Origin of the sequence: Methylobacterium guangdongense (assembly GCF_038442355.1) — a bacterium.
GTDB lineage: Bacteria > Pseudomonadota > Alphaproteobacteria > Rhizobiales > Beijerinckiaceae > Methylobacterium > Methylobacterium guangdongense.
The window spans coordinates 499,872-555,651 of sequence record NZ_JBBXMX010000001.1 but is presented as its reverse complement, the minus strand read 5'-3'; the positions used below and the strand labels follow the sequence as shown (position 1 = coordinate 555,651).

The following is a 55,780-nucleotide window of genomic DNA, read 5'->3' as shown; positions in this document are numbered from 1 at the left end:
GATGGCGGTGGCGACGCCGCCCGGGTGGACCACCGTCACGCCGAGCCCGGTGCCGGCATATTCGTGCCGCAGGGCCTCCGAGAAGCCGCGGACCGCGAACTTGCTGGTGCAGTAGGCGACCTGCCCCGGGGGCGCGATCAGCCCGAACAGGCTCGACAGGTTGACGATCTGCGCCGCCGGCCGGGCGCGCAGCATCGGCAGGAAGGCGTGGCACATCCGCACGACCGCACGCAGGTTGATGTCCATCAGCCACTCGAAGTCTTCGAGATGCGTCTCGTCGAATCGGCCGCCCAGCGCCACGCCGGCATTGTTGATCAGGATATCGACATGGCCGAAGCGCTGCGCGGCCCAGTCCGGCAGCGCGCGGATCGCCTCCGCGTCCCCGAGGTCGACGACCCGGGTCTCCACCGCTGAGCCGTGCTCGCGGATGCGCCCGGCGATCGTCGCGAGCCCTTCGGCATCGCGATCGACCAGCAGCAGGCTGCATCCCTTCGCGGCGAGCCCGGTGGCCAGCGCGGCCCCGATGCCGCTCGCGGCCCCGGTGACGAGCGCGACTTTTCCCGCGAGCTGAAACCTCTGCGCCAAGCTTCGCCTCCCGCCTCGCCGGTTGGTCCGGATCTTGGTCGAGGGATAGCCCCGGCGGGTGGAATTGTCTAGGGTGAACACCCTAGACGAGGTGGGAGACGATGGCGCGAAGCCGCCGATCACCGGACGCGGAATCTTTTGCCGCCATCGAGGCGCCGAGCACGCGCGAGCGCATCCTCGCGGTCAGCTTGACGCTGTTCAACACCCGCGGCCTGGGGCGGGTCACCACGGCGGAGATCGCCGCGGCGACGGGAATCCGCGAAGGGAACCTTCAGTACCACTTCCCGCGCAAGAGCGGCTTGGTGGAGGCGATGTTCAGCGGATTCGAGGCAGAGGCCGTGGCGGTCGCCGGCCGGATGCCGGCGGATCCGGGCGCGCCGGAAGCGCTGCTGGCCTATCAGCGGGCGTGGTTCGACCTGATCTGGCGTTACCGCTGCGTCTACCGCGACGGCATCGCCATGGTGGAGATCGCCCCGGCGTTGCGCCCCCGCGTCCACACCCTGCGGGCGCGGACGCAGGACCTGGCGCGGGGCGTGTTCGAGGCGGCGATGACGGCAGGGCGACTGCGGATCGAGCCGGAGGCCCTCGGGCGGCTGATCGACAACGCCTGGATCGTCTCCAGCCACTGGATGAGCCATCGCCTCCAGGGCGGCACCGAGCTGACCGAAACCGACCTCGACTGGGGCTTCGCGCAGGTGCGCGATTTATTCGTTCCGTATCTCGTGGCACTTCAGCCGGATTGATACCGTCTGGCCCGAACCTTCCATGGGCGGCGATCGCTCATGATTGAAGGATGCGATGCTCGATCGCCTGTTCCATGCCGGCCTCAGCCTCCTGCTGCTGCTGGCCGTCGCGGTGCTGCTCTCCACGGACCGGAGGGCGATCCGCCCGCGGGTCGTGCTCGCCGGATTGGCGCTGCAGCTAGGCCTCGGCGCGCTGATCCTGTTCCTGCCCGCCGGGCAGGCGGCCTTGAACGCGGCTGCCGGTGTCGTGGTGCGGGTTCTCTCCTACGGCGACCGCGGCACCGCCTTCCTGTTCGGGGGGCTCGTCGAGCCGAGGATGTTCGAGCTGTTCGGCGGGTCCGGCTTCATCCTGGCGCTGCGGGTGCTGCCGCAGATCCTCTACGTCTCCGCGCTGATCGGCGTGCTCTACCACCTCGGCGTGATGCAGGCCCTGGCGAGGGGCCTCGGCGCCGTGCTCCGGCGGATCCTCGGCACCTCGCCGATCGAGTCCTTCGCGGCGGTGATCACCATCGCGATCGGCCAGAGCGAGATCGCGGTGGCGCTGCGCCCGTTCCTCGCGATGCTGACCGGGGCCGAGCTGTTCGCCGTGATGTCGAGCGGCGCGGCCTCCACCGCCGGGTCGATCCTCGCCGGCTACGCGGCGCTCGGCGTCCCGATGATCTACCTGCTCGCGGCCTCGGTGATGGCGATCCCCGGGGGGCTGCTCTACGCCAAGATGCTGGTGCCCTCCACGGAGCCGACCCGGATCACCACCACCCGGGTGGAGTTCGGCGACACCCGGGCGGCCAACATCATCGAGGCGGCGGCCGACGGCACGCAGAAGGGACTCATGGTCGCCGTCTCGGTCGGCGCCATGCTGATCGCCTTCGTGGGGCTGATCGCGCTGGCCGACGGCCTGTTCGGCACCCTCGGCGGATGGGTGGGCTATCCCGGCGCCTCGTTCGAGGGCGTGCTCGGCTGGGCGCTGAGCCCGCTGGCGTGGCTGCTCGGGGTGCCGTGGGATCATGCGACGCTGGTCGGCGGTGCGATCGGCCAGAAGCTCGCCTTCAACGAGTTCCTGGCCTACGCCAACCTGTCGCCGACGCTCAAGGCCGGGACGCTCGATCCCCGCTCGCAGGCGATCGTGTGCTTCGCCCTGTGCGGCTTCGCGAATTTCGCCTCGATCGCGATCCAGCTCGCGAGCTTCGCCAGCCTCGTGCCGGAACGGCGGTCGGAGGTCGCGCGCTACGGGCTGCGGGCGATCCTGGCGGGGACGCTATCGAACCTCACGAGCGCGGCAATCGCGGGATTGTTCGTGGGATGAGCCGGCGCCGTCCCGGAGCACGATCGACGATCGCGCGGGACGTTTCAGCAATGGGTGCGCCGTGCGTGAGCATCAGGGCTTCGCGCAAAAGAAAAGCGCCGCTTCTCGCGAAGCGGCGCCCAAACCGTCAGATCGACGTCTCAGTTGAAGGTGTCGATCTCAGCCGACTCGTAGCTGGTGACTTCCATGCCGACGCAGATCTCGGAAACGATCGGAGCAGTCCAGGCCATGTGTTCCTCCTAAAGAACTTCGGGTGGGTGATCGAGGAATCCAGTGTGACCGGAGCGGCGAGCGCTCCGGTACGGGATCGTCTCAGTTGAAGGTGTCGATCTCAGCCGACTCGTAGCTGGTGACTTCCATGCCGACGCAGATCTCGGAGACGATCGGAGCAGTCCAGGCCATGTGTTCCTCCTCGGTGTTGGTGAGACGCATATAGGCAATATCTTGGACGCAATACAAGTGAGCACAACACTTATATTTCTCATAGGGACCCCTGGTGCAGGGACGCGACACCGGGGGCGTTGTGCGCCCCCGCCGGCGGAAAGCCCCTCAATCTGGAACTGTTGTGACTTGACGGACCACCCGCGCGGGCGCACGACGCAGCCGCGCGACATCGTTCCGGCGGCGCCGCGCTCCCCTTCAGAGCGACCCGCGAAGCGACGTGCCCGACCGATCGTGCCTGCCGTGCCCGGCCCCGTGCCGTCGTCCCGCCTGAGCCGCTGAGAGGCCTGGCCGCGGGGCGGCCGGCGCACTGCCCGGTCACGGCCCTGACCCAGGATGACCGGCGCCGCGTCGCCTCGTAACGACGAGGCGAGGCCATGAACGAGATCGCCCCCTTCGACACGACCGTCGATCCGTCCGTGCTGGCCGCCCGGCTCTCGGACGAACGTGCCCCCGACATCGTCGAGAAGCTCAACGACGAGGCCCCCGAGGTCGCCGCCGCGATCCTGCTCGGCCTGCCGATGGAGCGGGCCGTCGAGGTGCTGGATCAGCCGGAACTCGACTGCGCCGCCGACATCATCGAGATGCTGCCGCGTGACCGGGTGGCGAGCTATCTCTCCGGCATGTCGGCCGACCGGGTCACCGACGTCTTCCGCGAGATCGAGGAGCCCGGCCGCTCGGATCTGCGCGCCCGCCTCGACGCCGAGACCCGCGGCGCCGTCGACCGCCTCTCGGCCTACGGCGAGGAGACGGTGGGCTCGCTGATGACCACCGAGTTCGTCACCGTGCCGGGCACCTGGACGGTGGGCCAGACGCTGGAGCACATCCGCCACGTCGAGAAGACCCGCGAGACGATCTACGCGATCTTCGTGCTCGATCCGCGCACCCGCGCGCTGACCAAGGCGGTGCCGCTGCGCCGGCTGATTTCGGGCAATCCCAACGACAACGTGCTGAGCGTGGCGCCCGGGCGGCGGCCGCTCGCCGTCTCGCCGACCGCGAGCCGCGAGGAGGCCGCCCGGCTGATCTCCAAATACGACCTGCTGGCCCTGCCGGTGGTCGACGCGGTCGGCCACGTGATCGGCATCGTCACCGTCGACGACATGATCGACGCGATGATCGAGAAGCAGACGCAGGACGTGCAGCGCTTCGGCGGCATGGAGGCGCTGCCCGAGCCCTACATGGATATCGGCTTCTTCACGATGATCCGGAAGCGGGCCGGCTGGCTCTGCGCCCTGTTCCTCTCGGAGATGCTGACCGCCTCGGCCATGCAGGGCTTCGAGGGCGAGCTGGAGAAGGCGATCGTCCTCACGCTGTTCATCCCGCTGATCATGAGCTCGGGCGGCAATTCCGGCAGCCAAGCGACCTCGCTGCTGATCCGGGCCCTCGCCCTGCACCAGATCCGCCTGCGCGACTGGTGGCGGGTGGCGCTGCGGGAACTGCCGACCGGCATCGTGCTCGGCGCGATCCTCGGGGTGATCGCGGTGATCCGGATCGTCGTGTGGCAGAAGCTCGGCTTCTACGATTACGGCGAGCATTGGCCGCTGGTCGCCGCCACCGTGGGCGCGGCGCTCGTCGGGATCGTCACGTTCGGCTCGCTGTCGGGCTCCATGCTGCCGTTCCTGCTCCAGCGGATCGGCTTCGACCCGGCCACCGCCTCGGCGCCGTTCGTGGCGACGCTGGTCGATGTGACGGGGCTCGTCATCTACTTCTCGGTGGCGCTGCTGATCCTGCGCGGGACGCTGCTCTGACGAAGCGACCCTTTACTGAACGGCCGCGGCCAGCCGCTTGCGCTGCACCTTGCCGTTGGCCGTGCGCGGCAGGGCGTCGAGGAAGCGGATCTCCCGCGGGCGCTTGTAGGCGGCGAGCCGCTCGGCGCACCATGCGAGCAGCGCCTCCGCGTCGGGCTCGGCCTCCGGCTGAAGCACCACGAAACCGCAGATGACCGACACGTCGGCGCGGACGGGCAACTCCGCGACGCCGACCTCGGCGACCGACGGGTGGGCGGCCAGAACCACCTCGACCTCGTTGGGCGAGACCCGGTAGCCCATCGCCTTCATCAGATCGTTGTTGCGGCCCTCGAACCAGAGGTAGCCGTCCGCATCGAGCCGGGCGAGGTCGCCGCCGACGAACCAGTCGCCGCGCATCACCTCGGCCTCCTCCTCGGGCCGGTTCCAGTAGCCGAGCATCAGGGCCGGCTCGGAGCGGTGGACGGCGAGCAGCCCCGTCTCGCCCGCCGGGAGCGGAACCGGCTCGCCCTCGACCGGCAGGATCGCCACGCGCCGCCCGGGCTGCGGCTTGCCGGGCGAGCCCGGCCGCACCGGGATGGTCGGGCCGCTGGAGATGTAGGTCGAGATCTCGCTCATCCCGAGCGCCTCGTAGAGCGGCTTGCCGGTGGCCTCGGTCCAGGCCGCGAGGAGCTCCACCGGGAGCGGTTCGCCCGCCGTGCAGCCATGGCGCAGGCGCGACAGGTCGTGGGCCTCCGGGGCGCCGTATTTGAGGATCTGGCGGTACAGCGTCGGCACGGCGGCGAAGATCGTGGCGCCGTATTCCGCGATCAGCCGCGGCCAGACCGCGGGATCGCGCGGGCCGTTGTAGAGCACCGCCGTGGCCCCCACCGACCACGGGTCGCTGAGGCCCACACCCAGCGTGTAGGTCCAGTTCATCGTGCCGGCGTGCAGCATCACGTCGGCCTCGCTCAAGCCCAGCCAGTGGGCGAGCATCGGCCGCCGGCCGTAGGCGGCGCGGTGGGCGTGCAGCACGCCCTTCGGCTGGCTGGTGGTGCCGGAGGTGTAGATCAGCATGGCCGGATCGTCGGCGGCGGTGTCGGCGTAATCGGGGATCGGCGGCCCGGCCTTCAGGGCGGCGATCGCCGCCGAGTCGAGCAGCAGCCGGTCGCCGAGCGCTTCGGGCGCGACGGTGCAGCCGCTGCCGACCACCACCGCGGCGGCACCCGAATTCTCCATCAGGAACGCCGCCTCGCCCTCCGTGAGCTGCGGCGAGGAGGGCAGCGACACGAGCCCGGCCGCGAGGGCGCCGAAATGCACGAGGACGTAATCGGCCTCGTTGCCCATCCGGATCATCACCCGGTCGCCGGGCTTGAGGCCGAGCCCGAGCAGACCCGCCGCGATGCCGCGCACCGCGCGCTCGACCGCGCCGAACGAGAGCCGTTCGACCGCGCAGTCGCCGACCATCACCAGGGCGGTCTTGTCCGGGCGCAGGCGCGCATTCTCGGCGAGGCCGTACCGGGCCGCGTTGAACCGCGCGGGCGGATGATGATCGTCAGGCAGGGTGTCGGACACCGGGCGCTTCCCCCAGAAGTAGGCTTTTGACCGGTGTCCTGCCTGGGCGTGCCGTCGTCAACAGAAGGGGGACGGCGGCGCTGTGCGGCGCCGGACCGTCCCCCCTGACGATGCGCGATCCGGGCGGGCCCGGATCGAAAAAGCCGTGCGAACAATCAGCCGCGGTCGTCGGCACCCTCGCCGGCATCGGCCAGCGCCTGGCCGACTTCCAGGCCGAGATCGTCGAGGTTGAACGCCTCGCGCTCGGTGACCGACTCGCCGCGGGCCTGACGCTCGGCCTCCTCGGGGCTGCGGGCGACGTTGACGGTGATCTCGACCTCGACCTCGGGGTGCAGCACCACCGGGACCGTGTGCAGGCCGAGCGTCTTGATCGGCTGGTTCAGGGTGAACTGGCCGCGATCGACCGTGAAGCCCTCCTTCGCGACGACCTCGGCGAGGTCGCGGGTCGAGACGGAGCCGTACAGCACGCCGGTCTCGCCCGACTGGCGGATCAGGACGAAGCTCTGGCCGTTCAGCTTCTCGGCGACGGCCTCGGCGTCCTTCTTGCGGTCGAGGTTGCGGGCCTCGAGCTGGGCGCGCTGGGCCTCGAAGTGCTTCTTGTTGGCTTCCGTCGCGCGCAGGGCCTTGCCGCGGGCGAGCAGGAAGTTGCGGGCGAAGCCCGGGCGGACATTCACGGTCTCGCCCATCTGGCCCAGCTTGGCCACGCGCTCGAGCAGGATCACTTCCATGGTGTTTCTCCTTCAAAGTTTCGGCCACGCGGGCCGGGGTCTCACGGCGCCGGGCTGTTCTTCGGGCGATCCTGGGAACGCCGGCGGTCGAGGGCGGTGTCGGCGAGGCCGAACAGGGTGAGGGCGACCAGGGCGATGCCCTGGGTCACGAACACGATCAGGTACAGGCCGAACAGCATCAGGGTGCGTCCGGGCCGGCCGCGGGAGCGGTCGTGGAAGGCGGCGAGGCCCTGGAGCGCGAAGGCCGCGCTGAATCCCCCCACCAGGGCGATGCCGAGCACGCCGACATAGCCGGGCCCGAAGCACATCAGCAGCGCGGCCCCGAGGGCGGCGAGCGTGATCCGCGGCATGGCGGTCGACGGCAGGTCGGGCCAGGGCCGGGGCAGGCGGCCTGAGATCTTCACGATCCGGGCCGAGGCCCAGAGATAGAAGGCCAGCAGCAGCGCCAGCCCGTTGGCCGCGAACGCCGGCACCACGCGCGCGAGGGCGTCGGCCATCTCGGTCCGGGTGCCGTCGGCCTGGTCGGCATCGGCCTGCGCCTGCGGATTGGCGTCCGCCCCCGGATCCTGATCGGCGCCGTCCGCCTCCGCCGACGGCGTGCCGGCGCGGCCAGCGTCGCCGGTTGCGCGGGGAGGGGCGGGCATGCGGGCCTGCACCAGCGTCTGGGCGAGGCCGCGCAGCTGCCGATCGAAGGCGGCGTGGTTCGGGGAGGACAGAACCGCGATGGCGATGAAGGCGAGTGCGGCCGTGGCGGCGATCCAGCCGAGCAGCCGGCCGGTCGGATACCATTCGAGGCCGCGCGGGGACTCGCGCCCGAGGAGCGTCAGATAGGCGAGCCACCATGCGGGCAGCGCGATGTAGGCGCCGAAGGCGAGACCCATGAAGGGGGCGATCACGAGGCCCAGCACGAGGCTGCCGGCCGCGGCCGCCCATAAAGCGGCCTTGTGGCTCCAGCCGAGGCCGACGATCAGGATCGGCAGCGGCGCCACGAGGTAGAGCAGGATCGCGAGCGGCGTCGCCTTCAGCAGCACCCCGAACAGGAGTGCCGAGACGAGGCCCGCGCCGATACCGATGCCGATATGCTGTGCCATGACATCCGCTGTCCCGCTGCCGCTCCGGCAGGGTTAGAGGCACCGAGGCGCCCCAACGATCGGGCGACCTCGGGCCGCCCTCTGCGAGGACCGGCCCGGGCTGATGCCGGGCCGGCGGGTTCTTTGAGTCTTACTTGATCACGTAGGGCAGCAGGCCGAGGAAGCGGGCGCGCTTGATCGCCTGGGCGAGCTCGCGCTGCTTCTTGGCCGAGACCGCGGTGATCCGCGACGGCACGATCTTGCCGCGCTCGGACACGTAGCGGGACAGGAGCTTGACGTCCTTGTAGTCGATCTTCGGCGCGTTCGCGCCGGAGAACGGGCAGGTCTTGCGACGACGGAAGAAGGGGCGGCGTCCGCCACCCGCACCAGCACCGAATGCCATGGGTTAGCCCTCCCCGCCGAAGCTGCGCTCGCCGCGATCACCCCGATCGCCGCGGTCACCCCGGTCGCCGCCGAAGCCGCCGCCACCGAAGCCCTCGTCGTCGCGACGACGGCCGCGCTCGCGATCCTTGCGGTCGTCGCGGTCGCGCTTCTGCATCATGGCGGACGGCTCTTGGTCGAGTTCCTCGACCCGGACGGTCATGAAGCGGAGCACGTCCTCGGAGATCTGCATCTGGCGCTCCATCTCAGCGATGGCGGCCGGCGGGGCGTCGATGTTGAGGAGCGCGAAATGCGCCTTGCGGTTCTTCTTGATCCGGTAGGCGAGGGACTTCACGCCCCACATCTCGATCTTCTCGAGACGGCCACCGTTCTGCTCGATCACACCCTTGTAGGTGTCGATCATCGTCTCGACCTGCTGGGACGTCACGTCCTGGCGGGCCAAGAGCACATGCTCGTAGAGAGGCATTGTCGGGCCTTTCATCGTCAAAAGGAGCCCGGCCGCGCGAGGCGGTTGGTTCGGGCCGGTTCATCTCGCGCATCGCTCGGCGCCAAGCCCTTCGAGCCGATTTTCAGGCCCGAGCGGTTGATCGAAGGCGGAGACACCGGACGACGGGATCTTGACGAGCCCTATGCCGCAAGCGGCACCGTCCGTTCAGCCCCCGGCCGGAGCGAACGCGAGGGGCGGCGCATAGTCGGTTTTTTGGGGGATGGCAAGCTGGTGGGCTTTGGCGTGGGACTGCTTTCGCGGCGTTCCCTGCGCCGGATCCGGATCAGGTTCCGCTGGCGCTCCGCCTGTCCGAGAAAGGGATGGTGCAGACGAAGCGGCTCGCCTTTCCCGGGCGCATGGAGCGCCAGCGGAATGCGACCCGGACCCAGCACAGCACGCGTCGCGAAGCGGCGCCATGCTTCAACCCGCCTTGCCGGAACGCCAGCACGCCAGCATATCGCGGCGAGCACCCGGCGCCTGACGCCGATCTTGGGACGAACGAACGGATGACCTCCGAGAAGCAGCGCCTCGGCGTCAACATCGACCACGTCGCCACCGTCCGCAACGCCCGCGGCGGCGACTATCCGGACCCGCTGCGGGCCGCGTTGCTCGCGGTGGAGGCGGGGGCGGACGGCATCACGGCGCATCTGCGCGAGGACCGGCGCCACATCCGCGACGCCGACATCGCGGCGCTCAGGCGCAGACTCTCCGTGCCGCTCAACTTCGAGATGGCCGCCACCGACGAGATGGTGGGAATCGCTCTGGACACGCGGCCCCACGCCGCCTGCCTCGTCCCGGAGAAGCGCGAGGAGCGCACCACCGAGGGTGGGCTCGACATCATCGGAGGGCGCGATCACCTCACGCCGCGCATCCGGGCGCTCTCGGAGGCCGGCATCCGGGTGTCGCTGTTCGTCGAGCCGGAACCGGCGGTGATGGAGGCCGCCCGCGCCCTCGGGGCGCCGGTGGTCGAGCTGCATACCGGCAGCTATTGCGAGGCGGCGCTGGAGGATGATGCAGCGCGCACCGCGCAGGAACTCGCCCGCATCCGGCGCGCCGCCGAGCACGGCGCCGTCCTCGGCCTGGAGATCCATGCCGGCCACGGCCTCACCGTCGGCAGCGTCGGTCCGGTGGCGGCGCTGCCGCAGATCCGGGAATTGAACATCGGCCATGCGCTGATCGCCGACGCGATCTTCAAAGGGCTCGCCCTGGCCGTGCGGGACATGCGGGCGGCCATGGACCGCGCCCGGTCCGCATGATCATCGGCATCGGCTCGGACCTCTGCGACATCCGCCGGATCGCCCGGACGCTGGAGCGCCACGGCGCGCGGTTCACCCACCGGGTCTTCACCGATGGGGAGCGGGCGCGGTGCGATGCGCGTGCGGCGCGCGCGGAGGGCTATGCGCGGCGCTTCGCTGCCAAGGAGGCCTGCGCCAAGGCGCTCGGCACCGGCCTCAGCGTGGGCGTCTTCTGGCGCGACATGGAGGTAGTGAACCTGCCCTCCGGCCAGCCGACCCTGCGGCTCACCGGCGGTGCCGCCGCGCGGCTCGCCACCCTGCTGCCCCCCGGGCACGCCGCGCACCTGCATGTGAGCCTCACGGACGACCCGCCCCTGGCACAAGCGTTCGTGATCATCGAGGCGCTGCCCCTGCCGGTCGATAGCTGAGGACGGGCCGGATTAGCCGGCCCCCTTCGCGCGTTGCGGGGGGATCGCGCTTGGTCTAGACCCGCCGCTCACAGCGGACACGATTGCGGCGTATTCTCGGGACAACCGCTTTCCGCGCCGCCCGCTTGGCGGCAGACGACGCAATCTCAACCGAAGACGGAACGTGCGCGTGGATTACGACGGCAAGCCGCTCAGGAAGCCCGCCGAGACCGGCACCTGGGCCAGCATCCGCGAGACCCTGAAGGTCGGCATCCAGGCGCTGCTCATCGCCCTCGTGGTGCGCACGCTCTTGTTCCAGCCGTTCAACATCCCCTCCGGCTCGCTGGTTCCGACCCTGCTGATCGGCGACTACCTGTTCGTCTCGAAGTACTCCTACGGCTACTCGAAGTATTCGCTACCGCTCTCGGAATACATCCCGATCCAGGCCGACGGCCGGATCTGGGCCGCCGAGCCCAAGCGCGGCGACATCGCGGTGTTCAAGCTGCCGAAGGACAATTCGACCGACTACATCAAGCGCGTGATCGGCCTGCCGGGTGACAAGATCCAGATGATCGACGGCGTGCTCAACATCAACGGCAAGGCGGTCAAGCGCGAGCGGATCGCCGACTACGAGACGACCGACCCCTACGGGCAGGCCACCAAGGTGCCGCAATACCTCGAGACCCTGCCGAACGGCGTGGTCCATAAGGTTATCGAGCGCGACGGCGACAACGGCTTCTGGGACAAGACCGAGCTCTACACGGTCCCGGCCGGGCATTTCTTCATGATGGGCGACAACCGCGACAACTCCACCGATTCGCGCGATCTCGCCAATGTCGGCTACGTGCCCTTCGCCAACTTCGTGGGCCGGGCCGAGATGATCTTCTTCTCGATCGACGAGGGCACGCCGGCGTGGCAGGTCTGGAACTGGCCGGCCCATGTCCGCTGGACCCGCCTGTTCTCGACGATCCATTGATCGGTCCGGACTTGGACGAGGCCGCCCAGCCCCAGACCTCGGCGCGGACCCGGCGCGCCCACAAGCCGCGCCCGCCGCTCGGCCTGCTGGAGGCGCGGATCGGGCACAGCTTCGCCGACCAGAGCCTGCTGACCCGGGCCCTGACCCACACCAGCAAGGCCGCGGGCCGGGGCGGCAGCTACCAGCGCCTCGAATTCCTCGGCGACCGCGTGCTCGGCCTCGCGGTGGCGGACCGGCTCTACGCCGCCTTCCCGGATGCCGACGAGGGCGATCTCTCGCGCCGGCTCGCCGCCCTCGTGCGGCGGGAGACCTGCGCGGTCGTGGCCGCGTCCTGGGATGTCGGACCCCACCTGATCCTCGGGCAGGGCGAGGTCATGGGGGGCGGGCGCCGCAACCAGACCATCCTGGCCGATGTCTGCGAGGCGATCCTCGGCGCCATCTATCTCGATGCCGGCTTCGACGTGGCCCGGGCCGTTGTCGAGGCGCATTTCAATCCAAGTGCGCCCCCGGCGGCCTCGCGGGGCCGCGACGCCAAATCGGCCCTGCAGGAATGGGCCATGGGCCGGAGCCTGCCGATCCCCACCTACGAGGTGGTCGAGCGCACCGGCCCGGATCACGCCCCGAAGTTCCGCATCGCGGTTCAGGTCGAGGGCCTTGCCCCCGGGCTCGGCGAGGGCACATCGAAGCGGATCGCCGAGCAGGCGGCCGCGCAGGCGCTGTTGGAGCGGGAGGGGATCGGGACCCTGCCGGCGGCGGGGCCGACGGAGACAGCATGACCGACCACGATCCGGACGATTCGCAGCCCGAAGGCGACACCAACATCGTCTCCGCGCTGCCGGGCACGCCCACCGACGCCCGGGCGGGCTTCGTCGCGCTGATCGGCGTGCCGAATGCCGGCAAGTCGACGCTCCTGAACAATCTCGTCGGCACGAAGGTCTCGATCGTCTCCCGCAAGGTGCAGACGACCCGGGCGCTGGTGCGCGGCATCTTCATCGAGGGCAACGCCCAGGTCGTGCTGGTCGACACGCCCGGCATCTTCGCGCCCAAGCGCCGGCTCGACCGGGCGATGGTGCATTCGGCCTGGAGCGGCGCCGCCGACGCGGACGCGGTCTGCCTGCTGGTGGATGCCCGCAAGGGCGTCGACGAGGAGGTCGAGGCCGTGCTGGCGCGCCTCGACGGAGTGAAGCGCGACAAGCTGCTGATCCTCAACAAGATCGACCTGATCGCCCGCGAGCGGCTGCTCGACCTCGCGGCCAAGCTCAACGCCGCCGCGCCCTTCGCCGAGACCTTCATGATCTCGGCGCTGAACGGCAGCGGCGTGCAGGATCTCCGGCGGGCGCTCGCCGCTCGGATGCCGGCCGGCCCCTGGCTCTACCCGGAGGACCAGGTCTCGGACGCGCCGCTGCGCATGCTCGCCGCCGAGATTACCCGCGAAAAGATCTACGACCGGCTGCACGAGGAGCTGCCCTATCGCTCCACGGTCGAGACCGATCAGTGGCAGGTCCGGGCCGACGGCTCGGTGCGGATCGAGCAGACGATCTTCGTGGAGCGCGAAAGCCAGCGGTCGATCGTGCTCGGCAAGGGCGGCCAGACCATCCGGTCGATCGGGCAGGCGGCCCGCATCGAGATCGCCGAGGCGGCCGACGCCAAGGTCCACCTGTTCCTGCACGTGAAGGTGCGGGAGAACTGGGCCGACGACCCGGCCCGCTACCGCGAGATGGGCCTCGAATTCCCCCGGGGTTGACCGGCGATCCCGGCCGCCCCGACGGGGAGGCTGGGCTTCCGGCGACATTCCGGTATAAACCGGGGCGTTCCCCCGGATGATCCGAGTCGGGCGCGGGTCTCCCCGCACCGCCGCGGAGTCGCGTTCCGGAGCCGGCTCTCCAACTTCCAAGACATTCATGCGACATGCCGTCTACGGCCTGCCGCCGACGGATCTCGCCGAGATCCCCGGCGATGCCGTGCAGGTTTCCCCTTTGATTCCCGGTGCCGCGCGGCTCGAGGACCTGTCCGAGAACAGCCTTGAGTCCGCCACCGTCTTCGCCCCGCCGGGTACGGTGGAGCGGCGCTACGTGCTCGCCCAGATCCTACGGGCGTTGGGCCCCGGTGGCCGGATGATCGCCCTGGCGCCGAAGGACCGTGGCGGAACCCGGTTGGCGAAGGAACTCGGCGCCTTCGGCTGCGCGGCCGCCGACCAGCCGCGCCGCCATCACCGGATCTGCCGGGCGGCGCGGCCGCCGGAGCCGGCGGGAATCGACGAGGCCATCGACGCGGGTGGGCCGCGTCACGTCGACAACCTCGCCCTGTGCACGCAGCCCGGCATCTTCTCCTGGGATCGGCTCGATCCCGGCACGGCCCTGCTCATGGCGAACCTGCCGGCGTTGAAGGGGCGCGGCGCCGATCTCGGCTGCGGCCTCGGGATCCTGGCCCGGGCGGTTCTCGCCTCGGAGGCCGTGACCGCGATGACTCTGGTGGAGATCGACCGGCGTGCCGTCGAGATGGCCCGCCGCAACGTCCCCGATCCGCGGGCCACGATTATCTGGGCCGATATCCGGACGCCCGGGCAGGTGCCGGCCGACCTCGATTTCATCGTCACGAATCCACCTTTCCACGAGGGCGGATCGGAGGATCAGGCGCTCGGCCGGGCCTTCATCGCCCGCGCCGCCGAGTCGCTGCGGCCGGGCGGCACGCTCTGGCTCGTGGCCAACGCGCATCTGCCCTACGAGCCGCCCCTGCGCGCGGCGTTCCGGGCCGTCTCCGTGACGGTCCAGGAGAACGGCTATCGGGTCTACGAGGCGCGCCGGTGAGCGCGAAGGCCGTGCGGCTCGACAAGCTCCTCGCCAATCTCGGCTACGGCTCGCGCCGGGAGATCCAGGGGCTCGCCCGGGCCGGGGCGATCCGCCTCGACGGCGCAGAACTCGACGATGCCGGCGCGCGGATCGCCCTCGATCCGGATCTCCCCGGGCGCCTGACGATCGACGGTGCGCCGCTGGATCCGCTGCCGGGCCTCTGCCTGATGCTGTACAAGCCCCTCGGGGTGACCTGCTCGCACAAGGAGGCCGGACCGCTGGTCTACGGACTTATGCCGGAGCGCTGGCGCCGGCGCGACCCGCCGCTCTCCACCGTGGGCCGGCTCGACAAGGAGACCTCGGGCCTGCTGCTGCTGACCGACGACGGGGCGCTGCTGCACCGGATCATCAGCCCGAAGGCCCAGGTGGCCAAGCGCTACCGCGTCACCCTGGACCGGCCGCTGACCGGCCGCGAGGCGTCGGTCTTCGCGTCGGGCACGCTGATGCTGGAGGGCGAGGAGCGGCCGCTGCTGCCGGTGGACCTCGTAACCGAGGATGCCACCCATTGCGCGGTGACGCTGACCGAGGGGCGCTACCATCAGGTCCGCCGGATGTTCGCCGCCGTGGGCAACCACGTCACGGCTTTGCACCGGGACCGGGTCGGCGGGCTGGATCTACCGGCGGATCTGGCGGCCGGGGCTTATCGCGTCATGACGGCTGAAGAACTGGCGGCGGTGTTCGCCGATGGGTGATCCGGGCTACGGGCATTTCAGTGAAGGGTCCGAGCGAGGGCGACGACCGCGCCGATGATCGCGAGCGACTGGAAGCCGATCAGGCCCGCGATTCAGCGCACAATCCCGGACCGCGTATCCGCCAACTCGGCACGCAGATCCGCCTTCGTGACGAGATCGCCCTGCAGCGCTTCCGCCCTGGCATCGGCCAAGCCCTCCGCCTGTTCGGGTGAGAGCTTCGCCTTCTCCCGGAGGGTTCGAGCGAATTTGAGGGTGTCGGACGCAACCGCCGCCATGGCCTGATTATCAGGAGCCTAGCCTGCGTGTTGCAAGCCATTTGAGCACAGGCTGTGATTGAGGTTTGGTGCCGCCTGCGCGGTATCCTTCGACTGCCCTTCTCCGCGGAGCCTTGCCTTCGACCCGGCCCTCTGCTAAGCGCCCGCCCATCCCACACGCGGAGCCGGCCTCATGCCTGAATGAGGCGTTTCCGGTGGTCGCCCGAATGCGTCGGGCGGCTGCATCCCTCCGCGGCGGATCCAACCGGAGAGCACACAAGAATGGCCGTCGATTTCTCTATGCGTCAGCTCCTCGAGGCGGGCGCCCATTTCGGTCACCAGGCCCATCGCTGGAACCCGAAGATGCAGCCGTACATCTTCGGCACCCGCAACAACATCCACATCATCGACCTCGCCCAGACCGTGCCGGCGATGCATCAGGCGCTGCAGGCGGTGAGCGACACCGTCGCCAAGGGCGGCCGCGTGCTGTTCGTCGGCACCAAGCGCCAGGCGGCCGACACGATCGCCGAGGCGGCCAAGCGTTCGGCCCAGTACTACGTGAACTCCCGCTGGCTGGGCGGCATGCTCACCAACTGGAAGACGATCTCGGGTTCGATCTCGCGCCTGCGCAAGGTCACCGAGACGCTCGAGACCGGCGGCCCGGGCCTGACCAAGAAGGAGCGCCTGATGCTCTCCCGTGAGAAGGAGAAGCTCGAGAAGGCGCTCGGCGGCATCAAGGACATGGGCGGCGTTCCCGACCTGCTGTTCGTGATCGACACCAACAAGGAGCAGCTGGCGATCAAGGAGGCGAACCGCCTCGGCATCCCGGTGGCCGCCATCGTCGACACCAACTGCAACCCGGACGGCATCAGCTACATCGTTCCGGCCAACGACGACGCGGGCCGTGCCATCGCGCTCTACTGCGACCTGATCGCCAAGGCTGCCATCGACGGCATCTCGCGCGCCCAGGGCTCGTCCGGCATGGACCTCGGTGCCTCCGAGGAGCCGATGGCCGAGGAGCTGCCGGCGAACGACGACGCGGCCGTCTCGGTCGAGTCCGACGCCCTCGACCCGGCCGACGTGGCGATGCTCGCCGAGTCGACCGAGCATTTCGAGCTGCTCGCCGCCCCGCGCGGCGCGCCGGACGACCTGACCAAGCTGAACGGCGCCGGTCCGCAGATCGTGCAGAAGCTCAACGACGCCGGCATCTACCACTACTGGCAGATCGCCGCGATGACCCCCGAGGACGTCACGAAGGTCGACACCGACCTGAAGCTCAACGGCCGCATCGACCGCGATTCGTGGGTCTCGCAGGCCCGCGGCTTCGTCGAGGCCGCCGCCGCGGCCTGAACCATCCGGACGTCGCGGCGGCACCGTCATCGGGCCGTCGCGGTTCCCCGCATACCGGGCCCGGCCGCTCACCCGCGCGCCGGGCCTCTCTCATCCAGACCACACGAAAGGGACCGCCATGGCCAACATCACCGCCGCGATGGTGAAGGAGCTCCGGGAGACGACCGGCGCCGGCATGATGGATTGCAAGGGTGCGCTCAACGAGACGGGTGGCGACATCGAGGCCGCGGTCGATTGGCTGCGCAAGAAGGGTCTCGCGAAGGCCGCCAAGAAGGCCGGCCGCGTCGCCGCCGAGGGTCTGGTCGCCGTCGAGTCCGCCGGTCACCACGCCGCGGTGGTCGAGGTGAACTCCGAGACCGACTTCGTCGCCCGCAACGACGCCTTCCAGGCCTTCGCCCGCGAAGCCGCCAAGATCGCGCTGAACACCGACGGCACGCTGGAGGGTCTCCAGAACGCCCATTTCCCGGGCGCCACCGAGACCGTCTCCGAGAAGCTGCAGGCCCTGATCGCCACGATCGGCGAGAACATGAACCTGCGCCGCGTCGCCAAGCTCGAGGTCAAGAATGGCGTCATCGCCTCCTACGTGCACAACCAGATCTCCGAGGGCCTCGGCAAGATCGGCGTGCTCGTGGCGCTCGAGTCCGAGGGGGACGTCGAGGCGCTCTCGACGCTCGGCCGCCAGATCGCCATGCACGTCGCGGCGACCAACCCGGTGGCGCTCGACGCCTCGGGCGTCGATGCCGCCACGGTGGAGCGCGAGTCCAACATCCTGCGCGAGAAGAATGCCGGCAAGCCGGACCACGTGATGGCCAAGATCATCGAGAGCGGCCTGAAGAGCTACTACAAGGAGGTCACCCTCCTCGAGCAGCCCTTCGTGCATGACGGCTCGAAGACGGTGAGCCAGGTCCTCAAGGAGGCCGGCTCCAAGGTCGGCGGTCCGGTGACCCTGACGGCCTTCGTGCGCTACGCGCTGGGCGAGGGCATCGAGAAGGAAGACGGGCCGGACTTCGCCACCGAGGTGGCGCAGCAGGCCGGCCGCGCCTAACGCGACCTGTCGCGATCCAATCGACAAAGACGTTGACCCCGTCCGGCGTGAGCCAGGCGGGGTTTTTTATCTGGCGTCAGACCGTCGGCGCGGCGCGCAGCGGACGACAGTCGACCCTTGGCCGCCACGTCAGGGGTTTCGTCTTATGGGCAATCTGCGTATAGGATAGGCGGCGGGTGGCTTGCGCAGTCACGATCGTTGTCGATTCACGCCAACAGCGACGATCCGGTCTTCACGGTCGAGGTGCGGACGCCCTGGGGCTCGCTCGACGTGATGGCCGAGGTGACGCTCTCGGATCGCTCGCTCAGGCTGATGGGCCTGCATCTCGGCGGCGATCCCATGACGTCATGGGGGGCGGCTCTCCTCCGGGATATAGCCCAGGGAGTCATGGAGGCGCTGGATGTCGACGAGATCCACGTTGTTGGCGGCGTTCGGACCACGGGTGCAAATTCGGGACGCGATCCCCGTCCGCGACGGCTCCGCAGAGCGGGTCAGCCTCAGGCGACTGGCGGGGGCGGACCTCGACACGGTGGCGGCAGCCCGGGCCCTCGTGCGTAGACATCTACCGGCGAAGGCTGCCCACGCCGTCATGACGGAGCTTTTCGATACCGGGGAAGCCTACATCGAAGTCCCCAAGGTCGAGAGCCTCGACCGGCTGATCGCCGAACTGAGCGAACTGGGCATCGAGGCGCGCAAGCATGGGCCGGACGCAATCTCGGTCCGGAGTGTGCGCGAGGCTCTGCAGCTTTCGCAGGCCCAGTTCGCGTTGCGGTTCGGGTTGGAAGAGGCGACGGTCAAGAACTGGGAACAGGGCAAGTCGAAGCCGAACGCGACCGCACGGGCCTTGATCTGGACGATCCACCGTCACCCCGAAGCCGTGATGGATGCGCTCGGTACACGGGCGTCCATGATGGGCGAGACGGCAAGCTCCGCGGTTCGCCAACCCGTTCCCGCAACACAAAGCTGAAGGCCGGAATCCCGGCTCCGTCGACTGCGTTTCTCTGCCCTGTGTTGCGGCGCACACCGCATCTCGCGGATGCGCACTACCTTCCCAACATGACTTTGAAGCCCCTCTCCTACCTGATGATCGGCGCCTTCGCGTCCGGCCTTGTGATGACCGTCGTCGGCGCCGTCGGCGTCCTGACGGGCAGCTGAGATTTGGCGCCGGCGTGACGGTTCACGTCATGCCGGCGCCGCATCGACCCACGCTCCGCCGTCCCAGACCCGCACCGTGACGGTGGCGCAGCCATCCTCGACGGTGATGCGGTTGTAGGCGTTGGGCTCGTTCCCGCGCAGGCGCGTCGAGGTCGCCGAGCCGGCCTGGACGGCCAGCAGCCGACCCCGACTGCCGCGCATCACACCCCGGTCGACCGCCTCGACCGCGGGATCGTCGTCCAGGGCGAAGCGCGCGTAGTGCCGGTGCAGATGCCCGGCGAGCGTCAGGCCGACGCCGCAGCGGCGGAAGGCCGCCAGCGCAAGATCCGCACGGCCGACCAATCGGGCCTCCTCGTCCCAGGGCGGCGGCCTGAACGGATGGTGGCCCACCACGATCTTGAACAGGTGCTCCGGCATGGCCGTGAGACGCGCCTCGGTCCGGGCGATCTGGCTGCGCCGGATGAGACCGTGCGACCAGTCCGGCTCCGGCGCCCAGCGCCGGACCGTGTTCAGGCAGACGATGCCGATCTCCGCATCCGCGAAGCACGGCTCCGTCTCCGGCGCGATGGCGTGCCGATAGCGCGCGAACGGCCGCGCGAACCGCTGCACTAGATCGTAGGGCGAGATATCGTGGTTGCCGGGCACCCCGATCCAGGGCGGCGACAGGCGGTTCAGGAAGGCGCGGGCCTGCGCGAATTCCGACCGGCGCGCCGCCATGGTGAAGTCGCCCGAGGCGACGATCAGGTCCGGTGCGTCCCCATTGAGTTCGTCCACCAGCGCCTCGACGACGGCCGGATCGGTGCGGCCGAAATGGAGGTCGGAGATGTGGCTGATCCGCCTCATGTCGCCGGCGTCCCCTCGGCGAAGCGCTGGCCTGTCCCGGAGCGCGGCACGATCACCGTCAGCGCGTGCCGCCGGATGCGGTAATGCAGGGGGGTGGGGATCAGCAGCACCTCGCCGTCGTTCATCACCAGGAGCGCCCGTCGTCGCGACGCGATACTGAGATCGCCGACCGGAAGCCGCTCCACGTCGGGGAGCCGGCGCCAGTCGCCGCGGGCGAATCCGACGGCGAGGCGCAGGCTGCGCCACACCGAGAGATTGGCGAGCACGTAGAGCGTGATCTGGCCGGCATCGATCGGTGCCCGTACGAGCACGCGTCCCGGCTGCTCGACGTAGTCACCGACGACGACGGCCACCAAACGTCCCCGCAGGCGCCGCGCCTTCCCGTCGATCAGGCCCGTCACCGTGAGCCGCGGATAGCGGCCGAGATGGCGGAGCAGCCCGAGCGCCCAGCGCAGCAGGGTGCGCAGTGCCCGGCGGGTGCGATGCGCCTCCCGATGGCGGGCGACCCGGGCGGCCATGCCGAGCACCGAATTGATGACGAAGATCCGCCCATTCACGTCGCCGACATCGATCGGCCGCGGCACGCCCTGCGCGAGATTGGCGATGGCGCCGTCGAGATCGAGCGGCAGGCCGAGATCCTTGGCCAGCAGGTTCATCGTGCCGAGCGGAAGGATGCCGAGCGGTATCGCGCGTCCGGCGAGGGCGGCGGCCGCACAGGCGACCGTGCCGTCGCCCCCGGCCACTACCACCGCATCGATCCCGGGCTCGGCGACCGCCGCGGCGATCCGCGCCGGCAGGGAGGCGCCCCTGTCGGCCTCGCCGACGGCCTCGATTCCGGCTGCGACGATCCGTTCGCGGATCGCCTCCGGCGTCGTGCCGCCGACGCTGCCGGATTCGGTGTTGATCACCAGGGCGATGCGCATGGATGTCCGGGGCCGGGGGCGAAGTCCAGCTGGCTTTGCCAGGGCTCGACGTCGTTCGCGTGTCGGCCGGCGATCCCCGTCCGATCGCGGCCCGCCCCTCGACGGCGCTCACACGGTTGACGTAGAAGCCTCCCGGCTCGCACGCGGCGGGTCGGACGGGGATCCAGATGCCGGAGACGACGCCGTTTCGCCGTATCCTCGTGAAGTTGTCCGGGGAGGCGCTCGCCGCACCGGACGGCTACTGGCTGCATCCGCCGACGCTGGCGGCCCTCGCCGAGGACATCGCCCGCACCATCGAGACCGGCGCCGAAGTCGCCATCGTGGTGGGCGGCGGCAACATGATCCGCGGGGCGCGCATCTCGGCGGCCGGCTGGATCGACCGGGCCACCGGGGATTCGCTCGGCATGATGGCGACCGTCATGAACTCGCTCGCCATCGAGACGGCGCTGAACGCGGCCGGCGTCCAGGCGCGGACCATGTCGGCGGTCTCGATGCCGACCATCTGCGAGACCTACGCCCGCCAGCCGGCCTTGCACCATCTGGACAAGGGTCAGGTGGTGGTCCTCGCCGGGGGCACCGGCAACCCGTATTTCACCACCGACACCGCCGCAGTGCTGCGCGCGGCCGAGCTGCGCTGCGACGCCGTGCTGAAGGCGACGCAGGTGGACGGCGTCTACTCGGCCGATCCCAAGACGGATCCGAGCGCGACCCGCTACGACCGCATCACCCATGACGAGGCGATCGCCCGGGACCTGAAAGTCATGGACACCGCCGCCTTCGCGCTCGCCCGGGAGAGCCGCCTGTCGATCGTGGTCGGCTCGCTGCACCCGCCGAGCTCGATCGCCGCGATCCTGTCGGGCGCGGCGCCCTCGACCCTGGTCGCGCCCTGACCGAGCGGCCCGCGCGCCGCCGCAACCGTTTGCGGCCCTGAAAAAATTCGTCCATTGAGGCCGCGACTGCCCGCGCCGGGCGAGAACACCACGTCAGACGTCTCGGGACGATTCTCATGGCTACACCGGAATTCGACCTCAACGACATCAAGCGCCGGATGCAGGGCGCCGTCGCTTCGCTCTCCAAGGATCTCGGATCCCTGCGCACCGGGCGGGCCACGCCGTCGCTGCTCGACCCGATCCAGGTGGATGCCTACGGCTCGGCGATGCCGATGGCCCAGGTCGCCACCGTGAGCGTGCCGGAGCCGCGGCTCCTGTCGATCTCGGTCTGGGACCGCAGCATGGTCACCGCCGTCGAGAAGGCGATCCGCGAATCCGACCTGGGCCTGAACCCGCAGACGGAAGGCCAGACCATCCGGCTCCGCATCCCCGAGATGAACGAGCAGCGCCGCAAGGAGATGGTCAAGGTCGCCCACAAGTACACCGAGGAGGCGCGCGTCGCCGTTCGCCACGTCCGCCGGGACGGCCTCGACCATCTCAAGAAGCTCCTGAAGGACAGCGCCATCTCGGAGGACGACGAGAAGCGCCAGGCCGCCGACGTGCAGAAGGCGACCGACCAGTACATCGCCGAGATCGACGGCGTGCTGGCCTCCAAGGAGAAGGAGATCATGCAGGTTTGAGGCGAGGCACGGTCCGCACGTGACCGCCGCCGCCGCACCGGCCGCACCGTCCAAGGCTCCCCGCAAGAGCCGGCGCGAGCTGTGGCTGCGCGTCGCCTCGGGCCTCGTGCTCGGGGCCGGCGTGCTGGCCGGGCTGGTCTATGGCGGCTGGCCCTTCGCGGGCATCTGGTTGGCCGCCGGCATCATCGGCTTCGCCGAGTGGATGGTGATGAGCCGCACCGAGCCGCGCGAGGTGCTGATCGCGCTGGGCGCGGCGACCCTCGGCGCCCTGCTGCTCTGCCAGCGCGGCGGCGCGCCGACGGCCGCCTGCCTCGCCGTCCTGATCCTCGGCGCGGCCGCCTGCGCCACGGTGGCGCGGACCGGCTGGGGCCGGACGCGCGCCTTCCTGGGCGTGCTCGGCGCCGGCGCCATCGCGGCGGTGCCCGTGGCGCTGCGCGACGATCCCGCCATCGGGCTCGTCGGCCCGGCCTGGATGTTCGCGGTGGTCTGGTCCACCGACATCGCCGCCTATTTCGCCGGCCGGAAGATCGGCGGCCCGAAGCTGATGCCGCGGGTCTCGCCCAACAAGACGTGGTCCGGCGCCCTGGGCGGCCTGATCGGCGGCGTCGCGGCCGGGACCCTGGTGCCGGTCGTCGCCGATCTCGCCGGCATGACCCTGCCGAGCGCCGCCTCCCTCCCGGTGGTGGCGGGCGTGAGTGCGCTCGCCTCGGTGCTCAGCCAATCGGGCGACCTGATCGAATCCGGCCTCAAGCGCCGCTACGGCGTGAAGGACTCGGGAAAGATCATTCCGGGCCATGGCGGCGTCATGGACCGCCTCGACGGTTTCTTCGCGGTCGCCCTGTTGGCTGCCGTCTATCTGGCCCTGCGCGGGGCTGGGCTGATCACGTGACGATGAGGGAGTTGAACCCGTGACCCAGATCGTCACCGTCTTCGGCGCCACCGGCTCGATCGGCAAGTCCACGGCCGACCTGCTCGCCCAGCACGCCGACCGCTTCAGCGTCGGCGCCCTCGTGGGCGGCAAGGATCCCGTCGCGCTGGCCCGGATGGCGCGGGAGCTGAACGCATCCTTCGCGGCCCTCGCGGATGAATCCGCCGGCCCGGCGCTGGCGGAGGCCCTGTCGGGCTCCGGCATCCCCAACGGGGCCGGGGAGGGCGCCGTCATGGAGGCGGTCGCCCGGGACGCCGATATCGTCGTGGCGGCGGTGAGCGGAGCGGCGGGCCTCAAGTCTACCCACGCGGCGTTGCGCCTGGGCCGGACGGTGGCGCTCGCCAACAAGGAGAGCCTCGTCTGCGCCGGCGACGCCTTCATGCGCGACGCAGCCCGCTACGGCGCCACGATCCTGCCGATGGATTCCGAGCACGACGCCCTGAGCCAAGCGCTGGCCGGACGGCCACTCGCCGACGTGCGCACCATGATGATCACGGCCTCCGGCGGCCCGTTCCGCACCTGGACCCGCGAGCGCATCGCCGCCGCCTCCGCCACCGAGGCCGCCGCCCATCCGACGTGGTCGATGGGCATGAAGATCAACATCGATTCGGCGAGCCTGATGAACAAGGGCCTCGAACTGATCGAGGCGCACCACCTGTTCGGCATCGAGCCCGAGCGCCTGGACGTCGTGGTCCATCCGCAATCGGTGATCCACGGCATGGTCTACTGGCTCGACGGGGCCGTGACCGCCGAATTGGCGCTCCCCGACATGCGCGTGCCGATCTCGCACTGCCTCGGCCTCGGCGACCGGCTGACCATCGCGCGTGGGCGACCCCTCGACCTCGTGAAGCTCGGCTCCCTCACTTTCGAGGCCGCGGACGAGGAGCGCTTCCCGTGCCTGCGGATCGCCCGGGCTGCCCTCGCCGCGGGCGGGGCGGCGCCGACCGTGATGAATGCGGCCAACGAGATCGCGGTGGCGGCCTTCATCGCCGGCCGGATCGGCTTCTACGGGATCAGCGATCTGGTCGAGCGCGCCTGCACGCATTTCGCCGGGCAGTACCGGGCCGCGCCGGCCGATGTCGACGAGGCGCTGGCCATCGACGCCCATGTCCGGGTCTGGAGCGCCGAGGCGCTGCCGGAGCTACGCGCGGCCGGTTAGCAGCCAGCTCGGGCGACGCGTCAGCGCTCCGGCCCGTACCCGGCCAGGAAGACACGCACTGCCTCTGCGGTCTGGAACCGCATCCGGGCCTCGTCCGCCTTGCCGGCCGCGGCGAACAGCATCCGCGTCAGGAGCCCGGCCAGGCAGAGATGCAAAAAGTGCTGGGCCGCCAGGGTGGTGTCAGCGATGCGCAGCCGACCTGCCGTCACCTGCACGTCGAGATAGGCCGCGAGCCGCGCCACGCCGCGGGCCGGACCGGCGTCGTAATAGACCTGCCCGAATTGTGGGAACTTCTCGCAGACGCCGATCACCATGCGGTGCATCGAGATGTGCCGCGGCTGCGACATCTCGGCGAGGAAACTCATCCCTAGGCGCGTCAGGACGGCCGGGATATCGGTATCGTTCGGATCGAAGGTGAAGAGCGTCTCGGCGAGGCTGGCCTTCTCCTCGAGGATCAAGGCCTCGAACAGCGCCTCCTTGCTGTCGAAATACACGTAGAGCGTGCCCTTAGAGACGCCGGCCGCCCGCGCGATCTCACCCATGCTCGCGCCATCGTAGCCCGCCGAAAGGAAGACCGTCCGGGCCCCGTCCAGGATCTGTCGGCGCTTGTCGCCCTCGTGCGCGGTCACGCCCCGATCCAGCGCTGCACCCTGTGCCATCGTTCCGCCCGGCGCCCCTGGCGCCGCCCCGCTTGACCGAACCGTTCGGTCAACATACCCTGGGCCCAATTCGGAATCGCGTCAAGGCGCGCCGAGGTTTTGACCGAACGGTTCGGTCATTGCGGTTGTCGTTGGCTGTGAGGCTCTGCAATGTCCCTGCGCGAGGACGCTGATCGCCCCGATCCGGTCGTCGAACGCGGCGACGAGGAGCGGGCCGAGGGCCCGGCTCGTCCGACGGCTGCGCCGACATCAGCTGTGACTGTCAATCAAACGTCGACGCCGGATGGCGACGCGCCGGTGCGCAAGCGCCCGCTCCGCCGGGCTATCCTGCTCGCCCTCCTGGTCGTCGCCCTCGGCGGCGGCGCCTATTCCGGGTGGCAATGGTGGACGGTCGGGCGGTTCTTCGTCTCGACGGACGATGCCTACGTCCAGGCCGACATCTCGGTGCTCGCCGCCAAGGTCCCGGGCTACCTCGAGGCGGTCCCGGTAGTGAACGGCCTCTCGGTCAAGAAGGGCGACGTGATCGCCAAGCTCGACGACGGCGATTACCGCCTCGCGCTCCAGGCCGCGCAGGACAAGCTCGCCACGCAGGAAAGCACCATCGCGCGGATCGCCCGGCAGGCCGAGGCCGCGCGGGCGCAGGTCGCCCAGGCCGCCGCCCAGCTCGATGCGACCCGCGCCGACGCCGTCCGCGCCCAGGCCGATTTCGCCCGCTCGATGCAGATGCAGGCCGATTACGTCGCCAAGTCGCGTATCGACCAGACCCGCGCCGACCGCGACCGGACCGAGGCGTCGGTCAAGGCCATGGAAGCCGGCCTCGTGGCCGCCCGCGCCAATGTCGATGTCCTCACGGCGCAGAAGCGCGAGGCGGAGAGCGTCGCGGCCGAATTGCGCACCGCCGTCGACCGCGCCCGCCGGGATCTCGACTTCGCGGTGATCCGCGCGCCGTTCGACGGCGTGGTGGGCAACAAGGCCGTCGAAGCGGGGGCCTACGTGGCGCCCGGCACCCGGATCGCCGCGCTGGTGCCGCTGCAGAGCGTCCGCATCGATGCCAACTTCAAGGAGACGCAGGTTCAGCGCATGCGCCCCGGCCAGCCGGTAACCGTGACGGTCGACGCCTATCCGGATCGCGAGATCCAGGGCGTGGTGGAATCCTTCTCGCCGGCCTCCGGCTCGGTGTTCAGCCTGCTGCCGCCCGACAACGCCACCGGCAACTTCACTAAGATCGTCCAGCGCCTGCCCGTGCGGGTGCGGGTGCCGGAGGATGTTGCCCGCGAGGGTCTGCTGCGGCCGGGCCTGTCGGCGGTGGTGCGGGTCGATACCCGCGCCGGCGCGGACCGCTCGGTGCTCGACCGGGCCGCGCGCGTGCGGCCGGTCAGCACCGCGAGCCGGTAGGGCGCGCGATGGCCGCCACCGCCGCTCTGGCGCCGGGCGCCCCGGCCCGCGCCGCCGAGCCGCCGCTCGACCGTCGCCGGATGGTGGCGTTCATCTGCATGGTGTTCGGGATGTTCATGGCGATCCTGGACATCCAGATCGTCTCGGCCTCCCTCAACGAGATCCAGGCCGGCCTCTCGGCCTCGGGCGACGAGATCCCCTGGGTCCAGACCAGCTACCTGATCGCCGAGGTCATCTCGATCCCGCTGTCGGGCACCCTGTCGCGGGTGCTCTCGACACGCTGGATGTTCGCCATCTCGGCGGGGGGCTTCACGCTGATGAGCCTGATGTGCGCGACCTCCTCGTCGATCGGCGAGATGATCGTCTGGCGCGCCGCGCAGGGCTTCATCGGCGGCGGCATGATCCCGACCGTGTTCGCGGCGGCCTTCACGATCTTCCCGCCCTCGAAGCGGACCATCGTGTCGCCGATGATCGGCCTCGTGGCGACCCTCGCGCCGACGATCGGTCCGACGGTCGGCGGCTATCTCACCGACCTGATGTCGTGGCACTGGCTGTTCCTGATCAACGTGGTGCCGGGCATCTTCGTGACCGTCTCGACCTGGATCCTGGTCGATTTCGACAAGCCCAACTACAGCCTGCTCGAAGCCTTCGACTGGGCGGGCCTCGCCTTCATGGCGGGCTTCCTCGGCTGCCTCGAATACGTGCTGGAGGAGGGGCCGAACCACGATTGGCTGCAGGACGAGACGGTGTTCGCCTGCGCGGTGATCTGCGGGGTCTGGGCGCTGCTGTTCTTCTGGCGGGTGTTCACGGCCAAGCAACCGATCGTCGATCTGCGCGCCTTCTCGGACCGCAATTTCGCCAGCGGCTGCGTGGCGAGCTTCGTGCTCGGCATCGGCCTCTACGGGCTGACCTACATCTATCCGGTCTATCTCGCCCGGGTGCGCGGCTACTCGGCGCTGATGATCGGCGAGACGATGTTCGTCTCCGGCCTGTTCATGTTCATCACCGCGCCGATCGCCGGCCGCCTGTCCGGCAAGGTCGATCCGCGGATCATGATGGGGATCGGCTTCGCGGGCTTCGCCTGCGGCACCTGGATCGTCACCGGGCTCACCAAGGATTGGGACTTCTACGAGCTGCTGCTACCGCAGATCCTGCGCGGCTGCTCGCTGATGCTGTGCATGATCCCGATCAACAACATCGCGCTGGGCACCCTGCCGCCGGCCCGGATGAAGAACGCCTCCGGCCTGTTCAACCTGACCCGCAATCTCGGCGGCGCGGTGGGGCTGGCCTTGATCAACACCGTACTGAACGATCGCTGGGACCTGCACCTCGCCCGGCTGCACGAGCGCTTCAGTTGGACGAACACCGCCGCCCTGGAGCGCCTCGACACCCTCCAGCGCAGTTTCGAGTCCTTCGGCAGCGCCGCCCCCGGCATGGCGCTCAAGGCGATGACCAATACGGTGCGGATCCAGGGACTCGTCATGGCCTTCGAGGACGTGTTCCTCGCCCTGACGATCCTGTTCCTGGCCATGGCCTGCGCGGTTCCGCTGGTCCGCCGTCCGCGCGCCATGGCCGGCGGCGGCGGCCACTGACGGGGCGAGCCCTGGCCCCGTGCGACCATGCGCGATCCCGCACAGGATTGCGTTGGCGGAGCGCCCCACCGATCTGCTAGACTGTCGGGATGCGCCGATCCCGGGGGGCCGGCGCGGCGACGGCCAGGGATCGGCTTATGGACTTCCTCAACGCGATGGGCGGTACCGCGGGCGGCTTTTTCGGCGCCCTGATCCCGTTCCTGTTCGTGCTCACCGTCGTGGTGTTCGTGCACGAAATGGGCCATTTCCTGGTCGGGCGCTGGTGCGGCGTCGGCGTCCACGCCTTCTCGCTCGGCTTCGGGCCGGAACTAATCGGGTTCAACGACCGCCGCGGCACACGCTGGAAGCTCTGCGCCATCCCCCTCGGCGGTTACGTGAAGTTCCACGGCGACGTCAACGGCGCCAGCATGCCCGACCCCGAGGCCGTGGCCCGCATGACCCCGCAGGAGCGGGCGATCAGCTTCCCGACCCAGCCCGTGGCCAAGCGTGCCGCGATCGTCGCGGCCGGCCCGGTGGCGAACTTCATCCTGGCGGTGGCGCTGTTTGCGGGCGCGATCTGGCTCGGCGGGCGCTACGAGCTGCCGGCCCGCGTCTCCTCGGTGGAGCCGAACAGCGTCGCCGCCCAGGCCGGGTTCAAGCCGGGCGACGTGATCACCGCCATCGACGGCGAGAAGATCGGCGATTTCAACGCCATGTACCGCACGGTGACGGGCAGCGCCGGCACGCCGCTGACCTTCACGGTGGAGCGCGACGACCATCCGATCACCATCCAGGCGACGCCGGCCACCTTCGAGGAGAAGACCCCGTTCGGCCGCCACCGGATCGGCCGGCTGGGGATTCGCTCCCCCGCGGGGTCCGAGGCGCGCCTCGTGCGCTACGGCGCCGTCGATTCCCTGAACCTCGGCGTGAAGGAGACCTACTTCGTCGTCGAGCGCACCTTCTCGTATCTCGGCAAGCTCATGACCGGCCGGGAATCGGCAGACCAGCTCTCGGGTCCGATCGGAATCGCCCGTGTGTCCGGCGAGGTCGCCAAGACCGGCGGCGTCGGCGGCCTCGTGGGGCTGATCGCGCTCCTCTCGGTCTCGATCGGCCTGCTGAACCTGTTCCCGGTGCCGCTGCTCGATGGCGGCCACCTCCTGTTCTACGCCTTCGAGGTCGTCCGCGGCCGCCCGCTCAGCGAGCGCGCCCAGGAGATCGGCTTCCGGATCGGACTCGCCCTGGTGCTGATGCTGATGCTGTTCGCCGCCTGGAACGATATCCTCAACCTCGGCGCGTCCTGGCGGAACACCTGATCCGGAGGGGTTGCGATCCCTCCGGGAGCCGCCGGACATCCTCCCCGATCTCCACCGGAAAGGATGCCCGATTCCCGCCGCGATCCGGCCCCGAAGCCGCCCGATCCTGGCCTCGCCGATCGGCGAAAACAGGGTTAACGACGTGTTGAAAGCCGCGCCGACGCTCTGAAAAAGATGCGTCGGCGCAGGCGTTTACGGGTTGTTCACCACATTCGACGGTTTGCCCCCGGGGTGGCCGTACCGTTAAGTGGCGCGAAGGCCACGACCCCCCAAAATCCCCTGACGATGGCCACCCGCGCGTTTGCTTGGCAGGGGAATCCCGCTAAGAGCTACGCTTGGACCGAAGCCACGCTTGGACCAGGTGACGGGACGGCCGATCAACGGTCGCCTGTGACGGGCTAACCCCCGCGACCAGAACAGAAACGGGCGATTGCATGATGTCGTTGACGGGGAAGCCCCGACGTAAGTCGGTGCGGAGAACCATCGTCCTAGTCACTGCGGGTCTGAGCGTCGTCCTGAGCGGGGCCGCTCAGGCACAGCAGATCGTCGTCCAGGGCAACCAGCGCGTCGATGCCGACACGGTCCGGTCCTACGTGACCGGGACGGCGTCCGGCTCCGCCGAGGAGGCGCGCCGCAACCTGCTGGCGAGCGGCATGTTCTCGGACGTGAAGGTCACCCAAGCCGGCGGGCGCACGGTGGTCACCGTCCGCGAGAACAACCTGATCAACCGCGTCGTCTTCGAGGGCAACAAGAAGGTTGAGAAGGCGACCCTCGAGGGGATCGTCGAGGCCAAGGCCCGGGGCCCGTACAGCGAGGCGATCATCAACGCCGACCTCGCCCGCATCCGCGACGTCTACAAGCGGTTCGGCCGCGGCACCGCCAAGGTGACCTACCGCACGGTCGATCTGCCGAATGGCCGGGTCGACGTGATCTATCAGATCGACGAGGGCGACAAGACCGGCATCCTCTCGATCAACTTCGTCGGCAACAACGCCTATTCGGAGCGGACCCTGAAGGGGCTGATGAGCTCCTCGGAGATGAACTTCCTGTCGTTCATCAAGACCTCCGACGTCTACGATCCCGATCGCATCACCAACGACCTCGATCAGGTCCGCCGCTACTACCTGAAGAACGGCTACGCCGACTTCCAGGTGGTCAGCGCCGACGCGCGCTACGTCGAGGGCGAGAAGTCGGGCTACGTCATCACCGTTACGGTGAACGAGGGCGAGCAGTACAAGGTCGGCGCGGTGCAGGTGGATTCGCGCCTGCCGGGCCTCAACACCGCCGAGCTGACCGACGGCGTCGCCACGGCCGTGGGCGATGTCTACAACGCCGACGATGTCGAGAAGACGTTGAACAACGTCACCCGCGAGGTGAACCGCGCGGGCTATCCCTTCGCGCAGGTCCGCCCGACCGGCCAGCGCGACCCGGCGAGCCATCAGGTTTCCCTGGGCTTCGTGGTCGAGGACGGCCCGCACGTCTACGTCGAGCGCATCAACATCCGCGGCAACACCCGCACCCGCGACTACGTCATCCGCCGCGAGCTCGATATTGCCGAGGGCGATGCCTACAACCGTGTGCTGACCGACCGCGCCGAGCGGCGTCTGAACGGCCTGGGCTTCTTCAAGAAGGTCCGCTTCTCCAACGAGCCGGGCTCGGCCCCGGATCGCGTGGTCATCAACATCGACGTTGAGGATCAGCCCACGGGTTCGTTCTCGGTGGCGGGCGGCTACTCCACCCAGGACGGCATCATCGGCGAGGTCTCGGTTTCCGAGTCGAACTTCCTCGGCCGCGGCCAGTACGTCCGCTTGGCCGGTACGGGTGGCCAGTACTCGCGCGGCGTCGACTTCTCGTTCACCGAGCCGTACTTCCTCGGCTATCGCCTCGCCGCGGGCTTCGACGCCTTCTACAAGTACTCCGACCTGACCCGGTACTCGCGCTACGAGACCACGGTCTACGGTGGCCAGCTGCGCCTCGGCCTGCCGATCACCGAGGAGTTCGGCATCACCCTGCGCTACTCGCTGTACAACACCGAGTTGAAGGTCCCGAACACCCTCAAGCGGCCGTACAACGACTGCTCGGTGCCGATCCCGGGATACACCGCGACTTACGGGCCGGGCACGATCGATCCGAATACCGGCCGGAGCATCGCCGGTCAGGCGGTCTATCCGAACTGCGCATATGACGGCGAGGCCTCCATCGCCATCAAGGGCTCGCAGGGCAACACGCTGACCTCGCTGGCCGGCCTGACGCTCGCCTACTCGACCCTGGACGTGATCGGCGCGCCGCATAACGGCTTCTACGCCGAGCTGAAGCCCGATGTGGCGGGCCTGGGCGGCGACTCGAAGTTCTTCCGCGTCACCGCCGATGCGCGCTACTACAAGGAGCTGTTCGAGGACGTGGTCGGCTTCGTCCGGTTCCAGGGCGGCCACATCCAGTCGATCAACAACCAGCCCCTGCGGGTGACCGACGAGTTCTTCCTCGGCCCGTCGCTGGTGCGCGGCTTCGCGCCGAACGGCATCGGTCCGCGCGACGTCGGCATCGCCGATGCCCGCTCGAACGCGATCGGCGGCTCGACCTATATCGGCGGCACCCTCGAAGTGCAGTTCCCGCTGCCCCTCGTCCCGCGCGATCTCGGCCTGAAGGGCGCGCTCTTCGCCGATGCCGGTACGCTGTTCGGCTACAACAGCCGGCGCTCGTTCGACGTGAACGGCGACAGCTTCATCAACGGAACCGATCCGGCCACCGGTCGCTGCAACTTCAACGCCTACAAGATCGGCGTCGAGCCGGAATGCGTGAACGTCCGCGACAGTGCCACGATCCGCTCCTCGGTCGGCGCCTCCATCCTGTGGAACTCGCCGCTCGGCCCGATCCGGTTCGACTACGCCTACGCACTGACCAAGGATGAGGGCATCCCGGTCTACGTGCCGATCCTCGGCAAGGTCGGCCATGTCGGCAAGGACCAGACCCAGGCGTTCCGCTTCTCCGGCGGCTCGCGGTTCTGATCGAAATCCCGGCGCGCCGGTCGGATTATCCGGCCGGCGCGTTGTCCAGCATGTCAGACCCGATCTTCTTCGCCGCTGCGGCCAGCCTCACCCTCGCCGAGATCGCGGCCGTCGCCGGGGCCAGCGTTCCCGAGGGCGCCGATCCGGATGCCAGACTCGTCGGTGCGGCCCCCCTGGAGGGCGCCGGACCCGAGCACCTCGCCTATATGGATAACGCCCGCTACGGCGACGCCTTCGCGGCGACGCGGGCGGGGGCCTGCCTGGTCTCGCCGCGCTTCGCGGCCCGCTGCCCGGCCGGCACGATCGCTCTGGTCACCCGGGATCCCTACCGCGCCTACGCGGTCCTACTGGGGCGCCTCCATCCGGATGCCCTACGGCCCGGATCGCAGTTCGGCGCCCGCGGTGTCGCCCCTGGCGCCCATGTCCATCCCGACGCGCGGCTCGAAGAGGGCGTCACGGTCGATCCGGGCGCGGTCGTCGGCCCCGGCGCGGAGATCGGAAGCGGGACGATCGTCGGTCCGAACGCGGTGATCGGCCCGGGCGTCCGGATCGGGCGCGACTGCGCCATCGGTGCCGGCACCACGCTGAGCCATGCCCTGCTGGGAAACCGCGTGATCCTGCATCCCGGTGCGCGGCTCGGTCAGGACGGGTTCGGCTTCGCCATGGGGGTCACCCACCTCAAGGTCCCGCAGATCGGCCGCGTCATCGTCCAGGACGACGTCGAGATCGGCGCCAACACCACGATCGACCGGGGCGCCTCGCGCGACACGGTGATCGGGGAGGGGACCAAGATCGACAACCTCGTGCAGATCGCCCACAACGTCGTGATCGGGCGCCACTGCGTGATCGTGTCGGGCGTCGGTATCTCGGGCTCGACCACGCTGGAGGATTACGTCGTCCTCGGCGGGCAGGTCGGCGTCGTCGGGCACTTGCGCATCGGCCGCGGTTCGCAGATCGCCGGCTCGTCCAACGTCAACCGCGACGTGCCCCCGGGCAGCCGTTGGGGCGGGACGCCCGCCAAGCCGGTGCGGGCGTGGTTCCGCGAACTCACGACCCTCGCCCGCCTCGCCGAGCGCTCGGGCAAGGCCGCGGCGGACGACGAGGCCTGAGGCCCGGCTGCGGCTTCCCGGCTTGCCCCGCAGGTCCGGAAAGATGAGATGCCTGGACGGTCTTGATGCCCGGAAGGCCTTGCGCTTCCGGCGATTTCTGCCGAAGAGGGCGCTCCCTCCGCCACGCGCGGCGGGATGTCAGGCCGCCGCTGGCGGCAAGTCGAGGTGCGGGATCCGATGAGTGAGGCGGCGCGCGAGACCGGCGGCGAGTTGGGCACAGCCGATATCCAGACGCTGCTGGAGCTGCTGCCGCACCGTTATCCGTTCCTTCTGGTGGATCGGATCGTGGAGATCGATCGCGACGAATCCTGCATCGGCATCAAGAACGTCACGGCCAACGAGCCGCAATTCATGGGGCACTTTCCGGACATGCCGGTCTTCCCGGGCGTGCTCCTGATCGAGGGCATGGCCCAGACGGCCGGCGCGATCTGCTGCCGCCACATCAGGGCGGATGGGCGGAGCACCAAGCAGGTGTTCTTCATGACCATCGACAAGTGCAAGTTCCGCAAGCCCGTCACGCCCGGCGATCAGGTACGCTTCCATATGAAGAAGCTGAACCAGCGCAGGACCATGTGGTGGTTCCGCGGCGAGGCCCGGGTCGACGGGACCCTGGTCGCCGAGGCGGAGATCAGCGCCATGCTGGTGATGGAGTGAGCGCGCCCTTCATTCACCCGGGCGCCGTGATCGAGCCTGGCGCTCAGATCGGCGACGGGGCGCGGATCGGCCCGTTCTGCCATGTCGGGCCGGAGGTCGTCCTCGGCGCCGGTTGCGAACTCGTCAGCCACGTCGTCGTCGCGGGCCGGACCACGATCGGCGCCCGCACGCGCATCTACCCCTTCGCATCGATCGGCCACCCGCCGCAGGACCTGAAGTACCGCGGCGAGCCTTCGACCCTCACGATCGGCGCCGATTGCCTGATCCGTGAGGGCGTCACCATGAACCCCGGCACCAGCGGCGGCGGGCTGGAGACCGTGGTGGGCGATCACTGCACCTTCCTGGCGAATTCGCATGTCGGCCACGATTGCCGGGTGGGATCGCACGTGATCTTCTCCAACAACGTCATGCTGGCGGGCCACTGCTCGGTGGGCGACTACGCGATTCTCGGGGGCGGGGCGGCCGTCATCCAGTTCGCCCGGGTTGGGGCGCACGCCTTCGTGGGCGGTCTGTCGGGGCTGGAGAACGACTGCATCCCCTACGGCATGGTGCTGGGCAACCGCGCCTATCTGTCGGGCCTCAACATCATCGGCCTGCAGCGCCGGGGCTTCGCCCGGGAGGACATTCACGCCCTGCGGCGGGCTTACCGCCTGCTCTTCGCCCCCGAGGGAACGCTGATGGAGCGGGTCGAGGACGTGGCCGCGACCTTCGAGTCCCACGACGCGGTGCGCGAAATCCTCGAGTTCATCCGCGTGGGCGGCAAGCGCTCGATCTGCACGCCGCGCGAAGTCCCGACCCCGATCAGCGCCGCCTGATCGGCGCCCGCCATGGCGAAGGCCGACCCCACGCCCGAGGGCGCCCTCGTGCTGATCGCCGGGGCCGGTCGACTGCCGGAACTCGTCGCCGAATCCCTGCGCCGGGCGCGCCGGCCGTTCCGGGTGATCGCGCTGCGCGGCTTCACGGGGCAGAGCCTCCGGGCCAGCGCGGACGCCACGGTCGACCTCCTCGATCTCGCCGCGACCCTGAAGCTGCTGCGCCGCTGGGGCCCGGCCCTCGTGGTTCCGGCCGGGGGCGTCTCCCGGCCGAGCCCGGCCGCGATCCTCAATGCCGGCGCGGCCCTGCGCAACCGCGAGGCGCTGCGGGCCATCGCGGGCGGGGGCGACGACCGCCTCCTGCGCGCCGCGCTGGCGCTGGTCGAGGAGGACGGGCACCGGATCATCGGCGTCCACGAGGCCGCGCCGGATCTGCTCTGCCCGGAGGGACCGATCGGGCGCCGGCAGCCGGATTCGGATGCCACGGCCTCGATCGCCGCCGGGCGCGGCGTGCTGGCCGCACTCTCGCCCTTCGATCTCGGGCAGGCCGTGGTTGTCGCCGGTGACCGGGTGCTCGCCGTCGAGGGGCCGGAGGGGACCGACGGGATGCTGGCCCGCGCCCGCGCCCTCGGGCGCCGACCCTTCGGCTGGGGCCGGGCGCTGCCCGCGACCGTTCTGGTCAAGGCGCCGAAGCTCGGACAGGATTGGCGCATCGACCTGCCGGCGATCGGCCCGCGCACGGTGCGGAATGCCGCAAGGGCCGGCTGCGTCGGCCTCGCCCTCGAAGCTCGGGGGACGCTGGTGATCGACCGCGTCGCCACCGCCGCGGAGGCCGATCGCCTCGGCCTGTTCGTCACCGGCTACGCGAGCGTCCCGCGATGACCCGGCCCCGCACCATCTGGCTCGTGGCCGGCGAGGATTCCGGCGACCAGCTCGGCGCCAAGCTGATGCGGGCTCTGCGTGAGGCGGCCCCGGACGTGGCGTTCGGCGGCGTCGGCGGCGAGGCGATGGCGGAGGCGGGGTTCGTCTCCCTGTTCCCCCTCGATGACGTGGCGGTGATGGGCTACCTGCCGGTGCTCGCCCGCGCCCGCACGCTGCTGCGCCGTATCCGCGAGACCGCCGAGGCCGTGGTGCGCGCCCGGCCTGACGTGCTGGTCATCATCGACAGCCCCGGCTTCACCCATGCGGTGGCCAAGCGGGTGCGCAAGGCCGCCCCCGGCATCCCGATCATCGACTACGTCTCGCCGAGCGTCTGGGCGTGGCGCCCATGGCGCGCGAAGGGCATGCGCGCCTTCATCGACCATGTCCTGGCGCTGCTGCCCTTCGAGCCCGAGGCGCATCGACGGCTCGGTGGGCCGCCCTGCACCTATGTCGGGCATCCGCTGATCGAGCGCTTGGCCGAGCTGCGCCCGTCCGATTCGGAAACCCTGCGCCGGGACACGGAGCCCTACAGCCTCGTCATCCTGCCGGGGTCACGCCGCTCCGAGATCGAGCGGCTGATGCCGGTCTTCGGGCAAGCCTTGGCGCTCGTGGCACGCACCCATCGGGTCGAGCCGGTGCTGCCGGCGGTGACGCGCCACCGCGCCCTGATCGAGCGCCTCGCGGCGGCGTGGCCGGTGCCGGTCGAGATCGTCACCGGCGAGGCGCCGAAATATGCCACCTTCCGGGGTGCCCGCGCGGCGCTCGCGGCCTCCGGTACGGTCACGCTGGAGCTGGCGCTCGCGGGCGTCCCCATGGTGGTCGCCTACAAGGTCTCGCGGGCCGAGGAGGTCATCGCCCGCCGGCTTATTCAGGTGCCGACCATCGTGCTGCCGAACCTGATCCTCGCCGAGAACGCGATGCCGGAATTCGTCCAAGCTGATTGCACGCCCGGGCGTCTCGCCGAGGCTCTGGCGCCCCTGCTGGCGGGGGGCGATGCGCGCATGGCGCAATGCGCCGCGCTGGCCCGGATCGACGAGCGGATGCAGCTGGCCGATGCCGATACGCCGAGCCGGGCCGCCGCGCGGATCGTCCTAAGCGCCGCGGAGCGATCGCCCCGATAGGCCGCGACGCTAGCCGCTGCGCCGGCTGCAGCGGGTGTACGACACGGTCCCCCGGCTGCTCGACCACGTCAGATGGTCGTCGTCTACCGTCAATCGAACCTGGGAGGACCAGTGCCGCCCGCGATCGCTGCACTCGGCGGCGGTCACCCAGGCGCCCCCGGACCGGCGCGTGTCGTGGAAGGTGCAGATGGTGCGGCCGGCGCGGGCTTGATCCTGCGTGATCGTCGCCGGGATGTAGCCCCGCCGCCGCGAGCGACTGCCGCAGGCCGCGGCCGTGGGACCCCACGTGCCGACATAGTCGGCATTCGCGGGCGCCGGGGCCGAGGCCGGTCGAGCGGGGAGGCTCGCGACAGCCGGTCGGGACGCCTGGGCCGGCGCCGGCGCCTCCTGCGGGCTCGTCGGGGATGTGCTTGCAGGCAGATCGGACATCACGACCCGGCTCGCGACGGCGCGCGGGCCGGCCGTGGTTTCCCCGGGCGTGCTGGCCTCAGGCTTCTGGGGGCGGAACGGCAGGTCTTCCGTGAGATAGGCGGCGCTGTAGGCGAACAGACCGATCCAGCCGGCGATCAGCAGGCCCGGCACGACATAGCGACGCCTGGGCTCGGGACGGGTTCCACCGCCCGGGTCCGCCAGCACCATGGCTCCCATCGTCCCCCCTTCCGGCGTCCGCTCAGCGGCCGAAGATCCCCTTCAGGAACTGAGCCGTGCGGTTGCGCTTGCGCTTGCGCTCCAATTCGGACGCATCCTTAAGCCATGCCACCTGCACCACGCGCCGCTCGCCCTCGAAGGGCTCGTGGCCGTGCCAGGAATTGTCGGCGCGCAGGAACGCGAACATCGTCCCCATGGTGGGCGGCACCTCGACCGCGAAGGGCTCGTAATTCTTCCCGTCGTACAGCACCCGCAGGCGGCCGGCGGCCGGGGCCTCCCAGGCGTCGTTCATGTAGACGAGGAGCGTCAGCACCTTCGACGGCCCGTCGGTGTGGATCGAGCCGTATTTCGGCTGGCTCTTCCGCATGATGGTGGTGAGCCGCGGGCAGGAGACGAGGTCGATCCCGAATTTCTCCCCGAGGATCCTGGAGAATTCGTCGCTCTCCAGCTCGTCGATCAGCGCCTTGAAGCGGCCCTTCAGGGCGACCTCGTCGACCGTGAGGTAGCCGGGCTTGGCGATGTCCGGGAAGTCGCGGCGGATCTCGTCGATCGCGTCGGGATTCAGGACGTTGTTGCCCAGCGTGTAGGCGTAGGGCTCGCGGGAGACGGGCGCGGCGCGGACCGCCGAGATGTCGAGGATCGAGAGGGCGGACATCGAGGGATCCCGTGGCTCCAGGGTGAATCGGTCCAGGGCGAATCGGTCGACACGCCGGGCGCGGGGCGCGCGTGCCGGAGGCGTGATCGGCCGGTTGAGCCGCTCGTGCCTCGCCCGTCAATCGCATCCCGTCGCGGCGGTCCGAAAATCTCATAATCCGCCGATTGCGGCGGTCCGACGGCGAAAGGCGTCCGGTGGCGCATTCCGGTGACAGTCGCGGGCCGCCGGCCCGTGCAGGATGGTACGATGCCCGCGGATTGTTCTCCTGGGCGCATGCTGGACCCGTGTCTGATGAGGCCGCTGGCCCTCACCCTGCTGTGCGTACACCTCGTCGCGGTCGCGACCGGGGCGGAGGCGCTTGCGCAAACCCGCGCGCCGCGCGGCTCGATGACCGCCCGGATGACCTGTGCCGAGGCCATGGCCCTCGTCAAAGGCGAGCGGGATGTCGTGATCGCGGCCGGATCGGCGCCGGAGCGCTTCGTCAGCGGCCCCGGCCAGTGCAGCGGTTCGGAGATCGCCGAGTTGCGCTTCGCGCCCACGCGCGACAACCCGCAATGCCCGATCGGCTATCGCTGTCGCGAGCCGGGCTTCGAGGAGTGGAACTGGTAGGCGCGACCGGCATAAATCGCCGCATCCCGCAAACGTGACGACAATTTCACGCGACAGCGTGTGGCAAAGGCCACTATCTCGCCATCGACCGGGGCCAAGGCCGCCGGGTTGCGCCCCCGTCGGGCGCGGTGGGACGGGAGAGACGCGTGGCAGCACTCAGGACCGGGCTCGGAATCCAGGCCGTGCTCACGGCCGTCGCCGCGCTGATCCTGCTGGCGCTCCCGGGCATCCCGAGCCCGCCGCTCTACGTCTCGCTCGCCGGCTTCGTGCTCGCCGGCATCCTGATCGCGTCCAACACCATCTCGGCCTACCTGAAGGTGTTCGTCTCGGTCTACGGCGTCGGCTACCTGCTGCTCGCCGGCACGAAGACGGCCGCCGCGATGGGGCTGCTGCCGCCGGTGATCGCCGCGCTCCTCCCCCCGGCCTTCGCCGCCACCGGCGCGGTGGTGTTCGCCGCCATCGTGCTCGGCATCTCCTATCTCGAACCGATCCAGGCGATCACCAACATCGCCGATCCGTACTTCGCCAACCGCGACAAGCCGACCAAGGAGATCGGCCTGTTCCGCTGGTTCGGCACCACCGAGGGACGGATCGGCCGCAACCTCGTGGCGCTCTCGATCTTCGTGAATTTCGCCGACGTGGCCCTGACCCTGCGGTTCAATTTCTTCTACCGCGACATCTACAACTCCCTGCAGGAGTATGACGCCAACGCCTTCTGGTATCAGCTGCTTTGGGTGTTCGTGCCGCTGGCCACGCTGAACATCGCCATCGGCATGTTCGACCTGTTCGTGGATTCCTCGCTGTTGATCCGCTGGCGCACGTGGCTGACCCACAGCCTGTACGAGCGCTGGCTCGGCAACGGCACCCATTACCGGATCCCGTTCACCGACGAGGAGGCCGACAACCCGGATCAGCGTATCCAGGCCGACGTCAACAGCTTCATCGTGCAGACCACGACCCTGTCGATCCGGCTGCTCAGCCAGGCGGCGCAGCTCGTCTCGTTCATGGTCATCCTCTGGACCCTGTCGCGCGACTTCGTCGTGCCGTTCACCGACACGGTGATCCCGGGCTTCCTGGTCTGGCTGGTGATCGGCTACGCGGTGGTGGGCACGTGGCTCACCCACCTGATCGGCCGGCCGCTGATCGGGCTCGACTTCCGGCAGGAGCAGGTCGAGGCGAATTTCCGCTTCGCGCTGGCCCGCAACCGCATCTATTCCGAGCAGATCGCCCTGCTGCGCGGCGAGCGCGCCGAGGCCTCCCGGCTCTCGACGCTGTTCCACAGCGTGATCGACAACTACGTCGGCATCATCTTCCGGCGCATCAAGCTGATCGCCTTCACGTTCAGCTACCGGCAGGCGAGCGTGATCTTCCCGATGGTGCTGGCCGCGCCGTCCTTCTTCGCCAAGAAGATCACCCTCGGCGCCCTCCAGCAGACCTCGCAGGCCTTCGGGCAGGTGCAGAGCTCGCTGTCGTTCTTCGTGGATTCCTACACCACGCTCGCCGCCTACAAGGCCAACACCAACCGTCTCGGCTCCTTCCGCCGGGCGATGACCAAGGCCGAAGCCCTCGCGTCGGCGGGCTACGGGCTCGTTCAGGGCAACGAGAGCACCGGCGACGTGACGGCGCGCGGGCTGGTGCTCGCCCTGCCGGACGGGCGCCCGATCGTCACCGCCGACGCGCTGACGCTGCCGCGGGGCGGCGCGACCCTGGTGACCGGCCCGTCCGGCTCGGGCAAGTCGACGCTGTTCCGGGCGATCGCCGGGATCTGGCCGTTCGGCAAGGGCCGGGTCGACGTGCCCGCGGGGCAATCGGCGCTGCTGCTGCCGCAGCGCCCCTACATCCCGCTCGGCACCCTGCGCGGCGCGGTGGTCTATCCGAACACGACCGACCAGTTCTCCGACGAGGCTATCCGGGAAGCCCTGGTCGCCGCCCAGCTGCCGCATCTCGCTGACCGCCTGGATGAGGTCGATAGCTGGGAGCGGCGCCTGTCGGGGGGCGAGCAGCAGCGCCTTGCCATCGCCCGCGTGCTGCTGGCGAAGCCCGAATGGCTGTTCCTCGACGAGGCGACCGCCTCCCTGGACGAGCCCTCGGAGGCCGCGCTCTACCGCATGCTGCGCGAGCGGCTGCCGGGGACATCCATCGTGTCGATCGGCCACCGCTCGACGCTCGACGCGTTCCACGACCGGCGGATCACGCTGGAGCCCGAGGGCGGGGTGTTCACCCCGCGGGAGCAGCGCCGGCAGCCGCTGCCGGCGGAGTAGCGCGGAGCCACACGCCTTTCCAGCCTGCGACCTCATCCTGAGGTCCCGCTTCAGCGGGTCTCGAAGGAGGGCTCCAGGGATCGCGCGGCTGGCTGGACGGCTCCTTCGAGGCCTCCGCTGCGCTCCGGCACCTCAGGATGAGGAAGCGGGTGGTAGTCCACCCGCATCCAGCGCGCAGGATTTGGTGCTGTTACACCGCCCTGCGCAGCTTCGCGGCCGCCCGCGCCGCCTGCTCGATCGCCGCGGGATCCGGCGTGCCGGGCTTCACCACCCAGCTGCCGCCGACGCAGAGCACGGACGGGATCGCCAGCCAATCCGGCGCGCTCAGTTCGGTGATCCCGCCGGTCGGGCAGAACCGCACCGCGCCGAACACCGCCGCGTGCGCCTTGAGCGCCTTGATCCCGCCCGCCGCCTCGGCCGGGAAGAACTTGAACCGGTCGAGCCCGTAATCCAGGCCGCGCATGATGTCGGCCGCCGTGGCGACGCCCGGCAGGTAGGGCACGCCGTTCGCCTTGGCGGCATCGGTCAGCGGCTCCGTGAGACCGGGCGAGACGATGAACTCGGCGCCGGCCGCCAGCGCGTTGTCGAGATCGCGCGGGTTCAGCACCGTCCCGGCCCCGACGACCGCACCCTCGACGCGGGTCATCTCCCGGATGACGTCGAGGGCGGCGGGCGTCCGCAGGGTGACCTCCAGGGCGGTGAGCCCGCCCTTCACCAGGGCCTCGGCGATGGGCCGCGCCTGGGCGACGTCGTCGATCACCAGGACCGGAATGACGGGCACGGAGCGCATCAGCGCGTCGATGCTGGTCAGATCGTTCATGGTCGGCAACTCCTGTCCAGATGTCAGAGACCGGCGGCCGCGAGCATCGCGGAGGCCCCGCGCTCGGCCGTGTCGGCCCCATGGCGCATGAACGCGAACAATTCGCGTCCGGTGCCCTGGCCGGGCGGCGGAGCCTCGGCCTCGGGACGGGCCGCGAATTCCGCGTCGTCGACCAGCACCTCCAGCAGGCCCTCGGCGGCGCTGAGCCGGACGATGTCGCCGTCGCGGATCCGCCCGATCGGCCCGCCGCCCAGGGCCTCGGGGCTCAGGTGGATGGCGGCCGGGACCTTGCCGGAGGCGCCGGACATCCGCCCATCCGTCACCAGCGCGACCTTGTGGCCGCGGTCCTGCAGCACACCGAGCGGCGGGGTGAGCTTGTGCAGTTCCGGCATGCCGTTGGCCTTCGGGCCCTGGAACCGGACCACCACCACGACATCCCGTTCCAGCTCGCCGGCCTTGAACGCCTTCAGCACCTCGTCCTGATCGGAGAACACCCGGGCCGGGGCCTCGATGGTCCGGCGCTGCTCCTCCACGGCGCTGGTCTTGAACGTCGCCCGGCCGAGATTGCCCTTCACCAGCCGCATGCCGCCATCCGACTGGAATGGATTGCCGGGGCGCCGCAGCATCGTGTCGTCGAGGCTCTCCGGAACGGCATCCTCGAAGACCAGTTCCTCGCCGTCGAGCTTCGGGTCGCGGGCGTGATCGCGCAGCGACTGGCCGGCCACCGTCAGGATGTCGTCGTGCAGCAGCCCGGCATCGAGCAGCGCGCGCATCACGAAGCTCATCCCGCCCGCGGCGTGGAAGTGGTTCACGTCGCCGGCGCCGTTCGGATAGACCCGGGCGATCAGCGGCACGGCGCTGGACAGCCGGTCGATGTCCTCCCAGTCGATCACGATGCCGGCGGCGCGCGCGATGGCGGGCAGGTGGATCGCGTGGTTGGTCGAGCCGCCCGTGGCCAGCAGGCCGACGGCGGCGTTCACGATCGCCTTCTCGTCGACGCAGAGGCCCAGCGGCCGGTAGTCGTTGCCGGCGCCGCCGATCTCGGTGAGCCGGTGGATCGCCGCCCGGGTCACGGCCTGGCGCAGCTTGGTGCCGGGATTGATGAAGGACGCGCCCGGCATGTGCAGGCCCATCATGTCCATCATCATCTGGTTGGAGTTCGCGGTGCCGTAGAACGTGCAGGTGCCGGCCGAATGGTAGGAGGCGGACTCGGATTCGAGCAATTCCGCCCGGCCAACCTTGCCCTCGGCGTAGAGCTGGCGGATCCGCTGCTTCTCCTTGTTGGCGAGGCCCGACGGCATCGGCCCGGCCGGGATCAGGATCGTCGGCAGGTGGCCGAAGCGGAGTGCGCCGATCAGCAGGCCGGGCACGATCTTGTCGCAGATGCCCAGCAGCGTCGCGCCGTCGAACATGCCGTGGCTCAAGCCCACCGCGGTCGAGAGGGCGATCGTGTCCCGGGAGAACAGCGAAAGCTCCATGCCGCTCTGCCCTTGGGTGACGCCGTCGCACATGGCCGGCGTTCCGCCCGCGACCTGCGCGGTGGCGCCGCGCTCCCGGGCGAACAGCTTGATCTGCTCCGGATAGCGCCCGTAGGGCTGATGGGCCGAGAGCATGTCGTTGTAGGCGGTGACGATGCCGATGTTCATCGCGGTCCGCTCGTCGCGGATCGCCGCCTTGTCCTCGCCGGCGGCCGCGAAGCCGTGGGCGAGGTTGCCGCAGGCGAGCTTGCCCCGCCGGACCCCAGCCTCGCGCTCGCGGGCGATCAGGTCGAGATAGGCGCGCCGGGTCTCGCGGGAGCGCGAAACGACGCGCTCGGTGACCGCCGCGACCTCGGGATGAAGCTCGGTCATGCTGATTCCTCCAGGCTCGGTGCCGACGGGCGGGGCCGGAGCCGCGACTCGGCTCGACCACAGGGCCATGTCGGTTGCCGGTACTTAAGCTGTGTGCGGCAGGATGTAACCCGGCGGGGCGATCCGGGGTGCGCCTTCCCGACCCTCCCGATTTGGCTCGCAGGCTCGCCAATCGTCGGCCGCGGCGTTCTCTCCCCCCTTGCGGCATGGGTTACGCGGTTTTGAGCTTTCGACTGGCTCGCTCGCCTCCTTGAAAGGGCGTGGGTCCCCCCTCCCGTGCGGGAGAGGTCTGCTTTCGCAGAAAGCCGGGTGAGGGATCAGGTCTTTCCGCAAAAGGCGCTACCTGTCGGCACGTCGGGGGCATGCCCTATCCTGAGAGTTCTCGTCCCTCATCCCCAACCCTCTCCCGCACGGGAGAGGGGGCGCGTCGCGTTCCGTCAAAAGTCTCGTGCCTCAAACCTGTGTCGCCCGTAGCCCTTGCGGGGAGGCGTTGGAGGTGGGGGAAATGCAGGCGGCACCATCACGCTCGATCCTGCACCACCCCCACCCCTTGCCCCTCCCCGCAAGGGGGAGGGGAAGCGTCCGCTTCGAACCGCCTCAATACTCCCAGAAGATTCGCTGCAGCTCCTTCGTGTCGTTCGTCTTGGTGAGCGCGACGGCCGCCAGGATCTTGGCCTTGGCAGGGTTCAGGTCGTGGGCGACCACCCAGTCATATGTGTCGTCGGGCTGCTCGGCGTTGCGCAGGACGAAGCCGTCCGGCACCCGCGAGGAGCGGATCACGATCGTGCCCTTGGACCGGATGTCCTTGAGCTTGTCGACGAGGTAGCCGGGCACCGAGCCGTTGCCGGTTCCGGCGTTGACGATCGCCTTGGCGCCGGCCTGGACCTCCGTGTCGTAGACGCCCGGGATCATGTTGCCCGAGCCGTAGACGATGCCCACCAGCGGCAGGCTGTCGATCTGGTCGATGTCGAACTCGGAGCTGGTGTTGTGCCGCTTCGTGAGCGAGCGGAAGAAGTAGGTCTTGCCCTCGACCACCATGCCCAGCGGACCCCACTGGCTGTAGAAGGCGCTCGGCACGATGTTGGTCCGCTTGTTCACGTCCCGCCCGCACTGGATGTAGTCGTTCATCGTGACGGTGACGCCCTTGCCGATCGCCTCCTTGCTGGCGGCGACCGTGACGGCGTCGAGCAGGTTGAGGGCGCCATCCGCCGAGATCGCCGTGCCGGGCCGCATCGAGCCGACCACCACGATCGGCTTGTCGCTCTTCACCACGAGGTCGAGGAAGAACGAGGTCTCCTCCAGGGTGTCGGTGCCGTGGGTGATGACCACGCCGTCGACGTCGTCCTGCTTCAGGAGCTGGGAGACCCGCTTGCCGAGCTGGACGAGCTGCGCATCCGTGAAGCTCTCGGAGGCGATCTGGAAGACCTGCTCGCCGCGGACGTTGGCGATGGTGCTGATCTGCGGCACGGCCGCGATCAGCTTGTCCACCGGCACCTTGGCGGCCGTGTAGGTGGCGCTGTTGGCGGCATCCGCGCCGGCGCCCGCGATCGTACCGCCGGTGGCGAGGATCACGACGTTCGGCTTCTTCGCCGCCGCCGCCGTGCCGGCCTCGGGCATCTCGCGGGCGAGCAGCGGGCTCGCCCCGCAGAGGCTGGCCAGGGCCAGCGCGAAGGCTGCTCCGCGCAGGGAATGGGCCGCGCCGCTTCGGCAGACAAACATGCGGTGATCCTCGAACGATGAAGACGTTGCCGAGTCGCGCTCGACGCGGCGATGGTAGCCCCCCGATTGTGTCAGGCAAGGATCGTGCAGGCCCGCACCGCGCAGCCAGCGCCGGATCGTTACGCACGCTCGGGCGTTGGTCTGAGTTACTGTTTGTTCGGAGGCGATCGTCATGCTGCATCTCGCGGGTCTGCTCGACGAGCTTGAGCGCAGCGAGCCCGCCCGGGCCGCGATGGCGATCCTCGAAGGTTCGCTCGCCCGCCGCTCGGTGGAGGAGCAGGGCGCCTTCTGGCGCGCCGTCGACATCTACTACGTGTCACGCAAGGCGCCGCCGGAGGCGACACCGGCGGTGGCGGTCGCGCCGGAGTTCGCTGCTGCCTCGTGATGCGTAGAGGCAGCCGGATCCGCGTTCCGTCGGGGCAATGGTGTGCCGAATCGCTGAGCGACGCTTCAGTGTCGCGCGCGGAGCAAACGTTCCAACACCTCTTCAGGCACGCGCGCGAACGGCCGGCGGAAGCGTGCCGCCGCTCTCGGGCTCGCTGCCGGCGGCGACGGCGTTTCGGGTCTCGGGCATCAGCGTGAGATACAGCGCGAAGCCGAGGGCCGCGATGGCGGCGAGCGCCAGGAAGGCCGTGGAGTAGCCGGCCGACACGATGATCACGCCGGCGAGCGTGGCGCTGAGCGATGCGCCGATACCCTGGGCGGTGGCCACCGCGCCCTGGGCGGCGTTGAAGCGCCCCCCGCCGCGGGTCAGGTCGGATACGACGATCGGGAACAGCGCGCCGTAGATGCCCGCGCCGATCCCGTCGAGAAGCTGCACGCCGACCAGCCAGAACGGATTATCCGACAGGGTGTAGAGCACCCCGCGCACGGCCAGCACCCCGAAGGCCGCCAGGAAGATCGGCTTGCGGCCGATCACATCCGCTTTGGCGCCCACAAAGATCGCCACCGGCACCATCACGCACTGCGCCGCCACGATGCAGACCGCGATCAGCGAGGTCGCGTGGTCCTTGCCCGACAGGTGCGTGAGGAGCTGGCCCACCGAGGTCAGCATGGCGGCGTTGGCGAGGTGGAAGATCGCGCAGAGCACCGCGAAGAGCAGCAGCGCCTTGTTCTGCAGCAGGGTGGCGAGACCGGAGGGTTTTTCCTGCGCGGCTTCCTCCTCCGCGGTCATGCCCCGGGCGAGATCGTCGTCGATGGCGTCGGCCGGCACCATCAGCATGGCGCCGATCGAGCAGGCGGCCAGGATGCCCATGAGCCAGAACACCACGATCGGCCCGAAGAAGTACGCCAGCCCCCCCGCCACCGCGGCCGAGACCGCGTTGCCGGCGTGGTTGAAGCCCTCGTTGCGACCGATGCGCTTGGCGAACATCTTCGGGCCGACGAGGCCGAGGGTGATGGCGGCGAGCGCCGGCGGGAAGATCGTGCCGGCGACGTGCGCGATCGATTGGGTCGCGGTCACGAGGTAGAAGTTGGAGATGAACGGCAGCACGAGGCAGCTCGCCGTCACCGCGATCGCACCGCCGATCACCATGGCGCGCTTGTGGTTGGTGGCATCGATGAAGGCACCCGCGGGTGTCTGCGCGATGAGGCCGAGGATCCCCGCGATGGTCATCACCAGGCCGGTTGTGGCCTCGTTCCAGCCCTGATCCGGACCGCGCACGGCGATCAGGTAGATGGCGAGGTAGGGGCCGAGCCCGTCGCGTACGTCGGCCAGGAAGAAGTTGAGGGCATCGAGGCCGCGCAGGGCCTTGGTCGAAGGGGTGCGGACTTCCGCGTCGGCGCCCGTCGCGCCCGTCCCGATGCTGCTCATCCCGATCCGCCCCGATCAAACGGACGGGCCCGCCGGATTCCGGTCGGCCCGTCGCTCGCGGTGCTCGACGCCCGCGCGCATCTTCGGTTCCGTCACAAAGGCGATCGTGGACGCGCCGCGCACGATTCCCCAGCGTGCGCGGGGGTCAGTCGGGGTCGAGGTCCCTGGGAGCGTCAGAATTCCCGACATCACCTGTCGCTTCAGCCGACAGATCGGCCCCCGGCCCGCCGAGGCCGTAGCGCTCGATCTTGGCGTAGAGGAGCTGGCGCTGAATCCCGAGGCGCCGGGCGGCACCGGCCCGGTTGCCGTCGGTCTCGCGCAGGGCGGCGACGATCATCGCCCGCTCCAGGCGCGCGACGGCATTCGGCAGATCGCCGGACAGCCAATCCGCCGGGGGCGCGTCGCCGGTCCGCCGGTCCGGCCTGTCCGCGGGCAGGTCGAGATCCCCGGCCGCGATCACGCCGCCGCGGACCAGGACCGCGGCGCGCTCGACGACGTTGCGCAGCTCGCGGACATTGCCGGGCCAGTCATGGGCCAGCAGGCACGAGGCGGCGCCCCGATCGAGGCGCTTGCCCGATCCGGCCAGGAAATGTTCGGCCAGGGGGACGATGTCGGCGAGGCGCTCGCGCAGGGGTGGCAGCATGATCGGCACGACGTTCAGGCGATAGTAGAGATCGGCGCGGAACCGCCCCTCGGCCACGAGCCCCGGGAGATCGCGGTGGGTGGCGGCCAGGAGCCGGACATCGACCCGCGTCGGGCTGCCGCCCACCGGCGTCACGACGCAATCCTGGATGACCCTCAGGATCTTGGCCTGCATGGTGGCCGGCATGTCGCCGATCTCGTCCAGGAACAGCGTGCCGCCCTCGGCCCGGTGAAACGCGCCGGCGCGGTCCGCCGCCGCCCCGCCGAACGCCCCCCGGACATGCCCGAACAGCTCGCTCTCCAGCAGGTCCCCCGGGATCGCCGCGCAGTTCACCGGGACGAAGGGGCGCCCGCGTCGCCGGGAGAAGGCGTGGAGCGCGCGGGCGACCTCTTCCTTGCCGGTGCCGGTCTCCCCCTGGATCAGCACCGTCGAGGCGATATCGGCCACGAGGCCGATCGTCTTCTGGACCCGCCGCATGCCTTCGCTGGAGCCGACGAGGCCCGGATGGCCGGCCGGGATGTCCGTGACGGCATCCGCCGCGCGGACGGTCCTGAGCATCGCGTCGAGGACGGCGGCGAGGTCGGCGCGGCCGATCGGCTTGGTCAGGTGATCGTGGGCGCCCAGGCGCATCGCCTCGATGGTGTTGGCCGGGCTCGCGAAGGCGGTCAGCACGGTCACGGGCGGCCGGTCCGACAGCGCGCAGATCCGTTCCAGAACCGACATGCCGTCGAGGTCGCCCGGCATGCGCAGGTCGAGGAGCACCGCCGAGATCACGCTGTCCTGCAGCCGCGCCAGCGCCTCCGAGCCGGACGCCGCCGGCAGCGGCGTGTGCCCGAGATCGGCCACCGTCTCGGCGAGCCCCTCGCGCAGGGCCGGGTCGTCGTCGACGATCAGGATGGTTGCCATGGCAGATCCAGCAGGAAGGTGGTCTCCGGCGCGCCCGCGTCCAGCCTGACGTCGCCGCGATGGGCCAGGGCGATCTCGCGCACGATCGCGAGCCCGAGCCCGGTCCCGTCCGCGCGGCCGGTGGCGAAGGGCTCGAACAGGCTGTCGCGGATCGCAGGGTCGACGCCGGGACCGGTGTCGCTGACCCGGAGCCGGAGGCGGACGGCGCCATCGCGCGTGACCCGCTCGGCGCCGAGCCAGACCCGGCCGCCGGGCGGCGTGTTCTGGAGGGCATTCAGCAGCAGGTTGTCGAGGGCGCGGGCGACCTGAGCCCGGTCGATATGCGGATGGTCCCCCTCCGGCAGTCCGGCCGCCGCGATCACGACCTGCACGGCTCGGCCGCTCGCGAGATCCTCGTGCAGGCCGGCGCACTCCGCGAGCAGCGGCGCCACCGCGGTGGGGGCCCGGTTGAGGGGGCGCGCCTGCGTCAGGTTGAGCAGGTCGCGCAGCAGCGTGTCCACCCGCGCGATCTGGCCGAGCACCGTGCGCAGGGCCGAGGCGGCGCGGTCCGGATCGCCGCTGACCAGGGCGTTCTCGGCCTTGAGCCGCATCGCGGCGATCGGGTTGCGGATCTCGTGGGCGATGCTCGCCGCGAGCCGACCCACGGCGGCCAGGCGCTCGGCGGCCACGACGCGGCCGCGTGCCTCCCGCAGGCGTCCGCCCGCCGCGTTGAGGGCGTCGACGAGGCGGTCGAATTCCCGCTCGCCCGTGGGGTCGAGGCGCGGCAGGTCTTCGCCGTCCGGCCGCGGCGCCGAGAGGGCGCCCTCCAGCCGGGCGATCCGGTCGGAGAAGCCGTAGAGGAACCAGCCGAGAAAGGCCGCCGAGCCCAGCACGGTGGCGGCGAGGAAGCCGAGGCCCGCCAGGAAGCGCGTGTAGGTCGGGCCGTCGTTGACGTGGGCGCGCCCCATGGTCCACGCGGTCAAACCGGGCTCGGGCCCGCGCAGGGGGCAGGCCTGGAGCAGCAGCACCTGCGTGCGGCTCGGTCGGTTCAGCGAGATCGCGTGTTCGACGCGCAGCGCCTGGGCGTTCACTCCGGCGATCGTGTCGCGCTCGGCGGCGGGGAGATCGGTCTTCGGCCCGGTCCCCTCGTAGGTGGGATAGGCGTAGGCGATCGATCCGTCCTGGGCGCTCCAGATGCCGCCCTCGATGCCCGGAAACCCGGCAAGCGCCGCCTCGACCACGCCCGCGAGGTCCGCTTCGGCGACGGATTCGCGCTGATCCGCCCGGGCTGCGTAGCGGTCGATGATCTCGCGGCAGGCCCGCCCGACCGTGACATCGGTCCGGGCCACCTGGACACCGGTCGACTGGGCATAGACGCCGAACATCAGGTAGGCGGTCGCGATCGCCGAAGCGAGCAGCAGGATCCACAGGGCGAGAAGCCGGGCGCGCAGGCTGTAGGCCGTCACCACGGCGCTCGATCGAACACGGCGTCTGGGCTCCCCGGGCGTTCGCCCTGTGTGGTCGCCGACTCTTAAGCATTGGCAGCCGGCCTGACCACTCGGCCGAGGCGTGGCGGCTGCACAAGTTTAAAGTTTGTACCTGGGCGAAGTGCAACTTTTCGTGGTTGCGATGGACGCATCCAGCATTTCGTCGCGCGAAAACAAGGCGCGGTGGCGAGACGCTTTTCAGAATCTTGGACGCGGCAGCCGCAACTCCTAACTGCGTCGAAAAGTTGACACACCCGCACGGCATCGGAGTCGCAAGCCCGATTTCGGGGCCGCGCCGCTCGGTGCGCCGCCCCATGATCGACTCTCAGGTCCCCTTACGGAGACGGACCGTGTCCCAGGCGCTCGTGAAGCGAGAGGCGCTCGACGAACTCAGCACGGTGATCGGACCGGAGAAGCTCGCCCGCATCGTCGACCGCTTCCTCCTCAGTCTCGCCGGCGCCGTCGCGGAGGGGGACCGCACGCCGGCCGATTACGGGCGGGAGGCGCACACGCTGGTGTCGATGTCGGGCATGCTCGGCTGCGAGGCCTTATCCCAGGCCTGCCGCACCGTGGAGGAGGCCGCCGCGGCGGGACAGGACCTGACCGAACCCCTGGCCGCATTGCGGCTGCTGCGCGATCAGACGGCCGCGGCCCTGCAGGACCTGGGGGCCGTCATGCCCCGCGCCGATCAGCCGGCGATCACCGCCGCGAGCGGCGCCTCGAACGTCAGGACCGCCCCTTCCGGGGGATAGCTGAGCTGCGCCGTACCGCCGAAGCCGTGCACGAGGCTGCGGGCGATGAGGCGTGTGCCGAAACCGGTGCGGGTCGGCGGGGTCACGGGCGGGCCGCCGATTTCCTCCCAGCGGAAGCGCAGAAGCGGGCCGCCCTCGGCGTCGTTCACCGTCCAGGTGATCCCGACCTTGCCGCCGGCCACCGAGAGGGCGCCGTACTTGGCGGCGTTGGTCCCGAGTTCGTGCAGCATCAGCGCCAGGGTCAGGCCGTGGCGCGGTCCCAGGGTCAGGTCGGCGCCCTCGACCCGGAAACGATCGGTCGCCCCATCGTCGTGCAGCGAGATCGCCCCCGCCACCAGACCGACCAGGGAGGCGCGGGCGAACGAGCCCTGGAGCAGGACATCGTGGGCCTTCGCCAGCGCCAGCAGACGCGCCGCCAGCGCCTCGCCGGCGGCTTCGAGCGAGACCGCGTTGCGCATGGTCTGCGCCGCCACCGCCTGGACCATGGCGATCGTATTCTTCATCCGGTGGGCCAGTTCCTGCATCAGCAGGGTCTGGTGCGCCTCGGCGAGCTTCAGCTCGGTGATGTCGCGGGACACCGTGAGGATGCGCTCGGGGCTGCCGGGGGTCGCGCCGATCGGCGTGACCGCCACGTCCCACCACCGGACGACGGAGCCGGTCTCGATCTGTGCCTGGAACCGGCTCGGCCGGCCGAGGCGTGCCTGATCCAGGGCACCGGCCGCGGCCTCGCGATCCTCCGGCCGCGTCCAGACGTCGATCCACGGGCGGCCGATCGCCTCCGCCTCGTCCTGAACGCCGGACAGAGCCGGACCGCCCGCCGAGGCGGTGATCAGGCACCCGTCGCACTCGAGCAGTTCCAGATAGTCGTTGGAGGCCGGCGGCGGCGCGGAGGGCCTGAGGCCTGCGAGGGGCGCCCGGATCTCCGGCGCGACGGCCCGCGGTCGCTCCACGGCGAACCGGCCGGCCTCGACGCGGCTCGCCGCCTCGATGATGCGGCCGAGGCGGCGGCTGCGCTGCCGCTCCCGGTCGGCCTGCGCGCTGGCCTGCGCCAGCTGGTCACGCAGGCGGGCATTCTCGGCTTCGAGCATGTCGAGGCGCCGCTCCGCCCCGTCGAACCGCGGCAACATGACGACCGCTTCCATCGCCCGCCCCCCTCGTCACCCCCGGCGGCGCGCCCGTGCATGGCGCAACAGGTCCACCGACGCGCAGACGCGGCGACGCCGTGGGGGCCGGGCTGGCACCGGCGGATCAGTCCGCTTCTGGTGCCGGATCCCTGCCCGTAGCCGAGCGAATCGTTGGATGGCACACGCTACCATGACGACCGGGATAATCAATCGGAACGTGTATTCGCCGGCGGGCAAAAACTTATGTTACGATTTTCCGCGGCGGCGAAGACAGCTACTTGTTTCGCATCAGCAGGACGAGCCACCCGATCCCGAGCACGAAGATTATCAAGCCGATCGAGACGAAGACCGGCGTGCCGAGGTCGATGAGCCGCGGCGCGAGCTGGGTCGCGAAGGCCGCCACCACCAGGGCCACCGCCACGCGGGCGGCGGCGCGCTCGATGCCGCGGGTGACCTTGTCGAGGCCCTTCACCTCGATCTCGACGGTGACGCGGCCCTGCTTCAGGCGCACCAGCATCAGGTGGATCAGGGTCGGCAGCTCCGAGGCCGCCCCGTAGAGGCCGACGCCGAGCGCCTCGGCCTTCTGCTTGAGCGCCGAGAGCGAGAACTGCGTCTGCATGCTGGCCCGCACCGTGGGGCCGGCCGCCGCGAACAGGTCGAAATCGGGATCGAGGTGGCGCATCACGCCGTCGGCGGTCACCAGCCCCTTGAACAGGATGGCGAGGTCGGTCGGCATGGCGAGGTCGTTCTCGCGGGCCATGTTCATGAAGTCGGTGAGCACGAGCCCGAGGTTGAGCGGGATCGAGGAATGGCTCTCCACGAAGGACTGGGCCGAGACCTGAAGCCGGGTCAGGTCGGGGTTGCTGGTGCCGGTCCAGTCCAGCAGCACGGCCATCAGGCCGTCCGCATCCTGCTTGAGCATCGCGCCGATCAGCACCAGCAGCTGCGACCGGCGGCGCTGCGACAGGCGGCCGATGATGCCGAAATCGATGAAGCCGATCTTGTTGCCCGGCAGCGCCAGCATGTTGCCGGGGTGCGGATCGGCGTGGAAGTGCCCCTCGATCAGCGCCATCTGCAGGAAGGCGTCGGTGCCCTTCTGGGCGAGCAGCTTCTTGTCGAGGCCGGCCGCGCGGAGCGCCGCGTCGTCGTTCGGCGGGATGCCGTGGATGAAGTCCTGCACCAGCACCCGCTCGGAGCAGTGTTCCCAGTGGATCTTCGGGAAGACGATGTCGTCGCGGTCCTCGAAGATCTGGGCCAGGAGCTCGCAGTTGCGCGCCTCGTTGAGCAGGTCGAGCTCGCCGTTCAACCCGTCGGCGAGGTGGCGCATCTGCTCCCGCGGCTGGTAGCGGGCCATGTCGGGCCACTCGTTCTCGACGATGCGGGCCCCGTGCGCCATCAGGCGCAGATCCGCCTCGATGATCTTGCGCAGGTTCGGCCGCAGCACCTTGACGATGACGTCCTCGCCCGAGTGCAGCCGCGCCCGGTAGACCTGGGCGATCGACGCCGAGGCGATCGGGTTGGTGTCGAACTCGGCGAAGATCTCCTGGGGCGGCCCGCCGAGATCCTGTTCGAGCTGCGGCCCGATCTGCTCCCAGGAGACCGGCACGACCTGGCTGTGGAGCTTCTGCAGCTCCTCGGTCCAGGCCGGCGACAGGAGGTCGGGCCGGCTCGCCAGGACCTGCCCGAACTTGATGAAGGTGGGCCCCAGCGCCTCGATCGCCCGGCGCAGCCGCTCCGGCTCCGACAGGCGGGTGACGTCGACCCGGGGCTGGCGGCGCGGCAGCAGCGGCAGATAGCGCAGTCCGAGGCGGTCCACGACGCGGGTCACGCCGAAGCCGATCAGGATCGTCGCGATCTCCGAGAGCCGCTGACGGTCGCGGGCGGCAACGAAGGCGGTCTTCAGCATGGAGGGCGCGATCCGGTCGGACGGGATTGGGCGTCCGGACAGCACGAGCATAAGGACTTTTTTGCGGTCGCGAACCGCGGGACGCGGCCGCCCGCGTCGTTATCGGCCCGGCGCGGGATCGAACACGTCCCGCGCCGGATTGCCTCAGCGACGCGGTGCGACCGCTGGAACGGGCGTTCCCCCCCTGGCGGCCCGCGCGTCACCGAACCGCGCATTGACGACCAGCAGGGTCACGATCACCGCCGAGAAGGCCAGCGCCGCGAGGAAGTACAATCCGGCCTCGAAGCTGCCGCTGGTCTCGCGGATCCAGCCCACGATGGCGGGCGCGACGAAGCCGCCGAGATTGCCCACGCAGTTGATCAGCGCGATGCCGCCCGCCGCCGCGCTGCCGGTGAGGAACACCGAGGGCAGCGCCCAGAACGGCGCCTTGCCGCCATAGAGGCCGGCGGCGGCCACCGCCATGAAGGCCACGGCCCAGAGCGAGCCGGTGGCGAGTCCGGCCAGCGCCAAGCCGGTCGCCGTCAGGAGCAGCGCGGCCGCCAGGGTCAGGCGCCGGTCGCCGGTCCGATCCGAGATCCAGCCGATGGTCAGGCCGCCCACCACCCCGAACACGTACGGCACCGCGGTCATCAGGCCGGTCTGCATGTCCGAGAGGCCGGTGCTCTTCAGGATCTGCGGCAGGAAGAACGCGAGGCCGAGATTGGCGCCCGTGTTGGCGAAGTAGATGAACGAAAGGGCGATCAGCCGCGGGTCGGCGAAGGCCCGGCGCAGGCTGGTGCCGTGGGTCGCCGCCACGCTGCGCTGCTCCGCGTCGATGACCGCCTGGAGAGCCGTCCGGTCCGCGGGGGCGAGCCAGGCCGCGTCCTTCGGGCGATCGGGGATCAGCGCCAGGAAGACGAAGCCGAACAGGGTGGTGGGGATTCCCTCCAGCAGGAACAGCCATTGCCAGCCCTTCAGGCCGAGGGCACCGTCGAGCTGCAGGATCGCGGTCGAGAGCGGCGCGCCGATCGCCAGCGAGACCGGGATGCCCACCGCGAAGGCACCGAAGATCCGCGCCCGGTAGGCCTTGGGGAACCAGTAGGTCAGGTAGAGGATCACACCGGGGTAGAACCCGGCCTCGGCGGCCCCGAGCAGGAAGCGCAGGACGAGGAAGCTCGTCGCGCCCTGGACGAACATCATGGCGGCCGAGAGCAGGCCCCAGGTGATCATGATCCGGGCGATCCAGCGCCGCGCGCCGACCTTCTCCAGGATCAGGTTGCTCGGCACCTCGAACAGGAAATAGCCGATGAAGAAGATCCCGGCGCCGAGCCCGAACACGGCCGGGCCGATGCCGAGATCGGCGTTCATCCGCAGGGCCGCGAAGCCGACATTGATCCGATCGACATAGGCCATGACGTAGCCGATGAAGAGCAGCGGCATCAGCCGGAAGAAGACCTGCCGGACGATCCGGTCCTGTTCGCTCGGGGCCATCGTTTCCTCGTGAGACGTTTTTGGATTGTCGCGGACCGGCGTCGGGGAAGGCCCCGGCCGGTCAGAAGGCCGGTTCCAGGCCGCTCGCCCGGTAGGCCGCGGCGGCCTTCGGCGTCGTCAGCCCGGCGAGGAAG

54 protein-coding genes (2 of these 54 only partly in view) are annotated in these 55,780 nt (G+C 70.0%); 30 read left to right on the top strand and 24 right to left on the bottom strand.

Going from position 1 to position 55,780, the window contains the following annotated elements; all coding sequences use genetic code 11:
• Positions 1-585, bottom strand: the 5' portion of a protein-coding gene (locus AAHG09_RS02710; RefSeq protein WP_342105213.1) for an SDR family NAD(P)-dependent oxidoreductase. The gene continues 267 nt to the left of window position 1, outside the view; the window shows 585 of its 852 coding nt (coding positions 1-585); it begins with the start codon at positions 583-585; the stop codon falls past the left edge of the window.
• Positions 586-686: 101 nt separating this feature from the next.
• Between AAHG09_RS02710 and AAHG09_RS02705 the strand changes: the two genes are divergently transcribed.
• A complete protein-coding gene (locus AAHG09_RS02705; protein ID WP_342105212.1) occupies positions 687-1,328 on the top strand; it encodes a TetR/AcrR family transcriptional regulator in 642 nt (213 codons plus the stop codon).
• Positions 1,329-1,383: 55 nt separating this feature from the next.
• A complete protein-coding gene (locus AAHG09_RS02700) occupies positions 1,384-2,631 on the top strand; it encodes a NupC/NupG family nucleoside CNT transporter (protein WP_342105211.1) in 1,248 nt (415 codons plus the stop codon).
• Positions 2,632-2,771: 140 nt separating this feature from the next.
• On the opposite strand, the gene pqqA (AAHG09_RS02695) is transcribed toward AAHG09_RS02700, so the two are convergent.
• Both pqqA (AAHG09_RS02695) and pqqA (AAHG09_RS02690) read right to left on the bottom strand, forming a co-directional pair.
• Positions 2,772-2,861, bottom strand: coding sequence for a pyrroloquinoline quinone precursor peptide PqqA (gene pqqA / locus AAHG09_RS02695; RefSeq protein ID WP_091712468.1), 90 nt, complete (start codon positions 2,859-2,861; stop codon positions 2,772-2,774).
• Positions 2,862-2,943: 82 nt separating this feature from the next.
• A complete protein-coding gene (pqqA, locus tag AAHG09_RS02690; RefSeq protein WP_091712468.1) occupies positions 2,944-3,033 on the bottom strand; it encodes a pyrroloquinoline quinone precursor peptide PqqA in 90 nt (29 codons plus the stop codon).
• A 416-nt stretch (positions 3,034-3,449) separates the two neighbouring features.
• Between pqqA (AAHG09_RS02690) and mgtE the strand changes: the two genes are divergently transcribed.
• Positions 3,450-4,820, top strand: coding sequence for a magnesium transporter (mgtE, locus tag AAHG09_RS02685; RefSeq protein WP_342105210.1), 1,371 nt, complete (start codon positions 3,450-3,452; stop codon positions 4,818-4,820).
• A gap of 12 nt (positions 4,821-4,832) precedes the next feature.
• Here mgtE and AAHG09_RS02680 read toward each other — a convergent pair whose 3' ends face one another.
• From AAHG09_RS02680 to rpsF, 5 genes are all read right to left on the bottom strand, one after another.
• Positions 4,833-6,371 carry an acyl-CoA synthetase gene (locus AAHG09_RS02680; RefSeq protein WP_342105209.1) on the bottom strand — a complete coding sequence of 513 codons (1,539 nt, stop codon included), beginning with the start codon at positions 6,369-6,371 and terminating at the stop codon, positions 4,833-4,835.
• A 155-nt stretch (positions 6,372-6,526) separates the two neighbouring features.
• Complete coding sequence (rplI, locus tag AAHG09_RS02675) at positions 6,527-7,099, bottom strand: 50S ribosomal protein L9 (RefSeq protein ID WP_342105208.1); 573 nt, start codon at positions 7,097-7,099, stop codon at positions 6,527-6,529.
• 41 nt (positions 7,100-7,140) lie between these two features.
• On the bottom strand, positions 7,141-8,190 hold the full coding sequence (locus tag AAHG09_RS02670) for a hypothetical protein (RefSeq protein WP_342105207.1): 1,050 nt from the start codon (positions 8,188-8,190) through the stop codon (positions 7,141-7,143).
• Between the two features lie 130 nt (positions 8,191-8,320).
• The gene (gene rpsR, locus AAHG09_RS02665) at positions 8,321-8,572 is read right to left on the bottom strand and encodes a 30S ribosomal protein S18 (RefSeq protein WP_007561044.1); all 252 of its coding nucleotides are present in this window, start codon (positions 8,570-8,572) and stop codon (positions 8,321-8,323) included.
• A 3-nt stretch (positions 8,573-8,575) separates the two neighbouring features.
• On the bottom strand, positions 8,576-9,037 hold the full coding sequence (gene rpsF, locus AAHG09_RS02660) for a 30S ribosomal protein S6 (protein WP_192706598.1): 462 nt from the start codon (positions 9,035-9,037) through the stop codon (positions 8,576-8,578).
• Positions 9,038-9,564: 527 nt separating this feature from the next.
• On the opposite strand from rpsF, the gene AAHG09_RS02655 reads away from it, so the two are divergent.
• The 7 genes from AAHG09_RS02655 to AAHG09_RS02625 all read left to right on the top strand — a co-directional run bounded on the left by AAHG09_RS02655 (position 9,565) and on the right by AAHG09_RS02625 (position 15,217).
• Positions 9,565-10,314, top strand: coding sequence for a pyridoxine 5'-phosphate synthase (locus AAHG09_RS02655; RefSeq protein WP_342105206.1), 750 nt, complete (start codon positions 9,565-9,567; stop codon positions 10,312-10,314).
• Complete coding sequence (gene acpS / locus AAHG09_RS02650) at positions 10,311-10,721, top strand: holo-ACP synthase (RefSeq protein ID WP_342105205.1); 411 nt, start codon at positions 10,311-10,313, stop codon at positions 10,719-10,721. Before AAHG09_RS02655 ends, acpS begins: the two co-directional genes overlap by 4 nt.
• 169 nt (positions 10,722-10,890) lie before the next feature.
• The gene (gene lepB, locus AAHG09_RS02645) at positions 10,891-11,676 is read left to right on the top strand and encodes a signal peptidase I (RefSeq protein WP_342105468.1); all 786 of its coding nucleotides are present in this window, start codon (positions 10,891-10,893) and stop codon (positions 11,674-11,676) included.
• The gene (gene rnc / locus AAHG09_RS02640) at positions 11,676-12,452 is read left to right on the top strand and encodes a ribonuclease III (RefSeq protein ID WP_412759980.1); all 777 of its coding nucleotides are present in this window, start codon (positions 11,676-11,678) and stop codon (positions 12,450-12,452) included. Before lepB ends, rnc begins: the two co-directional genes overlap by 1 nt.
• A complete protein-coding gene (gene era, locus AAHG09_RS02635; protein ID WP_342105202.1) occupies positions 12,449-13,420 on the top strand; it encodes a GTPase Era in 972 nt (323 codons plus the stop codon). The genes rnc and era overlap by 4 nt, the downstream gene beginning before the upstream one ends.
• Positions 13,421-13,577: 157 nt before the next feature.
• On the top strand, positions 13,578-14,483 hold the full coding sequence (locus AAHG09_RS02630; protein WP_342105200.1) for a class I SAM-dependent methyltransferase: 906 nt from the start codon (positions 13,578-13,580) through the stop codon (positions 14,481-14,483).
• Positions 14,480-15,217: a pseudouridine synthase gene (locus AAHG09_RS02625; RefSeq protein ID WP_342105199.1), complete on the top strand. Its 738-nt coding sequence runs from the start codon at positions 14,480-14,482 to the stop codon at positions 15,215-15,217. The genes AAHG09_RS02630 and AAHG09_RS02625 overlap by 4 nt, the downstream gene beginning before the upstream one ends.
• A gap of 92 nt (positions 15,218-15,309) precedes the next feature.
• On the opposite strand, the gene AAHG09_RS02620 is transcribed toward AAHG09_RS02625, so the two are convergent.
• Positions 15,310-15,492, bottom strand: a complete 183-nt coding sequence (locus AAHG09_RS02620) for a hypothetical protein (protein ID WP_342105198.1) — start codon at positions 15,490-15,492, stop codon at positions 15,310-15,312.
• 261 nt (positions 15,493-15,753) lie between these two features.
• On the opposite strand from AAHG09_RS02620, the gene AAHG09_RS02615 reads away from it, so the two are divergent.
• The 3 genes from AAHG09_RS02615 to AAHG09_RS02605 all read left to right on the top strand — a co-directional run bounded on the left by AAHG09_RS02615 (position 15,754) and on the right by AAHG09_RS02605 (position 18,833).
• On the top strand, positions 15,754-16,821 hold the full coding sequence (locus AAHG09_RS02615; protein ID WP_342105197.1) for a 30S ribosomal protein S2: 1,068 nt from the start codon (positions 15,754-15,756) through the stop codon (positions 16,819-16,821).
• A 118-nt stretch (positions 16,822-16,939) separates the two neighbouring features.
• A complete protein-coding gene (tsf, locus tag AAHG09_RS02610; RefSeq protein ID WP_342105196.1) occupies positions 16,940-17,866 on the top strand; it encodes a translation elongation factor Ts in 927 nt (308 codons plus the stop codon).
• Positions 17,867-18,266: 400 nt separating this feature from the next.
• Complete coding sequence (locus AAHG09_RS02605) at positions 18,267-18,833, top strand: helix-turn-helix domain-containing protein (RefSeq protein ID WP_342105195.1); 567 nt, start codon at positions 18,267-18,269, stop codon at positions 18,831-18,833.
• Between the two features lie 215 nt (positions 18,834-19,048).
• On the opposite strand, the gene AAHG09_RS02600 is transcribed toward AAHG09_RS02605, so the two are convergent.
• Together AAHG09_RS02600 and AAHG09_RS02595 are read right to left on the bottom strand one after the other, a co-directional pair.
• Positions 19,049-19,864: a metallophosphoesterase family protein gene (locus tag AAHG09_RS02600; protein WP_342105193.1), complete on the bottom strand. Its 816-nt coding sequence runs from the start codon at positions 19,862-19,864 to the stop codon at positions 19,049-19,051.
• Positions 19,861-20,787 (bottom strand): diacylglycerol/lipid kinase family protein, encoded by a 927-nt coding sequence (locus AAHG09_RS02595; RefSeq protein ID WP_342105192.1) that lies wholly within the window; start codon positions 20,785-20,787, stop codon positions 19,861-19,863. Before AAHG09_RS02595 ends, AAHG09_RS02600 begins: the two co-directional genes overlap by 4 nt.
• 167 nt (positions 20,788-20,954) lie before the next feature.
• Here AAHG09_RS02595 and pyrH point away from each other — a divergent pair, with 167 nt between their 5' ends.
• The 4 genes from pyrH (at position 20,955) to dxr (ending at position 24,444) form a co-directional block, all read left to right on the top strand.
• Positions 20,955-21,677 carry a UMP kinase gene (gene pyrH, locus AAHG09_RS02590; protein ID WP_342105190.1) on the top strand — a complete coding sequence of 241 codons (723 nt, stop codon included), beginning with the start codon at positions 20,955-20,957 and terminating at the stop codon, positions 21,675-21,677.
• A 116-nt stretch (positions 21,678-21,793) separates the two neighbouring features.
• Positions 21,794-22,357: a ribosome recycling factor gene (gene frr / locus AAHG09_RS02585; RefSeq protein ID WP_091712647.1), complete on the top strand. Its 564-nt coding sequence runs from the start codon at positions 21,794-21,796 to the stop codon at positions 22,355-22,357.
• Between the two features lie 19 nt (positions 22,358-22,376).
• Positions 22,377-23,246 (top strand): phosphatidate cytidylyltransferase, encoded by an 870-nt coding sequence (locus AAHG09_RS02580; protein ID WP_342105187.1) that lies wholly within the window; start codon positions 22,377-22,379, stop codon positions 23,244-23,246.
• A 19-nt stretch (positions 23,247-23,265) separates the two neighbouring features.
• A complete protein-coding gene (dxr, locus tag AAHG09_RS02575; protein ID WP_342105186.1) occupies positions 23,266-24,444 on the top strand; it encodes a 1-deoxy-D-xylulose-5-phosphate reductoisomerase in 1,179 nt (392 codons plus the stop codon).
• Between the two features lie 20 nt (positions 24,445-24,464).
• Here dxr and AAHG09_RS02570 read toward each other — a convergent pair whose 3' ends face one another.
• The gene (locus tag AAHG09_RS02570) at positions 24,465-25,103 is read right to left on the bottom strand and encodes a TetR/AcrR family transcriptional regulator (protein ID WP_342105185.1); all 639 of its coding nucleotides are present in this window, start codon (positions 25,101-25,103) and stop codon (positions 24,465-24,467) included.
• A gap of 150 nt (positions 25,104-25,253) precedes the next feature.
• Between AAHG09_RS02570 and AAHG09_RS02565 the strand changes: the two genes are divergently transcribed.
• From AAHG09_RS02565 to lpxB, 9 genes are all read left to right on the top strand, one after another.
• Positions 25,254-26,498 carry an HlyD family secretion protein gene (locus AAHG09_RS02565; RefSeq protein WP_342105184.1) on the top strand — a complete coding sequence of 415 codons (1,245 nt, stop codon included), beginning with the start codon at positions 25,254-25,256 and terminating at the stop codon, positions 26,496-26,498.
• Positions 26,499-26,506: 8 nt separating this feature from the next.
• A complete protein-coding gene (locus tag AAHG09_RS02560; protein ID WP_342105182.1) occupies positions 26,507-28,090 on the top strand; it encodes a DHA2 family efflux MFS transporter permease subunit in 1,584 nt (527 codons plus the stop codon).
• A 137-nt stretch (positions 28,091-28,227) separates the two neighbouring features.
• Positions 28,228-29,382 carry a M50 family metallopeptidase gene (locus AAHG09_RS02555; RefSeq protein ID WP_342105180.1) on the top strand — a complete coding sequence of 385 codons (1,155 nt, stop codon included), beginning with the start codon at positions 28,228-28,230 and terminating at the stop codon, positions 29,380-29,382.
• Between the two features lie 434 nt (positions 29,383-29,816).
• Positions 29,817-32,387 (top strand): outer membrane protein assembly factor BamA, encoded by a 2,571-nt coding sequence (gene bamA / locus AAHG09_RS02550; protein WP_342105179.1) that lies wholly within the window; start codon positions 29,817-29,819, stop codon positions 32,385-32,387.
• A gap of 50 nt (positions 32,388-32,437) precedes the next feature.
• Positions 32,438-33,496, top strand: a complete 1,059-nt coding sequence (lpxD, locus tag AAHG09_RS02545) for a UDP-3-O-(3-hydroxymyristoyl)glucosamine N-acyltransferase (RefSeq protein ID WP_342105178.1) — start codon at positions 32,438-32,440, stop codon at positions 33,494-33,496.
• A 177-nt stretch (positions 33,497-33,673) separates the two neighbouring features.
• On the top strand, positions 33,674-34,150 hold the full coding sequence (gene fabZ / locus AAHG09_RS02540; protein WP_342105177.1) for a 3-hydroxyacyl-ACP dehydratase FabZ: 477 nt from the start codon (positions 33,674-33,676) through the stop codon (positions 34,148-34,150).
• A complete protein-coding gene (gene lpxA / locus AAHG09_RS02535; RefSeq protein ID WP_342105176.1) occupies positions 34,147-34,965 on the top strand; it encodes an acyl-ACP--UDP-N-acetylglucosamine O-acyltransferase in 819 nt (272 codons plus the stop codon). Before fabZ ends, lpxA begins: the two co-directional genes overlap by 4 nt.
• A 12-nt stretch (positions 34,966-34,977) precedes the next feature.
• On the top strand, positions 34,978-35,844 hold the full coding sequence (locus tag AAHG09_RS02530) for an LpxI family protein (RefSeq protein ID WP_342105174.1): 867 nt from the start codon (positions 34,978-34,980) through the stop codon (positions 35,842-35,844).
• Positions 35,841-37,004, top strand: a complete 1,164-nt coding sequence (gene lpxB, locus AAHG09_RS02525; protein ID WP_342105173.1) for a lipid-A-disaccharide synthase — start codon at positions 35,841-35,843, stop codon at positions 37,002-37,004. The genes AAHG09_RS02530 and lpxB overlap by 4 nt, the downstream gene beginning before the upstream one ends.
• Before the next feature lie 9 nt (positions 37,005-37,013).
• Here lpxB and AAHG09_RS02520 read toward each other — a convergent pair whose 3' ends face one another.
• Both AAHG09_RS02520 and AAHG09_RS02515 read right to left on the bottom strand, forming a co-directional pair.
• Entirely contained in the window at positions 37,014-37,643 is a 630-nt protein-coding gene (locus AAHG09_RS02520; protein ID WP_342105172.1) for a peptidase inhibitor family I36 protein, read from the bottom strand.
• Positions 37,644-37,674: 31 nt separating this feature from the next.
• A complete protein-coding gene (locus tag AAHG09_RS02515) occupies positions 37,675-38,307 on the bottom strand; it encodes a 2OG-Fe(II) oxygenase (protein ID WP_342105171.1) in 633 nt (210 codons plus the stop codon).
• 291 nt (positions 38,308-38,598) lie between these two features.
• Here AAHG09_RS02515 and AAHG09_RS02510 point away from each other — a divergent pair, with 291 nt between their 5' ends.
• Both AAHG09_RS02510 and AAHG09_RS02505 read left to right on the top strand, forming a co-directional pair.
• A complete protein-coding gene (locus AAHG09_RS02510) occupies positions 38,599-38,916 on the top strand; it encodes a hypothetical protein (RefSeq protein WP_342105170.1) in 318 nt (105 codons plus the stop codon).
• A gap of 146 nt (positions 38,917-39,062) precedes the next feature.
• Complete coding sequence (locus AAHG09_RS02505; protein WP_342105169.1) at positions 39,063-41,177, top strand: ABC transporter ATP-binding protein/permease; 2,115 nt, start codon at positions 39,063-39,065, stop codon at positions 41,175-41,177.
• A 190-nt stretch (positions 41,178-41,367) separates the two neighbouring features.
• Here the strand turns inward: AAHG09_RS02505 and eda are convergent, their stop codons facing one another.
• The 3 genes from eda to AAHG09_RS02490 all read right to left on the bottom strand — a co-directional run bounded on the left by eda (position 41,368) and on the right by AAHG09_RS02490 (position 45,566).
• Positions 41,368-41,997 carry a bifunctional 4-hydroxy-2-oxoglutarate aldolase/2-dehydro-3-deoxy-phosphogluconate aldolase gene (gene eda, locus AAHG09_RS02500; protein WP_342105168.1) on the bottom strand — a complete coding sequence of 210 codons (630 nt, stop codon included), beginning with the start codon at positions 41,995-41,997 and terminating at the stop codon, positions 41,368-41,370.
• A 23-nt stretch (positions 41,998-42,020) separates the two neighbouring features.
• Positions 42,021-43,847, bottom strand: coding sequence for a phosphogluconate dehydratase (edd, locus tag AAHG09_RS02495; protein WP_342105167.1), 1,827 nt, complete (start codon positions 43,845-43,847; stop codon positions 42,021-42,023).
• Positions 43,848-44,444: 597 nt separating this feature from the next.
• A complete protein-coding gene (locus tag AAHG09_RS02490) occupies positions 44,445-45,566 on the bottom strand; it encodes an asparaginase (protein ID WP_342105166.1) in 1,122 nt (373 codons plus the stop codon).
• A gap of 172 nt (positions 45,567-45,738) precedes the next feature.
• Between AAHG09_RS02490 and AAHG09_RS02485 the strand changes: the two genes are divergently transcribed.
• The gene (locus AAHG09_RS02485; protein WP_342105165.1) at positions 45,739-45,951 is read left to right on the top strand and encodes a hypothetical protein; all 213 of its coding nucleotides are present in this window, start codon (positions 45,739-45,741) and stop codon (positions 45,949-45,951) included.
• 102 nt (positions 45,952-46,053) lie between these two features.
• Here the strand turns inward: AAHG09_RS02485 and AAHG09_RS02480 are convergent, their stop codons facing one another.
• The 3 genes from AAHG09_RS02480 to AAHG09_RS02470 all read right to left on the bottom strand — a co-directional run bounded on the left by AAHG09_RS02480 (position 46,054) and on the right by AAHG09_RS02470 (position 50,373).
• Positions 46,054-47,379 carry an MFS transporter gene (locus AAHG09_RS02480; protein WP_342105164.1) on the bottom strand — a complete coding sequence of 442 codons (1,326 nt, stop codon included), beginning with the start codon at positions 47,377-47,379 and terminating at the stop codon, positions 46,054-46,056.
• Positions 47,380-47,524: 145 nt separating this feature from the next.
• Positions 47,525-48,928 carry a sigma-54-dependent transcriptional regulator gene (locus AAHG09_RS02475; RefSeq protein WP_342105163.1) on the bottom strand — a complete coding sequence of 468 codons (1,404 nt, stop codon included), beginning with the start codon at positions 48,926-48,928 and terminating at the stop codon, positions 47,525-47,527.
• Entirely contained in the window at positions 48,913-50,373 is a 1,461-nt protein-coding gene (locus AAHG09_RS02470) for a sensor histidine kinase (RefSeq protein ID WP_342105161.1), read from the bottom strand. Before AAHG09_RS02470 ends, AAHG09_RS02475 begins: the two co-directional genes overlap by 16 nt.
• A gap of 371 nt (positions 50,374-50,744) precedes the next feature.
• Here AAHG09_RS02470 and AAHG09_RS02465 point away from each other — a divergent pair, with 371 nt between their 5' ends.
• On the top strand, positions 50,745-51,146 hold the full coding sequence (locus AAHG09_RS02465) for an Hpt domain-containing protein (protein ID WP_342105160.1): 402 nt from the start codon (positions 50,745-50,747) through the stop codon (positions 51,144-51,146).
• On the opposite strand, the gene AAHG09_RS02460 is transcribed toward AAHG09_RS02465, so the two are convergent.
• The 4 genes from AAHG09_RS02460 to AAHG09_RS02445 all read right to left on the bottom strand — a co-directional run.
• Entirely contained in the window at positions 51,083-52,288 is a 1,206-nt protein-coding gene (locus tag AAHG09_RS02460) for a sensor histidine kinase (RefSeq protein WP_342105159.1), read from the bottom strand. The two genes, AAHG09_RS02465 and AAHG09_RS02460, sit on opposite strands and share 64 nt — an antisense overlap.
• Before the next feature lie 256 nt (positions 52,289-52,544).
• Positions 52,545-54,176: an ABC1 kinase family protein gene (locus AAHG09_RS02455; RefSeq protein WP_342105158.1), complete on the bottom strand. Its 1,632-nt coding sequence runs from the start codon at positions 54,174-54,176 to the stop codon at positions 52,545-52,547.
• Positions 54,177-54,320: 144 nt separating this feature from the next.
• The gene (locus tag AAHG09_RS02450; RefSeq protein WP_342105157.1) at positions 54,321-55,646 is read right to left on the bottom strand and encodes an MFS transporter; all 1,326 of its coding nucleotides are present in this window, start codon (positions 55,644-55,646) and stop codon (positions 54,321-54,323) included.
• Positions 55,647-55,707: 61 nt separating this feature from the next.
• A protein-coding gene (locus tag AAHG09_RS02445; protein WP_342105156.1) for a molybdate ABC transporter substrate-binding protein crosses the window boundary here: on the bottom strand, positions 55,708-55,780 show its end. The gene runs 710 nt beyond the window's last position; only the last 73 of its 783 coding nucleotides appear in the window; its start codon lies beyond the right edge, outside the window; its stop codon occupies positions 55,708-55,710.

Coding starts and splice junctions, on each gene's coding strand:
- rpsF (WP_192706598.1), bottom strand. CDS start 9,037: ATGCCTCTCTACGAGCATGTGCTCTTGGCCCGCCAGGACGTGACGTCC.
- pyrH (WP_342105190.1), top strand. CDS start 20,955: ATGCCGGAGACGACGCCGTTTCGCCGTATCCTCGTGAAGTTGTCCGGG.
- AAHG09_RS02490 (WP_342105166.1), bottom strand. CDS start 45,566: ATGTTTGTCTGCCGAAGCGGCGCGGCCCATTCCCTGCGCGGAGCAGCC.
- acpS (WP_342105205.1), top strand. CDS start 10,311: ATGATCATCGGCATCGGCTCGGACCTCTGCGACATCCGCCGGATCGCC.
- lpxB (WP_342105173.1), top strand. CDS start 35,841: ATGACCCGGCCCCGCACCATCTGGCTCGTGGCCGGCGAGGATTCCGGC.
- mgtE (WP_342105210.1), top strand. CDS start 3,450: ATGAACGAGATCGCCCCCTTCGACACGACCGTCGATCCGTCCGTGCTG.
- AAHG09_RS02460 (WP_342105159.1), bottom strand. CDS start 52,288: ATGGAAGCGGTCGTCATGTTGCCGCGGTTCGACGGGGCGGAGCGGCGC.
- lpxD (WP_342105178.1), top strand. CDS start 32,438: ATGTCAGACCCGATCTTCTTCGCCGCTGCGGCCAGCCTCACCCTCGCC.
- AAHG09_RS02620 (WP_342105198.1), bottom strand. CDS start 15,492: ATGGCGGCGGTTGCGTCCGACACCCTCAAATTCGCTCGAACCCTCCGG.
- bamA (WP_342105179.1), top strand. CDS start 29,817: ATGATGTCGTTGACGGGGAAGCCCCGACGTAAGTCGGTGCGGAGAACC.
- AAHG09_RS02450 (WP_342105157.1), bottom strand. CDS start 55,646: ATGGCCCCGAGCGAACAGGACCGGATCGTCCGGCAGGTCTTCTTCCGG.
- AAHG09_RS02655 (WP_342105206.1), top strand. CDS start 9,565: ATGACCTCCGAGAAGCAGCGCCTCGGCGTCAACATCGACCACGTCGCC.
- AAHG09_RS02530 (WP_342105174.1), top strand. CDS start 34,978: ATGGCGAAGGCCGACCCCACGCCCGAGGGCGCCCTCGTGCTGATCGCC.
- AAHG09_RS02630 (WP_342105200.1), top strand. CDS start 13,578: ATGCGACATGCCGTCTACGGCCTGCCGCCGACGGATCTCGCCGAGATC.
- AAHG09_RS02615 (WP_342105197.1), top strand. CDS start 15,754: ATGGCCGTCGATTTCTCTATGCGTCAGCTCCTCGAGGCGGGCGCCCAT.
- edd (WP_342105167.1), bottom strand. CDS start 43,847: ATGACCGAGCTTCATCCCGAGGTCGCGGCGGTCACCGAGCGCGTCGTT.
- tsf (WP_342105196.1), top strand. CDS start 16,940: ATGGCCAACATCACCGCCGCGATGGTGAAGGAGCTCCGGGAGACGACC.
- AAHG09_RS02565 (WP_342105184.1), top strand. CDS start 25,254: ATGTCCCTGCGCGAGGACGCTGATCGCCCCGATCCGGTCGTCGAACGC.
- pqqA (WP_091712468.1), bottom strand. CDS start 3,033: ATGGCCTGGACTGCTCCGATCGTCTCCGAGATCTGCGTCGGCATGGAA.
- AAHG09_RS02485 (WP_342105165.1), top strand. CDS start 45,739: ATGCTGCATCTCGCGGGTCTGCTCGACGAGCTTGAGCGCAGCGAGCCC.
- AAHG09_RS02515 (WP_342105171.1), bottom strand. CDS start 38,307: ATGTCCGCCCTCTCGATCCTCGACATCTCGGCGGTCCGCGCCGCGCCC.
- AAHG09_RS02570 (WP_342105185.1), bottom strand. CDS start 25,103: ATGGCACAGGGTGCAGCGCTGGATCGGGGCGTGACCGCGCACGAGGGC.
- rplI (WP_342105208.1), bottom strand. CDS start 7,099: ATGGAAGTGATCCTGCTCGAGCGCGTGGCCAAGCTGGGCCAGATGGGC.
- AAHG09_RS02510 (WP_342105170.1), top strand. CDS start 38,599: ATGAGGCCGCTGGCCCTCACCCTGCTGTGCGTACACCTCGTCGCGGTC.
- fabZ (WP_342105177.1), top strand. CDS start 33,674: ATGAGTGAGGCGGCGCGCGAGACCGGCGGCGAGTTGGGCACAGCCGAT.
- AAHG09_RS02605 (WP_342105195.1), top strand. CDS start 18,267: ATGTCGACGAGATCCACGTTGTTGGCGGCGTTCGGACCACGGGTGCAA.
- AAHG09_RS02670 (WP_342105207.1), bottom strand. CDS start 8,190: ATGGCACAGCATATCGGCATCGGTATCGGCGCGGGCCTCGTCTCGGCA.
- rpsR (WP_007561044.1), bottom strand. CDS start 8,572: ATGGCATTCGGTGCTGGTGCGGGTGGCGGACGCCGCCCCTTCTTCCGT.
- AAHG09_RS02555 (WP_342105180.1), top strand. CDS start 28,228: ATGGACTTCCTCAACGCGATGGGCGGTACCGCGGGCGGCTTTTTCGGC.
- frr (WP_091712647.1), top strand. CDS start 21,794: ATGGCTACACCGGAATTCGACCTCAACGACATCAAGCGCCGGATGCAG.
- AAHG09_RS02455 (WP_342105158.1), bottom strand. CDS start 54,176: ATGCTGAAGACCGCCTTCGTTGCCGCCCGCGACCGTCAGCGGCTCTCG.
- AAHG09_RS02595 (WP_342105192.1), bottom strand. CDS start 20,787: ATGCGCATCGCCCTGGTGATCAACACCGAATCCGGCAGCGTCGGCGGC.
- AAHG09_RS02560 (WP_342105182.1), top strand. CDS start 26,507: ATGGCCGCCACCGCCGCTCTGGCGCCGGGCGCCCCGGCCCGCGCCGCC.
- AAHG09_RS02480 (WP_342105164.1), bottom strand. CDS start 47,379: ATGAGCAGCATCGGGACGGGCGCGACGGGCGCCGACGCGGAAGTCCGC.
- AAHG09_RS02600 (WP_342105193.1), bottom strand. CDS start 19,864: ATGAGGCGGATCAGCCACATCTCCGACCTCCATTTCGGCCGCACCGAT.
- AAHG09_RS02520 (WP_342105172.1), bottom strand. CDS start 37,643: ATGGTGCTGGCGGACCCGGGCGGTGGAACCCGTCCCGAGCCCAGGCGT.
- AAHG09_RS02700 (WP_342105211.1), top strand. CDS start 1,384: ATGCTCGATCGCCTGTTCCATGCCGGCCTCAGCCTCCTGCTGCTGCTG.
- era (WP_342105202.1), top strand. CDS start 12,449: ATGACCGACCACGATCCGGACGATTCGCAGCCCGAAGGCGACACCAAC.
- AAHG09_RS02475 (WP_342105163.1), bottom strand. CDS start 48,928: ATGGCAACCATCCTGATCGTCGACGACGACCCGGCCCTGCGCGAGGGG.
- pqqA (WP_091712468.1), bottom strand. CDS start 2,861: ATGGCCTGGACTGCTCCGATCGTTTCCGAGATCTGCGTCGGCATGGAA.
- eda (WP_342105168.1), bottom strand. CDS start 41,997: ATGAACGATCTGACCAGCATCGACGCGCTGATGCGCTCCGTGCCCGTC.
- AAHG09_RS02705 (WP_342105212.1), top strand. CDS start 687: ATGGCGCGAAGCCGCCGATCACCGGACGCGGAATCTTTTGCCGCCATC.